Origin of the sequence: Paraburkholderia sediminicola (genome assembly GCF_046026855.1) — a bacterium.
Lineage (GTDB): Bacteria > Pseudomonadota > Gammaproteobacteria > Burkholderiales > Burkholderiaceae > Paraburkholderia > Paraburkholderia sediminicola_A.
Genome location: NZ_JAQQET010000025.1, coordinates 57,672 through 113,703, shown reverse-complemented (window position 1 = coordinate 113,703; position 56,032 = coordinate 57,672). Strand labels below are relative to the sequence as shown.

Here is a 56,032-nt window from a genome sequence, read left to right as displayed (position 1 = left end):
CCCTACGCGACCGCCGACGAGGCACGCCGGGCCGCAATCGACTACGGCCGGGAGATCGTCGCCGCCGACCGCGCGGCACCGGAGCAATAGCATCGGCCCGGATCGTCCGGATGCAGGTCCGGCAGTGTGGGATGCACAGACACCTTTTTACAAAAAATGGTCCAGACCTTCAGCATCGGTACCGCAACGGCCATGCCCACGCACGGCTGCTGAGCGGGCTAGCCACACTTGTCGCAGAGAGGGACCGGTTGTTGCTGCATTGATGCTATCGCCGACTTCAAGGAGCGCATCATGCAGGACAGTAAATCCACCGAAGACCGCAACGCAGCGCACGAAGCACCGGATGCGAAACCGCGCAGCAAATCGAGCGGTGCCCACTATGTCGAGCCCAGTCCGCTCGGCATCGAGCCAGTGGAGCAAACCGAGGTCGCCGCGCAGACCAACCCGCGGCGTTCGAGCGAGCGTCCGAAGCAAACCGCCGAAGTGCCGCTGGGCACCGGTACGCACGCCGAGCCACCGGGCGGTGGCGGACGCGAGTCGCAAGGCAAGAAGTGATGTTGCGCGTGCGATCGACCGGCAAGGCTCGCAATATCGTCATACGTTTGTACACGCGCTCGCAATCGTAGCGCTGTGCACGGGCGCTTCAGCAGAGCGCGCGCACGGGCGGGCGCGTTTTATGCGTCGCTGCACAGATTGCCGCGTCTGGCGCGCGAACCACCGGAGCCGCCCGCAAGGACGCCAGAAGGCGGCCCGTGATGCAAGCGCAAAGGCCCGCCACGTGTCGCAGGTGAGCCCGGAGAGCATCGTGAAGCACAGGAGCAGACCATGTACAACGATTCGAAGCACGGATTCGACGCGGCTCAGACCCGGTACGAAGCGTTCATGCTGGAGCCGCACGAATGGGTGCCGAACAGCCGCAAGTTGCCGGTGATCATTTACCGTGGAGCACTCGCGTCGGACAGCGGTGACCTTGCCGCCGCGTTCGAGATCCTGTTCGAAGGCAACGCGTGGCCTCCGCAATGGCGCGACGGGATTTTCGATTACCACCATTTCCATGCGACCGCGCACGAAGTGCTCGGTGTCACCGACGGTTCCGCCGAGGTGATCGTCGGCGGTCCGGGCGGCAGGGTGGTGAACCTGTCCGCGGGCGACGCCTTGCTGCTGCCTGCGGGCACAGGCCATTGCCTGCAATCGTTCGCACGTCACTTTCAGGTGGTGGCGGGTTATCCGGCAGGCCAGCAATGGGATATCCGCCGTGAAGCGCTGACGCCGAACGAGCAGGCGGCGATGGAGGCTTTGCCGTTCCCCGCCATGGATCCGGTCGACGGCAAGCGTGGACCGCTTATCGACCACTGGCTGCACGCGGCGTGATCGCAATGGCGGCGAGCTTGTTGCTCCTGCTTTTGCATGCACGGGGCCCGCTGTGCCGGCATATAACCGCAAGCCGCCTGAAAGAACACGCTCCGATCATCAGTACAACACGGCGCTGGATGTAACGCGCCGTGCAGATTTGCGCGCATCGGCGCATCATCGTTGAGTCTGGCTGCGGTTCCTCATGCGTCGTTCCACGCGCTTCCCTACGAACACCGATCGCCGGCCACGCCGATACCGTGTGTCCTGGCGATGTCTCCAACCGCCGAACAAGGAGTGTCCTCATGCAAAACGATCCCGCCCGCGATCAGCTGTGCATCAACACGATTCGCACGCTATCGATGGACGCTGTGCAAAAGGCCAATTCCGGTCACCCCGGCACGCCGATGGGACTGGCGCCGGTCGCCTATCATTTGTGGCAGAACCACCTTCGCTATGATCCGGACGAGCCGCTGTGGCCGAATCGCGACCGCTTCGTGCTCTCGGTGGGCCATGCGTCGATGCTGCTGTATTCGCTGCTGCATCTGGCGAACGTCAAAGCCGTGGACGACGACGGCAAGCCGACCGGTTCGCCCGCCGTCTCGCTCGACGATATCGAACATTTCCGTCAGCTCGGCAGCAACACGCCGGGCCACCCCGAATACCGAATGACCACCGGTGTGGAAACCACCACCGGGCCGCTCGGCCAGGGGCTGGGCAATAGCGTCGGCATGGCGATGGCGGCACGCTGGTACGAAAGCCACTTCAACAAACCCGATGCACCGCTGTTCGATTACCGCGTCTATGCGCTATGCGGCGACGGCGACATGATGGAAGGCATCTCGCACGAAGCGGCTTCGCTCGCAGGGCATCTGCAACTGTCGAATCTGATCTGGATCTACGACAGTAACCGCGTGACGATCGAAGGTCACACCGACCTCGCCTATAGCGACGACGTGGAGACCCGCTTCCGCGGTTACAACTGGCACACCCTGCATGTGAACGACGCGAACGACGCCGCGGCGCTGGAAGCCGCGTTTGTCGAAGCGAAAAGCGTCACGGACCGGCCGACGCTGATCGTGGTTCACAGCATCATTGGTTGGGGGGCGCCGCATAAGCAGGACACCTCCGCCGCGCATGGTGAACCGCTCGGCGTCGAAGAAGTGGCGCTCGCCAAGAAAGCCTATGGCTGGCCCGAAGACAAATTTTTCTATGTCCCGGACGGCGTGCATGAACGCTTCGCGCAGGGTATCGGCGCGCGTGGCAAGGCGGCGCGCGAGGAATGGCAGGCCAGATACGATGCGTACAACAAGAAACACCCGGAACTGTCGCGTGAGTTCGCCCAGATGGAAGCGCACGAATTGCCTGAGGGCTGGGACAGCGGCATCCCGACATTCGATGCCGACCCGAAGGGCATCGCCTCGCGCGAATCGTCGGGCAAGGTGCTCAACGCAATTGCCGCGCGTGTGCCCTGGATGATCGGCGGTGCGGCCGATCTTTCTCCCTCCACCAAGACCAATCTGAAATTCGAAGGCGCGGGCAGCTTCGAACACGATAACTATGGCGGCTGCAACCTGCACTTCGGGATTCGCGAACACGGAATGGGGGCCGCCGTAAACGGCCTTGCGTTGTCGAATTTGCGGCCGTTCGGTTCAACCTTCCTGATTTTCAGCGACTACATGAAGCCGCCGATCCGGCTCTCGGCGATCATGGAAGTGCCGTCCATCTACGTGTTCACGCACGATTCTATTGGCGTCGGCGAGGATGGTCCGACCCATCAGCCGGTCGAGCAACTGGCCTCGCTGCGCGGTGTGCCAGGGTTGACCGTGCTGCGCCCGGGCGATGCGAACGAAGTTGCCGAGGTCTGGCGTGTGGCGATGTCGGATCCGCGGCGGCCGTCGTGCATCGTCGTGTCGCGTCAGGCGTTGCCGACTTTGGACCGCACACGCTATGCGTCGGCCAGGGGCGTGCAGAAGGGCGCGTATGTGCTCGCCGATGCGCCAGACGGGCAGAAGCCCGAAGTCATTTTGCTCGCCACGGGCAGCGAGTTGTCGCTGTGCGTCGACGTCTACGAGAAGCTCAGGAGCGAAGGAATCGCTGCGCGGGTGGTGTCGATGCCGTCGTGGGACCTCTTCGAGCGTCAGGATGAGGTGTATCAGGACTCGGTGCTGCCGCCCGACGTGGATGCGCGCGTGGCGGTCGAACAGGCGTCGACGCTCGGCTGGGACCGCTATGTCGGGCGGCTCGGCGCGCAGGTGGTGATGCATACGTTCGGCGCGTCCGCGCCGTTCGCCGACCTGAAGAAGAAGTTCGGCTTCACGCCCGAGCATGTGTATGACGCGGCGAAGCAGCAGATTGCCCGGGTGAAGGCGAAGCGCAGCCAGAAGTAAGGCGTACTCGCGGTTAAGGCGCCATCAGTAGCGAAGAAGCCGGCAGCGTGAAGTTCGCCGGCTTTTTTGTTGACGCAGAGATAGCAGATAAATGTAGATGGAAAAGAAGGCGGGATTGAGGCCTTACAGCGATTTGAGTGGGAAAAAGCTTCTGTGCTGGTGTAGGTCCAATCGGCGCGCGACTGTCGAGGTCGTTATTTTTTACAGATGTTCCGAAATTCGCCTCGACACGTTGAGCATTTGATCCAGATACCGCTCGACTACCTTATCGGCCGTAAGAGCCGAAGAAAACCAGGTCAGCCCAATCGATGCGGCAACGAATTCCTTTGCCATTACCGGCACCGCGAGCGTGCCGGAGATCGGCCGAACGGCGGAGTCGCGCAGCGCGTACCCGCGCCTGCGGGTTTGATCGAGGATCGTCTGTACAGCTTCCCGATCTTGTGCGAGTCGATCTTCCGGATGGTGGCTTTGCCGCACGACTTCGAGCAGCATCTCCTGTTCTTCGGACGAGCAGAATGCGAGATATGCACGCCCCAATGCGCGTGAGACGAGGCTCAGGCGCATGTTGATTGACGAGTGCAGCAGCGAGAGCGGCGAATACGGAATCGTGCTGTAGCGCACAACTAATGCGTCGACGTCGAGCATGCCAACGGCAATGGGCCACTTGATTTCTTCAGTGAGTTCGCGCACGAGCGGCGCCGCGATTTCGACGACGCGCGGCACGTGGTGGTAGCCCGAATTCAGCGCGTTGACACCGTCGAGCAAGCGGTATTCGCCAAGCCGCGCTCCGCGCGCGACGAGGCCGAGCTCTTCGAACGTGCGTAGCAACCGGATCAACGTGGGTTTGGGCAGCGATGTTAGTTGATGCAGGCTGTCGAGCGTCGAGACGGGCATCTGGTTCAGGGCACGCAGCAGTGTGATTGCCCTCTCAACTGCCCGAATCGAAGATTCGCGTTCCGCCATCGTATCGCCTTGCTCAGGTGGTCGGGCGCGTGTTGGTCAATTTGACGCTAGCCCGTCAAAGAACGCGAATTATCGCAGTTTTTGACGCGTGCGGACCGGACTCGTCCGCCGTATGCGCGTCCGCGCGTCCGCGAATCAGGCCATCAACGTCAGTGCGCCTTTGCGAAGCAAAGACTGATCCGATCCAATCACGAACCACGTTGCGCCCATCTGCGCGAATTCGTCACACTCGCCAACGTCGCCGAGCGCAACGCCCGGCGTTTTACCGGCCCTCCGCGCGATCTCAAGCACATCGACGGTAGCCTGCATCACTTCGGGTGCGCGGGCGTTGGCGAGCCCAAACGATAAAGCCAGATCGGCACGGCCGACGAACAGGCCCGACACGCCGTCCACGTCCGCGATGGCATGCGCGGCGGCATAGCCCGCGCGGCTCTCGATCTGGCACATGATGACGGTGCCGTTGCCGGCCGCGATGGCTTTTTGCATACCCATCGCGCCGTAGCCGGCAAAGCGGGGCGAACTGGAGAAGCCGCGTTCGCCGTCGATGAAGCGCGTGCGGGCGACCAGCGTGCGCGCCTCGTCGGCGGAATCGACGTGCGGCACCAGCAGTCCTGAGGCGCCGAGATCGAGCGCGGACTGGATCGTGGCGGCGTTCATGTCGGGAATCCGCACGAACAGCGGCAGATTCACGGAGCGCGCGGCGATCACCATGATATCGAGCGTGGCGCGATCGAACGGCGCATGTTCGGCGTCGATTACCGCGAAATGAAGACCTGCGCCGCCGAGAATCTCGATGATTTGCGGTGCGCCCGTTTTGACGAAGGTGCCGATCTGGCGCGCGGACGTATCGTGCGGAATGGTGGACATGGAGTGGACAGGGACGAAAGCAGAAGGGAAGCGCCGTATCAGAACGCGGCAGGATTGACCGGCTCGCGAGCAGCGATGAGTTGCATGGCAAGTGCGGTGCAGCCGAGCAGTAGCAGGCAGAGGGCCGGCAGCAGCATCGCGTAGCCGGGGTGGCCGAGCGCCTTGCCGATCCAGGGCATGGCGTTCTGCGCGAGAAAGCCACCGAAGTTGCCGATGCTGCTGATCGCGGCCAGACTCGCGGCGGCGCGCCGTCCACTGAAATATTTGGACGGCAGCGACCAGAAGCAGGGCAGCAGCAACGACGTGCAAGGCGTGCCGACCACGAGCGCGACATAGCGCGAGACCGGATCGCTGACCAGCAGGCTGACCACGAACGCCACGCAGCCCAGGATGCCGATGACCGCGGCGGCCATGCGCACGTGGCGCTCCTTCGTCAGCAAGCGCGGCACGATCAGCAGCAGCGCTGCGGTCAGCGCCCATGGAATCATCGTCAGCAGACCGTTGAGCGAACTCGACACGCCGAATCCCTTGATCACGGTCGGCAGCCAGTAGATAAGCCCGTAGAGTGAGGTCAGCAGCAACGTGTAGCCGAGCGAGAACACCTGCACCTTACGGTCGCATAGCACGGCCCACACGCTGCCTTCGTGGTGCGCCGCCGGCGCTTCGTCGGCGACCATGCGGGCGAGGCGGCTGCGCTCCTGCGGACTGAGGAACGAGGCCGTCTCCACGCTGCGCGGCAGGCAGAACAGCACGATCGGCGCGAGCACGAGCGCCAGCACGCCGGTGACGATGAATACCCACTGCCAGCCCGCGTGATGCCAGAGCCCGTCGAGCGACAGCAGCATGCCGCCGAACGCGGAGCCGAGCATGTTGCCGAGCGCGCTGCCCAGCGTCAGCAGGGCGATTGCGCGCACCTGATAACGGCGCGGAAACCAGACGGTCAGGTAGTAGACGATGCCAGGATAGAGCCCGGCCTCCGCCGCTCCGACCAGAAACCGCAGCGCCGCGAACATCGAACCCGACGAGATGTACGCGATCAGCAAAGTCGCGATCCCCCAGCTCAGAACAATGCGGAAGATCCATTTAGGCGCCCCGAAACGGTGGACGCCGAGCGCGCTCGGAATCTCGAAGATCAGATAGCCGATAAAGAACAGCGAGGACGCAAGGCCGTAAGCCGTTTCGGTCAAGCCGATCTGATGCACCATTTGCAGCTTCGCGAAGCTGACGTTCATCTTGTCGATGACCGACACCAGGTAGGTCACCATAATCAGCGGCATGATGCGCCACCACACGCGCCGGATCAGGCTTTCGTCCTGTGCCATTGCCGGGTTGGCCACCTGGGCAACTGAAATCTCCATGTCTCCTCCAACGTAGCGGACCGGCTGGGCGCAAAAAAACGCGTGGCGCGGCGCCGGTTTTATGTAATGGGGGCCGCCTCTGAGCGAGGTCTGGTCCATGGCGAGCAATACTACGTCCCGCCGATCCCGTCATCCAAGTGCAAATCGTAAAGATTTCGCGTGTCGGAATCCATGCTGGATGGCTGGTTTTTTTAGGACCACACGGCGTTCTGTGCTTTTCGCGGTGCGGAAAGTTGCGGAAGTGCGCTTGGCGCGCCGGGGGATCGCATGGAACCATACGAGGCGTCGAACATAGCGCCGCCGGCAGGATCGGGCGGTCGACTTCGGAGATCCGTTATGCAGCGCGAACGACAGCGCGAACGGGCCAATACATCGTGAGGAGACCCCACATGAAAAAATCGCTGTTACTGATCGCCGCTTGCGGCATCGCCCCCACGGCGCACGCGCAAAGCAGCGTGACGCTTTACGGCATTGTCGATGCCGGCTTTCGCTACAACAGCAATGCAGGCGGAAAATCCCAATTCGCCATCGCTGGCGGCAACGAGAGCGCGTCGCGCTTCGGCCTGACAGGCAGCGAAGATCTGGGCGGCGGCTATAAGGCTGTCTTCACACTGGAGAACGGCTTCACCACCACCACCGGCGCACTGCAAGGTGGACTGATGTTCGGCCGTCAGGCTTACGTCGGGCTTGGCACCCCTTACGGCACGCTCACGCTGGGCCGTCAGTACCTCACGCTGTCGAGTTATCTGGGCCCGTTCTCTTCCGGCACCGACTGGGCGGCGCGTGGCGCGGGCTGGGGATACCATCCGGCCGGCCTCGACGACGTCGACGGAACCGAGCGCGCAAACAATGCGATCAAGTACGTCAGTCCGCGCTATCGCGGAGTGCAGGTCGGCGCGACTTACAGCCTCGGCGGCATCTCGGGCAACGTGACGCAGAACGAGATGATTTCCGCAGGCGTCGATTACGACGGCGGCCCGTTCAGGTTCGCCGCGGCCTATCTGTTTGTGAAGAATCCCAACTACGCGCTGTTCGGCAACAACGCCACCAGTAGTGCGACCGGCAACAATTTCGCCAGTCCGATATTCAGCGGCTATGCGAGCGCCGCTTCGCAACAGGTGGTGGGGGCGGGCGCATCCTATACGTTCGGTTCGTTTACGGCAGGCGGCATCTATACGAATACGAAGTTCTTCAACATCGGCGGCATTGCCGTTGCGGGCGCGAAACCGCCAGCGGGCGAAGTCGGTCAGACTGCCACGTTCAATACGGGCGAAGCAAATCTGAAATATCGTCTGACACCGACGCTACTGCTCGGCGTCGCCTACACGTACACGCGTGCGAGTTCGTACAACGGCGAGAGCGGCGCGAGCTATCAGCAATGGAATCTCGGTGCGGATTACGCGCTATCGAAGCAGACCGATCTGTATTTCGTCGTGCTGCGCGAGACCGCAGGTGGCTTCGATTCGACCGGTCGCCGCGCGTTAGCCGCACTGACCTTCGCGACGCCATCCACAAGTGACGCGCAAACTGGCGTCACGTTGGGCATCCGCCATATTTTCTAGGCGGGACGCGCGCACCGCCGCCGGTCGAGCGCGACATCGCGGCTCCGGCGGTCTTGCGCACAATCCGCCTTTGCACAACCTGTACCTCATTGGAGAGAACATGCCGTTCCCGCAAGACAACACGAATGCCGCTGCCGGCCAACCCATCAAACTGTTCGACTCGCACGCGCACCTCGTGGCCGACGATCAGGCGCGTTACCCGCGCAATCCGATGAAGCGCTCGCCGAATGCGCCGCCGCGCCTGCCCGGCGTAATCGGCCTGCCCGGCGGCAAACATGGCGCGAAGCCGATCAACGAAGTGCCGGACGTGGCGCGCATGCTGCCGTGGATGGAGGAAGAGCGCGTCGAGGGCGCGGTGGCGGTGCAAAAGCGCATGGTCTATCGCTACGACAACAGCTACATCCTCGACTCGTCGGATGAGTATCCGGAGGTATTTTCTGCCGTCGTCATTCTCGACGCGGAAGACGAAGGCACGCCGGCGGTGGTGCGTTCCGCCATCGAGCAGCACGGCCTCGCGGGCGTGCGCCTGTTCGGTGGGCGCGAAGCCGACGGCACCATGCCCTGGCTGAATTCGCCGCGTGCGTTGCAAACGTGGGCCGTGGCCGACGAATACGGCATCGTGATGGATCTGGAAGTGCTGGCGATCGGTGGCGGCGGCCCGTCGGTGCCGGCCATCATCGAACTGGCGCACCGCTTCCCGAACGTGCGCGTGGTGCTCGATCACATGCTCGAGCCAGAAGTCGAAGACGACAACTACGGCTTCGATGCGCGCTTCGTGCCGCTCGCGGCCGAGCCGAACATCTTCTTCAAGTTCACGTCGATCAACCTCGACATTTATCGTGAGACCGATACGCCGGCGGATGAAGTGCTGCGCCGTGCGGTCGATATGTTCGGCGCCGACCGCATCATGTGGGGTTCGGATATCGGCACGTCGTCGGGCACGTACAAGGATATGGTGCAACGCATACTCGATGCCGCGGTGTTATTGACCGATGCCGAGCGCCACGCCGTTCTCTACGAAACGGGCAAGAAGGTGTTTGTGAAAGGCGGCGTGCGTGCTTGAGTGCAACTGAGCGCGACCCGAGTCCGCACAAGGAGATAACGATGTTTCTAGACCCGGCGGCCACGCCTGACTTCAAGCGCACGCTGTTCAACGCGATCGTCGCGCCCCGCCCGATTGGCTGGATCAGCACGATGAATGGCAAAGGGCAGGTGAATCTCGCGCCGTTCTCTCATTTCAATCTTGTTTCGACCGCACCGCCGGTGGTGATTTTTTCGTGCAATGCGCCGGACGACCGGCACGAGAAAGACACGATCGCCAATGTGCGTGAAACGGGGGAATTCGTCACCAATCTCGTGACATGGGATCTACGCGAGCCGATGAATCTGAGCTCGATGAATGCACCGTACGGCACTGACGAGTTCGAACTGGCCGGGCTCGAAAAAGCGCCGAGCGTGATGGTGAGGCCACCGCGCGTAGCAGCCTCGCCGGCCAGCATGGAGTGCCGGCTGCTGAGGATTGTCGACATCGAGCCGACGGGGCCCGGCGAAACGTTCAGCAATGTGGTGTTCGGCCGCATCGTCGGCGTGCATCTGGACGAGCGCTTCGTCGATGCGGACGGGCGCTTCGATACGGCCCGCACCGAACCGCTGACCCGTATGGACGGCAACCGCTACGCGACCGTCGGCCGTATGGACGTACTGGGCCGCCCGAGCCCGCGGCGCGACTAACCCCCAATAACGAAGGAACCCAACATGACGACTTCGATCGATACCCGCGTGCGGGAAACCGCCGTCTACGATCTCGCGCCCGGCACCGTGGCCCGCGGCCAGAACTTCTTCGTGCAATGGCTGCAAGGCGACGGCACGGCCTTCGAAGCGCGCAGCGCGCACGAAATACTGCTGCTGCTTCCCGAAGATGGCGCCGACGTGCGCGTCGGACAACGCGCCGCTCAAGCCGTGCCAGGCCGCAGCGTGTGCGTACTGCCGGCGGGTGACGTCGCCGTGCAGCCGAAGGCCGGCGGTCGCGCGGTGCTGATCGCGTCGTCGCGTGCGGATCTCGCGCCGGGCGCTGCGTGCAACGAGCACGACTACGCGTCGCCCGATGCGCGCATCGTCGGCAGCGATGCCGGTTATCGGCGCGCGCGCGGCAACGGCGAGCTGCAGGTGATCGCAATGGACGACATCCAGCCGCCGGCGGACAAGCCGCGTCTGAAGATGCTGCAATCGGACACGCTCAGCATCAACTGGGTCGAGTATCAGGACGCACGCGATCGCTCGAAACTCAGCCCGCACAGTCACGGAGATTTCGAACAGGGCTCGCTCGCGATCGACGGACATTTCGTTCATCACCTGCGCGTGCAATGGGGCGCCGATGCGAACCAGTGGCGCGACGATCAGCATCTCGAAGCCGGACCGGCTTCGATGATCACCGTCCCGGTTCATCTGATCCACACGACCGAAGGCGTCGGCGCGGGCCGTCATCTGCTGATCGATGTGTTCTCGCCGCCGCGCAAGGACTTCATCGAGAAGGGATGGGTCGCCAATTCGGCCGATTACACGCGCGGCTGAGCATTCGTGTCCGCCCTGGCCTCACCGTTAGTGCCCGCCGTAGATTCCCGCTTGCGTCGCGCGCAGGCGGGCGAGCGCAAACACGGTCTGCATGAATGGGGTGGCAAAAACGAGCCGTGCAGCGCACTCCAGCGGCGCCCCCAGAATCGCGTCGAGTTCAACGCGGCGTCCGGCCTCGAGATCCTGCAGCATCGAGGTCTTGATCGCGCCGAGCTGGCGCGTCTGGGCGATGCGTTGCGCGATATCGATGTCGAGCGCGAGACCGGCGCGCCGGCCAAGCGCGAGGCATTCCGCCATCAGGCTTTCGAAAAGAGCATGCGTGCCGGGATCGTCGAGCAGGCGGTCGGTGCTCGCCTGCGTGATCAGGCTCAGCGGATTGGCGCACACGTTGCCGAGCAACTTGAGCCACAGGTCGCGGCGGATGTCGTCGCTGGCGGTGGCAGGCAGGCCCGCGGCCGTCAGCACGTGTGCCCAGTCGCTCGCTCGCGCGCTGATACCACCGCACGGCTCGCCGATCACGATCTTGCCGCCGCTGTGGTGATGTACCACGCCGGGTGCCGGCGAACTGCACGACGCCATCACGCTGCCGCCGAGCACACGCTCGAATGCCAGCGCCCGTTCGATGCCACCGTCCGGGTCGACGCTCGCGAGGCGCAATCCTTCGAGTGGATGGCCGGGCGCAAGAAAGTACCACCACGGCAGGCCGTTTCCTACCGGCAGCACGACCGTCGCGGGGCCGATGAGCGGTGTGAGCGCAGCGGCGATGCCGGGCAGGGCGTGCGATTTCAGCGCGATCACCAGCAGATCCTGCGGACCCATGTCTGTGCTGTGCGCATGGGCGTCGACGGTCACGATACGTTCGGGTTCGCCGGGGCACGTATAGCGCAGTCCGCAAGCGTTGAGCGCATCCAGCGTCGTGCCGCGTGCGAGTATCGACACGCGATGTCCGGCGAGTGCGAGACGTGCGGCGAAATGGCCGCCGATCGCACCTGCGCCAACGATACCGATGCGTCGCGCGTGGGTGGGGAAATCGTTCATGGTGGATTTGGTTTTATCGACGGAATCGGCTCATTGTCGCTGTGCCGACCAATCTGTCGCGGAGTTTTTGTGTGCTTTTCTCCTGGCGGAATCTTCCTCGTTCTCACGACATGTGCCGGCAGTGGCCGGCTCCGCTCTATCTGAAGGAATCACGACGATGTCCATCGACAGTTCGATTCTCAAGCGCGTCACCGCGCAACTCTATGAGCGTTCGCTCAAAGCGATTCCCAACGATACGCGCGCGTTTCTGCAGCGCGCGTCGGGTGTCGAGTCAAATCCGACCGGCAAGGCCACGCTGACCATCATGCTCGAAAGCGCCGATGGCGCGCAGCGTGACGGCACGCTGGTCTGCAGCGACGTCGGCATTCCAACCTATAGCATCAAGATCGGCACACGTGTTCAGTTCAATGGACCCGTGCGTGCCGCGATCCGCGAAGGCTTTGCGGAACTGGCGGCGAACATCTCGCCGCCGATCCTCAAGATGGTCACGAACCCGCTGACCCACGAACGCAGCTACGCAGGCAAGGACATGCCGATCGTCAGTTTCGACGTAATCGACGACGCCGACTACGTGGATATCTTCTGTGCGCCGAAGGCGATGGGCACCGGTCGCTGGGAGGCCATCGAGGCGTTTGTGTATCCCACGCTCGAACAGATCGAACGCTTCGTACTCGACACGATGCTGCGCGCCGGTTCGCAGCCATGCTTGCCGCTCGTGATCGGCGTAGGCATCGGCGGCACGTTCGACTACGCGGCCCGTCTCGCGAAAGAACAGGTGCTGCGGCCGTTCGGCCAGACCAACCCGGAACCCGTTCTCGCACGCATGGAGCAGCGCCTGCTCGACGCCGTCAACGCGATGGGCTTCGGGCCGATGGGAACGGGTGGCGATACCACGGCGATGGCCGTGCATGTCGACTATGCGGCGAGCCATGGTTTCGTGCCGATCGCCGTTTGCTTCAACTGCTGGATCAACCGGCGCACGGCTGCTCGCATCCACGGCAATGGCCGCGTCGAATTCATGGAAGGTTAATGATGAGCAAAATACACGATTTGCATTTGCCGCTTACGCGCGAAAGCGTGCTCGATCTGAAGCTCGGCGACATGGTGCGGTTGTCGGGCGAGATCACCGTCAGCATCGGCTTGCCGACGCACCGCCGGCTCGCAGAGGCCGTGTCGGAAGGCTCGCCGCTGCCGGTCGATCTGCGTGACGGCGCGTTCTTTCATTTGAGCACCTACGTCGACGAGACTGTGGACGGGCCGGTGCCGCTTTATCTGAACCCGAGCACCAGCACGCGCTATAACACGTGGATGCCCACGCTGATCCGCGGGCTCGGCGTGCGGCTTGTGGGCGGCAAGGGCGGACTCGACGAAGCAAGCACTGCGGCCATGCGCGAATGCGGCTGCGTGTATCTGTCATTTCTCGGCGGTGGCGCACATCTGCTGTCGCGCTCGTTGCGCCGGGTCGTGGCGATGAACTGGACCGAATACATCTCGCAGTTCCGGCTGCTCACCCTTGAAGTCGAGCAGCTCGGACCCGCGACTGTGGCGATCGACGCCCATGGCAACAGCCTCTATGCGCAGTTGCACGAGCGCGCCTCGGCGCGCATGCCGGAGATCGTCAGTGCGCTGGGTCACCGTTGATGCGTTGCCGTAGTTTCAGCCCTGTCTGCCGTGCCGTCGAGCGTGCTGCGATAGGCCCGTGATTGCATTTCGGCGAGCCTGCTGAGCGTTCTCGACAGATCGTGCGCGCCCTCTAGTCCGCTTAACGCCGCCTCGATCGGCTGATCGGACGCAATGAACAGCGCGCATTTTCGGTCGTAGAAGATATCGACGAGCCATATGAATCGCTGCAGCGTATGGGATTTCGCAAGCCACCCGGTGTGCACCTGATCGAGAATCAGACCATGCCATTGCTCGGTCAGGTCCAGATAATCAAGGTGCGAACGGCTCGCCACGCACAGGCTTTCGAAGTCGGCCCATAGCAATGCCGCCCCCGCGGCGCGCGCGGCGAGCGGCCGGCCTGCTGCGCTGACCGTGGCGGGCTCCAGCGTCTCGTCGCCCTCGTAGCGCACAAAAATTTGCAGGAGTGCGTCGCGCGTTGCCGCATCAAGCGGCGCCAGAAAATGCGGGAGCGCCGCTTCTTCGCCGCCGAGGCGGTAATCGCGTGCGCCGTCGAAGTGAATCACGGTGAAGCAACGTTTGATCTGTTCGATCGTCGGCAGGAAACGCTCGTGAAACTCCGGGTCGGACAGCAGGGTGTCCGGTGCATAGTTCGAGGTCAGCACGACGCGCGTGCCCTGGCTGATCGCAATGTCGAGAAAGCGGCCCATCAGGAACGCATCAGCGATATCGTGTACATGAAATTCGTCGAAGCACAGTAGTTCCACGCCGTCGAGCCACTGTCTCGAGACTGACCCAAGCCGATCGTCGCCCCGTGGCTCGCTCACCAGACGCCGGTTCATCTCGCGCAGAAATTCGTGAAAATGCAGGCGCCGCTTCCGGCAGCTCGCCAACTCGAACACCGTGTCGACCACCAGACTTTTGCCGCGGCCGGGTAGGCCGTGGCAATAGACGCCCTGATGCGCAGGCGTATCGCCGGACCTGGCGCGTCGCCCGCTAGCGGTAGAGCCCGTTAACGCCACGAGCGCCGCAATCGCGTCGCGCTGAGTTGCATCGGGAACGATATCGCGCGCGGCGAGCGCACTGACTACCTGAGCTTCATCGAACATGGGATGAAGTCTCCGTCCGTGGCGAGAGGATTTCGTGCAGGACGGCGGCGAAGGCCAATGTAATATCGGTAAGCATGTTGGCCCTGAGTATTTAATCCCGTTGCCCGCTCAACACACGCTGCAATTTTCGCGGATCGACCGGCTTGGTGAAATGATGATCGAAGCCAGCCTCTTCAGCGGTTTGCTTGTCCTGCTGTTGGCCCCAGCCGGTGACGGCGATCAGCAGAATATGGGCGTCGTGATGATCCTGGCGAATGCGGCGCGCCACTTCGTAGCCGTTCAGGCGCGGCAAACCGATGTCGAGAATCACCACCTGCGGCGCGAATTCGTCGATCAGTTCCAGCCCGGCGATGCCGTCGCCTGCCGTGCGCACCTCGTGGCCTTCGAGTTCGAGCACCATGGCGAGGCTATCGGCTGCGTCCGCATTGTCGTCGACGATCACGACGCGCAAGCCCGCCGTGCGGAGTACCTCGGACGGTGCGCTATCCGACGGCACCGGCGGCGCCTTCGATAACGGCAGGCGGATTACGAATTCGCTGCCGCTGCCCGGACCGCTGCTGAACGCGGCGACCGTACCGCCATGAAGTTCGGCGAGGCCGCGCACCAGCGCGAGACCAATGCCGAGGCCGCCTTGCGAGCGCTCCAGTGCCGGCGCGAGTTGCGAGAACATTTCGAACACGCTGTCCAGATGCTCGCGCGGAATGCCGATGCCCGAATCGTGTACGACAATCACGGCTTCATCGCCTTCGCGCTCTGCCGCAAGCGAAATGCTGCCGCCGGGCGGCGTGTACTTGGCGGCGTTGTTCAGCAGGTTCAGGATCATCTGCGACAGGCGTGTGGGGTCCGCGTCGAGGTAGAGCGGCTCGCGCGGCAACGTCACGCTCAGATGATGCGCCGACGCCTGCACGGTGGGTTGCGCCGCCTCCATGGCGGACTGCATCGCGCGCGCGAGTTCGAGCCGCTGCTTGCGCAATTCGAGCTTGCCCTGCGTGATGCGCGAAACTTCCAGCAGGTCGTCGACCAGATGCGTCATGTGTTGCAATTGCCGGTCGAACACGTCGCGGGACCAGCTCAGTTGCGAGTCGGCGAATTCTTTCAGGCGCAGGATTTCGAGCACATTGCGCATTGGCGCGAGCGGATTGCGCAGCTCATGTGCGAGCGTGGCGAGAAATTCGTCCTTGCGGCGATCAGCCTTGGAGAGCTCCAGATTCAGACGCTGCAATTGCTGTTCGGCACGTCTGCGCCCGGTGATGTCGCGGCTCACGCAGACCGCGCCGTAGGTGTCGCCACGCGCGTTCGCCAATGGTTTGACGACCGTTTCACAGACCCCGCGTGTGCCGTCGCGCCGCACGAAAGTCAGTTCGCTGCGCCACGTGCCGTCGGCGGCGAGGGCGGCAAGCACTTCGCGGCGCACGCGCAACGCGTCTTCCGGTGGATGGAACATCGCAATCGGCTTGCCGAGAATTTCGCGCATGCGATAACCCAGCATGCGCTCGCCACCGGCGTTGAAATCGGTGATGTTGCCCCTCAGGTCGGTGATGACGATGGCGTCGCTCAGGTGCTCGAAAATCGCCGCCTGGCGTAGCAGCACCGTTTGCGCGTCCTTGCGCTCGGTGATGTCGGTGCCGAGGCCATAGATCGTTAGCGGCTCGCCGTGGGGGTCATAGGTGGCACGGCCGCGGCCTTCCATCCAGCACCAGTCGCCGCTTGCATGCAGGAAGCGGAATTCGGCGACGTAGTCGTCGCTGCTTGCTACTGCGAGATCGACCGCCTCGTTGAGCGCAATCAGATCGCCGGGATGAATCAGCTCGAAAAAGCCACCGGGCATTTTTGCAAACCGTCCCTCCGCGTAGCCCGCGAGCGCTTCCAGTTCGCGGCTCCACCAGAATTTGCCTGACTTCGGCTCGTGCGACCACGCACCCATGCGCGCGCCGCGCATGGCGAGGCTCAGCACGTCGCGGCTTTCCCGCAATTCTCTCTGCGCGAGTTGATGCGCGGCGACCGATGCCTCCGCGTTGCGGCGCGCAAGCAGCAACTCCTGCTCGTACTTGTGACGATCTTCGACGATCAGCACCGCCACTTCGAGGTAGCTGCTTTCGCCGTGATGGCGGCGCACGGCATTGAGCAGCATCGGCACCATGTGGCCGTCCCGATGCACCATGTTGAGTTTGATTTCGGCCACCGAATCCTGCATTTGCAGCAGTGGTACCCAGTGCGTGTCATAGAACACTTTGCCGCCAGCGGTCAGCAGATCCTGAATGTGTCTGGCCTCGGCGAGCTCTGCCGCGCTATAGCCGAGCCCGCCGCAGAAGGTGGCGTTCACGCGCAGGATCCGGCCGTCGGGGGCGGTCACGAGCAGACCGCAGGCGGCGTGCTCGAACAAGGCATCGGAGGACGGTAACGGAAGGTGCGTGCTTTGCATCGTTTTATTGGCTCATCCGCTCGAGATAAGCGCACATGGCCGCGGCGTTCGTGCCGGGCGAGCCCGGATGCGGACAATGGCCGGCGTTCTCAATGAGATGTCGCGCGCCGGCGGGCAGCATCCGTTGCATGTATTCGTGTGCGAACTGCCGCGCGCGGCAGCGCCACATGCGCCGATCGCCGCCGAAGCCGTGTGCCAACGCTATGGGCGACTTGCCGCTACTGGGTATTCTTGCGTTGTTGCGCGTGCTCATGCTCATCGTCGAGTCCTCTGGCCTGCCGGGATAAGCGGTGATTACGCCAGGTCCGGCATCTTTGGAGAATGTTACCGCAGTCTCGCTGTCAGGCCTGGGCTGTGCGGTGTCACGGAGATGTCATTTGTAGCGTTCGCATACCTGTTTCGCATCGGCGGCCCTGGCCTCGCGGCGTTCCATCAGAGGGATGTAGCGGTCTCGTGCGTCCGGTGAATATGACCTGCGGGATAACCCGCAAGCAGCACTTTTCAACGTAATACCGCATTTTTTGACAAATCTCGCGTTTGCATCCGATGCACGTTTGCGTGTTTTCCCCAACTCGCCGCGACTATATTCGTTCGTATATAACGGGCTGATGATGTCGGGGGAGCACAAAGTTATGCGCAATGCACGCAGCAAGGGCGGTATGCACGGCGGAAGTGCGTTTCATCCATCCTTCAACGCAACATCCCGTTCTTGCGACTATCTATCGCGAAGCGTCAAGACGGCATAAATCAGGAAGCGGTAGTTCATCCGCTGAGCTATGGTGGTGAGGTAACGCGTGTGGGGCGGCGCATCGGGACGCAACGTAGCGAAAACCGGAGCGAACGCCTGGCGAGCGATGAACGCTCGCTGCACGATGGGAGCGAATCTTGCGCGCATGCTCCCGGGTGCCCAAAAACGGCGCCGGCAAGAAGCCAGGGAGAATAGGGTGACGTTCAACGACAGAATGGACGAGAACGATGACGTCGTAGTCTGGCGGGCTATCCGGTATGCGATGGTGTCGCACCGTCGCGTGCTCGTGGTCGACGACTATCTGGAAGCGGCCGAAGCCTTGCAGATGCTTCTGAACGCCGACGGCTTCGAGTGCCGCGCGCTGGAAGACCCATTCGCCGTTTGCGCCATGGCCCGTGAGTGGCAGCCGTTCGCCGTTGTGCTCGACATCAAGATGCCCGGCCTGGATGGCCTTGAGCTGGCTCGCCGCCTGCGGGCCGACCCGTTGACTTCAGACATGCTGCTGGTGGCCTGTACGGCTTTTGCTTCGCGTGAGGACCGTGCGCGCGCCAAGGCCGCTGGTTTCGACGCGCATTGTGCGAAACCCTTGACTCCGGAGCGCCTCTTGCGGGTGCTCGAGTCGGCCGCCGCGTTGCATGCCATCGGGCCGCCGTAAAAACGGCGTAATGGGTGGTATGAGAGGTGCTTTGCGCCACGCGCGCAACACACGGGTCCAGAATTTGCTGAGCAGGCAAGCTTGACCATTTCAAACACGTGTGCCAATGCCCTCAGCTTCCACAGGAATTCCTATGTCATCCCAGGCCAGCTACTCGACGCGTATCGCGGAAGGCACGCCTTTCCCGCTAGGCGCGACGTGGAACGGAAGCGGCGTCAACTTCGCGCTGTTCTCAGCACACGCGACCAAGGTCGAACTCTGCCTGTTCGATGAAACCGGCGAGACGGAAATCGAACGCATCGAGCTGCCGGAGTACACCGACGAGGTCTGGCACGTGTTCGTGCCGAATCTCAAGCCGGGCGCGGTGTACGGCTTTCGGGTCCATGGTCCCTATGAACCGGAAAAAGGGCATCGTTTCAATCCGAACAAGCTCCTGCTCGATCCCTACGCCAAAGCCCATATCGGTGAGCTCAAATGGGCGCCGGAAATCTTCGGCTATACGCTCGATTCTGAAGAAGGCGACCTCTCATTCGACGAGCGCGACAGCGCGCCTTTCGTGCCGAAGTGCAAGGTGGTCGACGCGAACTTTTCGTGGAGTCATCCGGAACGCAATGCGCTGCCCTGGGATCGCGTGATCTTCTACGAAACTCATGTGCGCGGTTTTACCAAACGTCATCCTGAAGTACCGGCGCATTTGCGTGGCACCTTCGCGGGGCTCGGCCAGCAGGTCGTGCTCGATTACATTAAGGGGCTCGGCGTCACGTCGGTCGAGTTGATGCCGATTCAGACCTTCGTCAACGACAGCTATTTGCTCGACAACGGTCTCACCAACTACTGGGGTTACAACACGATCGGTTTTTTCGCGGCCGATCCGCGCTTCTTCGCGTCGTCGACCGACCCGGTCGGCGAATTCAAGGAAATGGTGGACCGTTTCCATAGTGCCAATCTCGAAGTCATTCTCGACGTGGTCTACAACCACACCGCCGAAGGCAACGAGCGCGGTCCGACGATTTCCTTCAAAGGCATCGACAACGCGTCCTATTATCGGCTGATGCCGGACGAGCCACGTTATTACATCAACGATACGGGCACAGGCAACACGCTTAATCTGTCTCATCCGCGCGTGCTGCAGATGGTGACCGACAGCCTGCGCTACTGGGTAACGGAGATGAAGGTCGACGGTTTCCGCTTCGATCTCGCCACGATTCTCGGCCGTGAAACACACGGGTTCGACGAAGGTGGCGGGTTTCTCGACAGCTGCCGGCAAGACCCGGTGCTCTCGAGCGTGCGGCTGGTTGCCGAGCCTTGGGACTGCGGCCCCGGCGGCTATCAGGTGGGCGGCTTTCCGCCCGGCTGGGCGGAGTGGAATGACCGCTTCCGCGATACCGTGCGCGAATACTGGAAGGGCGACGAAGGCAAGGTGGCCGATCTCGGGACCCGTATCACCGGTTCGGGCGACAAGTTCAATCATCGCGGGCGGCGTCCATGGGCGAGCGTCAACTTCATCGCGGCGCACGACGGCTTCACGCTCAACGATCTGGTCTCGTACAACGAGAAGCACAACGAGGCCAACGGCGAAGACAACAACGACGGTCATTCGGACAACAAATCATGGAACATGGGCGTCGAAGGCCCCACTGACGATCCGGACATCCGTCAGCAACGCGAACGCCAGAAACGCAATCTGCTGGCTACGCTGCTGCTCTCGCAAGGCACGCCGATGATTCTCGCGGGCGACGAATTCGGCCGTACACAGAAGGGGAATAACAATGCGTATTGCCAGGACAACGAAATCAGCTGGGTCGATTGGGAGCGCATCGACGACGACGGGCGCGCGCTGATCGAATTCGTCAAGAATCTGACCACGCTGCGTCATCGTCTGCCGGTACTGCGTCGCGGACGTTTTCTCACCGGCGAATACAACGAGGCGCTCGACGTAACCGACGCGCGCTGGCTTTCGCCTGACGGTACCGATCTTTCGCAGGAACAGTGGGACGATCCGTCGATGCGCTGCTTCGGGCTCGTGATCGACGGACGCGCTCAGGCGAGCGGCATTCGACGCCCCGCGTCCGATGCGACTTTGCTGCTGGTGCTGAATGCACATCACGACGTGGTCAACTTCACGCTCCCGGACATTCCCGAGGGCGATCAGTGGACTTGTCTGCTGGATACGAACATGCCGGTGCGTGCCGAATTGCCTCAATTCAGCGCTGGCGACGCGTATCAGGTAACCGGCCGTTCATTGCTGCTGTTCGCACTTGACGCGCCGAGCCGCGCGACACAACGCGTGTTCGATCGGCTGGAAGAACAACTTACCACGGACGAAAGCGAGCGCCCTGCGGGAACGTGACGAGCTTAGGGGGCCGGCGCGAGCGCTAGCCGCCAGGTATAGCGCTTGCTCGATTCCGGATAGCTGCGCCCCCGGTCCTCGACCGGGGGCGCAGCACGGCCGGCATCGGTCTTCGTCAGATCCAACCGAGGGTGAACAAATGGAACAGGAATGCATGTCTCAAGAAGAACAGATTCGCACGCGCGCCTATTACCTGTGGGAGCAGGCGACCGATCCAAAGGGCACGCCTGACGAGTACTGGGAGCAGGCCCGCGACGAGATCGAGAAGGAAGCGCCGCCGGTTGAAAGCGGCCCGGTGGCTGCACCGCCGAAGAAGTGAAAATGTTTTCACCGCTCGCCGCCCTATGGAGAACGGCGGAAGTGCGGTAAATTCCGGGAAAGGAAATAGCGCTCGAACAACGCGGGCACATTGTGCACCGCCACACCGAACCGTATTTATCTTTCATGGAGATCGTGACAGTGCAACGTGCGGAGCGTGCCGCAGTCGATTTCCCCATGCCGTCGCGTAATTTCGCGGCAACGCGGCGGGTGCTTCTGATCGTGCTCGCTGTCTCGATTGTGTTTCCCCTGGCCTGCCTCACGGGTTATGGCTATTTCGATTACCAGCGCCGGATTGCCGATTCGAACGACATGATCGACCGGCTCGCGCGCGTGATCGAGGAACAAGCCGTCAAGGTACAGGACCTCAATCAGCAGGTGGCCTCGCGCATCGTCGATCTGCTCGGCAACGACGACGACGCACAGATTCGTGCACAGGAAAGCGGATTGCACGACCGTTTGCGGCAAATCGGCGGCGACTTCCCGCAGGTCGCGTCGATTTACGTGCTTGGCGTGAACGGCGATTTGCTGGTGTCGAGCCGCGCTTATCCGGCGCCGCCCATGTCGACCGGTCAACGTGAAGACTTCACCGCGGCCAAAGCGATGCGGCCGCAGCCGTATTTTTCTTTGCCCATGTTCGGGCCGCTGTCGCAGACCAATGTGTTCAACACCGCAACCGGCCGCTCAGGCGAAAACGGACAATTTCTCGGTGTGGTGTCCGTGGCGCTGCGCACCGAGTACTTTTCGCGCTTCTATCGTGAGCTGACGAATGGCAATACGTCGGTGTCGTTGGGGCTCTACCGCCAGGATGGCAGTCTGCTGGTGCGTTATCCGGCGTGGCCCGCGGGCGCCAAACCCACCCAGGAGAGCGCGTTCACCGCGGCGTTGCGCGACAAGCAGCTATTTGGTCACATCCGTCTGATTTCCACGGTCGACGGCGTCGAACGGCTGCTGGCGTTTCGCCGCGTCGGCGACTATCCGCTCTATGTGATGAGCGCGTACGAGACCGCCGCGATCGGCGCGGCCTGGCGTCAGCACTTCATGATGATCGTGGCGATCACAGCCGTGCCCTGCGTGGCGATCTGGCTGCTGGTGTTCTTCTCATTGCGCCAGCTCGCCGGCGAACGCCGCGCGTGGGAACGCTGGCAGGGCGAAGTGGCCATGCGTCTTTCCGCGGAGGCGTCGAGCCGGCAATTACAGCGCATGGGCGCGCTCGGCAATCTCGTCGCCAACGTCGCACACGACTTCAACAATCTGCTGATGGTGGTGTCGGCCAACACCGAACTCGCACGTTTGAAGCGCTATAACAACCTTGAAAAGGAAGTGCAGGCCGTCGAGCGTGCCACCGCCACGGCGGAATCGCTGACGCGTCAGCTTCTGAGCGTGGCGAAAAAGCAGCCGCTCAAGCAGGAACCGGTCAACCTGGCTAGCTGGTTGCCGAGCGCCGCACCGCTGATCGATGCGGCGCTCGGCGACAACGTCGAAATGGCCTTGAACATGGTGGACAACGTCTGGCAGGTGCTGGCCGATCCAATCGACCTTGAATTCGCGATCATGAATCTGGCGGTCAACGCGCGTGACGCGATGCCGCGCGGCGGCCGCTTCGTGATCCGTTGCCAGAACAACCGTCTGGTGGGCAGCGACACCTTGCTGCCCGACGGCGAATACGTGCTGATCGCCTGCTCCGACGACGGCGAAGGCATGCCCGAAACGGTCGCCCGTCGCGCGTTCGAGCCGCTGTTCACCACCAAGCTGCGCGGCTCGGGCACCGGCCTCGGTCTCGCCCAGGTCCTCGCCATGTGCGAACAGGCGGGCGGCACGGCCAGAATCGACAGCGTGCCGGGCAGCGGCACAACGGTCAGACTTTATTTGCCGCGCTATCGCGAGCGGCAGCGGGCGTCGGTGCCCGAGGTGGAAACGACGTACCAACCGGCACCGGCAGCAAAGGGCGTTGTGCTTCTGGTGGAAGACAACGAAGACGTGGCGGCAGGCGTAACCGCCGTGCTGGAAACCTTTGGCTGCGAAGTCCGGCACGAACCCACCGCCGATCAGGCGCTCGACGTGCTGGCCGGCGGCGCGAAGTTCGAACTCGTGCTGTCCGACATCCAGATGCCGGGCAGGCTCAACGGCATCGACCTCGCGGAGAAGGTACGCAGCGCCTGGCCTGGGCAGAAGATCGTGCTGATGACCGGCTACGCCGACGAACTCGAACGGGCGCGCCGGCTCGGCGTAGCCATACTCGCCAAACCCTTCAATATCGACGAGTTGCACGCGCTGGTGGTTTGCGAACCGTAAGGTTCGCGCTGTCCGGCGCGTTCGGCTGCGTTCTAAGCGTTTCAGGCCTCGCGGCACATCCCTTGCTGACAGCCTGATAAGGCGCGTATTGGGCCGATGGTTCCCGCGGTTCCAGTGAAGCAGCGACGGATGCCCGGAACGGTCCGATCCCTCAGACCTTTTTACGTCCGGATCACGCGGTCAAAGTCGCGCGCTTAAAGGCATGCCGACCTTTGCAATGCGGCGCAACACACGCGACAATGCGAGCGGAATCAGCAGGGGCCCATCGTGGTAAGAAGATGAGGCGGCCCAGGACGCAGCGCACAAGGAATGAGTATGGCGGGCAGTGAAGCAGGGGCGTCTCCGACGAAAACGCAGTCGACTGCGCAGGCGGGCAGCCCAACGGACGCACAACCGGGCACCGATAGCGCGAACGCCAACGCGGCGGCCACGCGCGCGCCTGGTATCAGTTCGCTGGACTTCCCGGTGGTCGGCATCGGTGCCTCCGCGGGCGGCGTGCAGGCACTGCTGCGCTTCTTCGAGAACACACCGTCCGATATAGGCATGGCCTTCGTCGTCGTGCTGCATCTCTCTCCCGACCATGTCAGCAGCGCCGACCAGGTGCTGCAGCACGCCACCGGCATGCCGGTGCGCCAGGTGCAGCATGCCACGCAGGTCGAAAAAAATCATGTCTACGTGATTTCGCCGTCGAGCGATCTGTCACTCGAGGACGGCCATCTGACGTCCGTCGAAACCGACCGGCCGCGCGGCCGCCCGATCGCCATCGATCTGTTTTTTCGTAGCCTCGCCGACGCGCACCGCGAACGGGCTATTGCGATCGTGCTCTCGGGCACGGGGGCGGACGGCGCGACCGGCATTGGCCGCATCAAGGAGCAGGGCGGCGTAACGATCGCGCAGGACCCGGCGGATGCCGAATACCCGGAAATGCCGCAGAACGCGATGGCGACGGGCATGATCGACCTCACGCTGCCGGTTGCGGAGATGCCGCGCAAACTTCGCGAGCTCGCTGACAACGCTCGCGCGATCCGTTTGCCGTCCGCTGACGACGAACCCGAAACGCTCACTGCCGCGCAAGCCAATCCGGCCTCGGCCGCCGAACGGGCGTTGCTCGGCGTGCTCGCCACCTTGCGCGCGCGCACCGGCCACGATTTCCGTCACTACAAGCGCGCCACGATCCTGCGGCGGATCGAACGCCGTCTGCAGGTCAACGGCATTCCCGATCTGCAGGCGTACCAGGACTATGTTCTCACGCATCCAGACGAAACACCGGCGCTCCTCAAGGACATGCTGATCGGCGTGACCAACTTCTTCCGCGACAGCGAAACGTTCGAGGTGGTCGCGCGCGAGATCGTGCCGAAGCTGTTCCAGAAGAAATCCGCGGACGACCCGGTGCGCGCCTGGGTTGCCGGTTGCGCGACCGGGGAAGAAGCCTACTCGCTGGCCATGTTGCTTGCCGATCATCCGGAGCGGCACGAAGGGATACCGGTCCAGTTGTTCGCGACCGATATCGACGAGCGCGCGATTGCTTTCGCCCGTGCGGGCCTCTATCCCGAGTCGATCACCGCGGATGTCCCCACACAGCGCCTGCGCCAGTTCTTCACGCCGGAGCGCGCGCACTTTCGCGTCTCCAAAGTCATCCGCGAAAAGGTATTGTTCGCGGTGCACAACGTGCTGCGCGATCCACCGTTTTCGCGTGTCGACCTGGTATCGTGCCGCAATCTGCTGATCTATCTCGATCGCAGCGTGCAGAGCCAGGTACTGCAAATGTTTCACTTTGCATTGCAGCCCGGCGGCTATCTGCTGCTCGGCAGTTCGGAATCCGCGGAGGCTGCGGGAGAACTGTTTACGCCGGTCGATAAAAAGAATCGCATTTACCGCGCGAACGTGGTTACCAGCGCCGTGCGGCCGCCGATCAGCATGCCGGTCGTCCAGCACGGCGGGGTGAGCGCCACCACCAGCGCCGAACCCGCGCCGCCGCTGCCGCAGATCCTGCCTTTCGCGGCCTTGCATCAACGGATTCTCGAGCTGTACGCGCCGCCGAGCGTCGTAGTCGATACAGATGCGAACATCCTGCATATGTCCGAGCACGCCGGCCGCTTCCTGCGTTTCGCGCGCGGTGAGCCGTCGTACAACCTGATCATGCTGGTAAATCCGGCATTGCGCCTGCAACTGCGCGGCGCACTGTTCCAGGCCATGCGCAGCAATAGCGAGGTCGCGACCTCGCCGATCGAGTTCACGTCCGAAGCGCACGTGCGGATCATCGTACGCCCGTACCGGCGCACCGAGGATTCACCGGAATTCGCGCTGGTGCTGTTCGACGAAAGCGCGGCCGGTGTGCCTGTCGCAACCGTTCAGGCGGCCAGTCCGGCTGCACAGGATTCGCTGCTGGGACACCTCGAGGACGAACTGCATCGCACGAAGCAGGAGTTACGCTCGACGGTCGAACAGTCGGAGGCTTCGACTGAGGAGCTCAAAGCATCGAACGAAGAGTTGCAGGCGATTAACGAGGAACTGCGCGCGGCCACCGAAGAACTGGAGACCAGTAAGGAAGAACTGCAATCGTTGAACGAGGAATTGTTTACCGTCAACGCCGAGTTGCAGGCCAAGATCGAGGAAACCAGCAAGGCCAAAGACGATTTGCAGAACGTGATCGCCTCGACCGGCATCGCGACGGTGTTCGTCGATCGTGCGATACGCATCAAGCGCTATACGCCGGCTGCGACCGATCTGTTCAACGTGATTCCCTCCGACGTGGGCCGCCCGCTGCACGACATCACGCACCGGCTCGATTACCCGCAGTTGGCCGAGGACACAGCCACCGTCTTCGAATCGCTGCAACTGATCGAACGTGAGGTTCGCGGCGTTGACGGCCGCTATTTTCTGACGCGCCTCTCGCCGTACCGCACGACGGACGATCATATCGAAGGCGCGGTGCTGACCATCGTCGATATCACGGCATTGCGGCGTGCCGAGCAGTTGGTGCGCATGGGTGAAGAGCGTTTGCGTCTCGCCGCGCAGAGCACCAACGACTTCGCGATCATCGTGCAGGATATGGACGGCCGCGTGGTGACGTGGAACAAGGGGGCGGAGCGGATCTTCGGCTACAGCGAGAGCGAGATGACAGGGCAGTTGCTCGACCACCTCTATCTACCGGAAGAGCGCGAGGCCAACGAACCATCGGTAGAACGTCAGCGCGCGCTGAACGACGGCCGCGTCGAAGACGAGCGATGGTACATCCGCAAAGGCGGCGCGCGGCTTTATTGCAGCGGCGTGATCACACCGGTGTCGTCGGAAACGTTCAGTGGTTTCGCCAAGATCGTGCGCGATCTGACACAGCGCAAAGGCACCGAGGCACTCGAACAGCGCAAGATTTCTCTTGAGCGCTCGGTGCGCCAGAAGGTGGAGGCGGCTAGCCGTCTGAAGGACGAATTCCTCGCGGTGCTGTCGCATGAACTGAAGAACCCGCTGAACCTGATTCACGTGAAAGCGGACATGCTGGACCGCGCGCCATCCACGCAAGGTCTGCCGGTGGTGCGCGATGCAGCCGACGCGATTCGCCGCTCGGTGGTCAGTCTCGCCAAGATCATCGACGATCTGCTCGATCTGTCGCGCGTGCGCACCGGCAAACTGGCGCTGGAGCGCTCGCGGGTGGACATCGCGGCGATCACGGCGCTGGTGGGCAGCGCGATCGAGGCGGATGCGCTGGCGCATCAAGTGAGCGTGACCTTGCACGGCGTGGCCGAGCCGTTCTTTATCGACGCCGATGCCGTGCGCTTCGAGCAGATTCTGTGGAACCTCGTTAGCAACGCGGTGAAGTTCACGCCGCAGGGCGGGCGGGTGAGCCTGACGCTCTCGCGTGAAGACAGCTATGCCTGTGTCGAGGTGCAGGATACGGGGCGCGGCATCGAGCCCGGTTTTCTGCCGAACGTGTTCGACATGTTCAGTCAGGCCGAGGGGGCGCATCGGCGCCGTAGCGGTGGGCTGGGTATCGGGCTCGCACTCGTCAAACAGCTCGCCGAAATGCATGGCGGCCATGTGAAGGCGGAATCCGCGGGCGTCGGGAAGGGCGCGCGTTTTCGTGTCTGGCTGCCGGCCGACAGCACGGTGACGGAGCACGAAATCCACGACACGCCAGGCGACGCCGACTTGCTCAAAGGCATGAGGATTTTGCTGATAGACGACGCGGTCGAAAGTTTGCAGGCGTTCCAGAGCCTGCTCGAACTCGAAGGCGCACAAGTGTGGCCCCAGACCAATGGCGCCGACGCGCTTGCTATCGCAGCTCATCAACCGTTCGATCTGATCCTGTCGGATATCGGCATGCCGGGCATGGACGGCTACGAACTGATCGCGGCGCTGCGCAAGCTGCCGGCTACCGCTTCAGTGCCTGCGCTCGCGCTGACGGGCTTCGGCCGGCCTCAGGATGCTACGCGTGCAATCCGCGCCGGCTACGACGGTCACATCGGCAAACCGGTTTCGCTGCAGGCGCTGCTCGACAAGATTGCACGCGCAACCCCCAGGAATCGTTGAGTTGCAAGTGATTTTCCCTCGCGACGACTTCGGTTGAAGCCTGTTCGACAGGGACCACGCTTATCGAAAAGCGGCGGCATACGCGGACCGCTCGTCGTAGAGGCTAGCCTTTTTCCTGCGCTGCGTCGTACTTGCCGAGCGCCGCCGCGCTGTTCAGACGGGCACGTTTGAGCAGCGCATCCTGTGCGCCTTTCACATTGCTCGCCTGTCCCTTCCATGCTTGCAGTGGCGGTTCCTGCAACGCGCGGCCATACGAGAAGCTCAGATTCCACGGCAGCGGCCCAAGGCGATTCATGGCATCGAGATTGGCCGTTGCCTCTTCCGGCGTTTGCCCGCCGGACAGGAACACGATCCCCGGCACCGCCGACGGCACCGTGCGTTTGAGCACCCGCACGGTGTGCGCCGCGATATCCGAAGTAGACGACTGCTGCGCATGTTCAGCGCCCGCCAGCACCATGCTGGGCTTCAGCAGAATATGTTCGAGCACCACGCGATGCCGCTGCAGCGCGCTAAACACTTCGTGCAACACGGCCTCGGTCACTTCCGCGCAGCGTCCGATGGTGTGATCGCCGTCCATCAGCACCTCCGGCTCGACGATCGGCACAATGCCCGCTTCCTGCGAGATCGCCGCATAGCGCGCCAGCGAGTCGGCATTCGCTTCGATGGCGAGGCGGCTCGGCAAGCTCGCCGTGATGTTGTAGACCGCGCGCCATTTGGCGAAGCGCGCGCCTTGTCGCTTGTAGTCGGCGAAACGCCTGGCGAGGCCGTCGAGACCTTCGGTGATTTCGTCCCCAGGGGCGAGCGCAAGCGGAATCTTGCCGAGGTCCACCTTGATGCCGGGCACAACGCCGTTTCTGGCGGCAAGTTGCGGAAAAGGCGTACCGTCGTCCGCTTTCTGCCCAAGTGTTTCTTCGTAAAGGATCACGCCGCTCACGAATTCGCCAAGACCCAGCGTGGTGAGCAGCAGGTTGCGATAGGCCCGGCGGTTTTCCTCGCTGGATTCGAGACCGATCGTCTTGAAGCGTTTGGCGATGGTCGGGCCGCTTTCGTCGGCGGCGAGAAGACCTTTGCCGGGTTGGACCATCGCATTGACGGTGGCTTGCAGCTCGCTACGGGTGTCCATGAGGTGTGCTCCCTTTAATCCGGTTTGCGGATGAAGTCTTGCAGGTGTTTGAGCGCCGCGCCGGTCAGAGCGAAGCGAAAGCCTCAACGATGTCCGCGGCATTGGCTGGGCGTACGATGCGGGCGACTTCGGCGCCATCGCGCATGAAGATCAGCGTGGGCCAGAGTTTGACCTTGAAGGAGCGGCCAAGCGGACGGCCTGGGCCGTCTTCGATTTTCAGATGCCTGATGCCGGCATGAGGTTCGAAGGCTTTGGCAATCGACGCTTGCGCCCCCTGGCAGTAGCCGCACCAGTCCGTGCCGAATTCTATGACCATGGCGCCCGGCAGGGCGTCGATCTCGGCTCGGGAAGGGGCGTGGGAGGAATAGGGTTTTGGGGTTGCCATGGGTGCTCCGGTGCTTTTACCTACGCAGACAGCGGTTTCCTGTTGCGCAGGGCTCTGCTGCGTGTGGATTTAGCAAAAGAGTATCAGCTATGGCCGGGATCGTCAGTGACGGGGGCAGGGGTGCTTTCCCGTGCCGTGCGCGGGCTTGCATCGATCCATGGGCCCCACCGTCCGCGTCCGAAGCGCAACGCAGGCCAGTCATCGCGTGCACTGCTCAGCCGCAAGCGCTAAAACATCCTGCTCAGCGGGGTTCTGGAAAAAATCTTCGACACTCACGTGCTGCTCATCCGCCAGGGCTTGCAGGCAGCGCTCGTTATTGCTGCGCACGGCAGCCGGCGCGCAAGCAATCGCGATGCCCAGCAAGATACAAAGCGACAACCCGATCGCGGCGCCGAAAATCCAGTTTGCCGAGATTCGCGTGCCGCCTGAAAATCTTCCCGTGCCGTTGCGGGTTGTCGCGTTACGCTGACTCGCCAGATGGTCCATTCGATACTCTCCCTATATAGTTAGCAAGACAACTATTTGCTTAAAAAAAAGCGCCTCAGTCGAGCGCTTTCCGCACGCCGTGCATTGACGTAACGGCCGCCTCGAACAACTCGGGCCCAATCCGGGCACGCAGATTCTTCGCAATTTGCGCACTGGCTTCGTTGATAGGCCGTTCAAGCGCTTTGCCCGCCCGTGTGGCATGCACCCGCCATTCGCGCCCATCGGTTTCGCCCTGGCGGCGCTCCACCAGTCCCTTGTCGCTCAGGTTATCGATCAGCCGCGTCGCGGTGGGGCGGGCAATGCCCAGCAGATCGGCCACCTGGCTGCTCAGGCAACCGGGCGTAGCCAACACGACGCGCAACACGAACCCCTGCGGCGGCGTCAGCCCGAATTCGGCGTACACGGCACCCCATTCGCGCTCGGCAAGCCGCGCCAATGCGGATGAATTGAAGTAAAGACAATGATCGAACATGGATGCTATTGAAACGCAAAATGGTTAGCAAGGCAACTAAAATTCAGCGTCTTATTGAAGCCATTAATTGAAGCCACCAGCGCTTGTGTCGTCGCGTAAATTTCAGACAAACGCATGTTCTTGCAAGCGTGACATGTTAAACGTCATGATTCGTTCTAGCGGCGTCATCGTGTTCAGGAAAGGAAATGGCAGAAAGGATCTATCTTCAGTACCCCGGCAAGGACGAAACGGTCGCGGTCGCCACCGGTTTCAGCTGGGGCGCGTTGCTGTTGGGCTTCGTCTGGGCAATGTCGAAGAGAATGTGGTTTGCCACTTTCATCATGCTGGCGGTCAATACGCTGCTGTTTTTCTCGGGCTTGTGGGGTGAAACGATCGGCACGATCGGCCTGGTGCTGTCCGTGCTGTTCGGCGTGGTCTGCGGTGCCTACGGCAACCAGTGGCACCGCTGGACGCTCGAAAAACGTGGATATGTGGTCGTGCAGCCGGCAGGCGAGGGGCGTCTGGCGGGAGCGGATATTGCTCAACCTCAGGCCGCGCGTGCAGGTCCGCCAAAGCAAGTCCCCTGAAGCACGCCGCCTGGTCTTCCCCGCCGTCATGGAGGCATTCGATGCCAATTGCAATCGCCATAAGCACGTCCGTCCTGTCTGCCGCCATGCTTCGTCGCAGCCTGCTGTGCGCGGCGCTCGTCTCGTCGTTCTGCGTCGCGCCGCTTGCACATAGCGCCGATCCCGCTGCCGCGCCCGCGCCTGGTGCACCGGTCGCGGCAGGCACGCAAGCGGCCATGCCGGTCGCAGCGTCGGCTACCGCGCCCGACGACACCTTCCTGCTCACCATCTTCCTGCGCCACGACGAATCGAAGCCGCTGCCGAAAATCAACGACCAGTTGCGCGCGCAAGGATTCTTCAAGACCTTTCCGCCGCCCGGCATCGAGGTGGTGTCGTGGTACGTGATGATGGGTATCGGCCAGGTGGTCACGCTGCGCGTGCCGGCCAGCCGCCTGCGTGAAGTCAACCGGGCCATCGAGACGACCGCGTGGGGCGGTTATCGCACCGAGTTCTATCCGACCTACGATTACAAAGCGCAAGCGCAGCAAATGCGCGCAACGGACGGCAAGTAGCGTTGTCTATGCCGTCAGTTCGTCTGCAACGGCACGCAACACAGATTTGGGATGCGGGACTGCGGGTTTACGTGCCTGCAAGCCAGGCCGATAATGCCCCGGTTGTTCCGGCCACGAAGTCCGCAGTGCGCATCGCGTCGCGGGCTCGCTCTCCCTGACCCACCGCCACCCCGTGTTGAAAACCTCCCGCTTTTTCGACCAGCTCCGCATCCCCGGCTTCAAGCCTCTGGCTGCCGCCACCCTTATGCTCGGCGTGGCGATGTCGTTCACCGCTCCGTATCTGTCGCTGTTCGGCGTCGAGCGCGCCGGCATGACGCCGCTCAAACTCGGCATATTCATGACGCTGATCGCCGCCAGCGGGGTGCTCGCCAGCACCTTCGCCGGCCGGTGGAGCGATGCGAGTGGACGGCACCGGCCGCTATTGCTGGCGGCGCTGGTAGCCGCCGCGCTCGGCTATCTCTGTTTATGCGTGGTGCGTGATTACCGGCTGTTGCTGGTGGTGGGCATTGTCTTTATCGGCGCGGGCGGCTCGGCCATTTCGATGGTGTTCTCGTTCAGCCGTGCGGCGCTGCCGGTGCCCGATCCCGCGGAGCGCGCGTTCGCCAGCGCCACGTTGCGAACGATCCTCTCGGCCGCGTGGGTGTTCGGTCCATCGGTGGGCGCACTGGTGCTTGCCGGCGCCGGTTTCTACGGGCTCTTCCTGTTCGCGGCGGCCAGTTTCGCGGCCTGTGCGACCATCGTCTGGCGCATGCGGGAGCCGCAAGGCCATCTGGGCGATCACACCGTGGAAGACACGGCCTCGGAGCCGTCGGCCTCCATCACCGTGCCGCCGCTGACCGCGCCCGGCGACGAGGCGCATGAGGACCTGCCGGGCGTCGCCTCGCCGAACGATATCCGCCGTGCCGTGGCCGCGCTCACCCTGCTCGGTCTGGCCGCAAACGCCACCATGATCGTGCTGCCGCTTTACATCGTGCACGGCCTGAACGGCACGCATCTCGACGTGTCGGTCATGCTCGGCCTCGGCGCGCTGATGGAGATTCCGATGATGCTCGCGCTCGGCGCGAAGTCGTCGACGCTGCACAAGCCCAGCTGGCTGGCGGCCTGCGCGGCGGTCCACGCCGTGTATTTCGTCGCGATGTCGCTCGCGGGGTCTGTCCACGTGCTGATTCCGATGCAGATGCTCAACGCGTTCGTGGTGGCGGTGACCTCGTGCCTCGGCATGACTTACGTGCAGGATCTGATGCCGCAATCGCCCGGCCGCGCGACCGCGCTGTTCTTCAATGCGGCGCGGGTCGGCTCGATTCTCTCCGGCGTGTTATCGGGTTTGCTGGTGCAGGCATTCAGCTTTCGCGGCACGTTCCTGTTCTGCGGTTTGCTGGCGCTTTGTGCACTGGTGCTGTTCGCCGTGCCGGGTTATCGCTATCCGCAGATGTGGCGCGCGGTGCAGCGTTTTGCGCGCACGCAATACGGGAAGTTTCAGGCACGGCGGCGCTAGGGTTTTCAATTCCGTTTGCAATTCCGTTTGCAATTCCTGTGCTGCACGCGCTTCGCGCCGCCCACATCCATCCCCAGGCCCAAAGGCGGCGCCCGCGAAAACATCCATCCGATCGCCTGCCCAAAGTGTAAGAAGGCAGTTAGCCAAATCGAAGCCTGCGTCTTGACTACGGCTCACTCCGATGCACGTCGGGAACTTCAGGCTGCGCAAAACCTCTGCAAAGAAGCGTATCGTCGTTTGATGCAGGCGGGAATGCCCGATTCACTGCACGGGCGATCCGGGACTGCTACCGTGTGTCCATCGGATCACGGCAACGCAACGCCAGCAACTGGCAACTACAGTTAGGAAAGCCACTCGCCGCAAGTCAAGCGCGCGGCATGGCCGCAGTAGGTCGAATCAGATCGGGCAGCGCAACGAGACACTTTCCGGAGCGAGATATGCAGCTAGGCATGATTGGATTGGGACGCATGGGCGCGGACATGGTGCGACGCCTGACGAAGGGCGGTCAGCAATGTATCGCTTACGACGTGCAACCAGCAGCGGTGGACAAGCTGAAACAGGACGGTGTAGCAGGCGCAGCCTCGCTCGAGGACCTGGTCGCGCAGTTGCAGAAACCGCGCGCGGTGTGGCTGATGGTGCCCGCGGCGGTCGTCGACAAAACGCTTGAGAACCTGGTGCCCTTGCTGGAACCTGGCGACATCGTGATCGACGGTGGCAACTCCTACTACCACGACGACATTCGCCGCGGCGCCGAACTGGCCAAACGTCAGCTTCACTATGTTGACGTCGGCACGAGCGGCGGCGTCGCGGGACGCGAGCGTGGCTACTGTCTGATGATCGGCGGCGAGGCTGAAGTCGTGAAGCGGCTCGAACCGATTTTCTCGACGCTCGCGCCGGGCGCGGGTTCGGCGCCTGCCACGCCGGGCCGCACAGCCAACGCCAGCACGGCCGACCAGGGCTTCCTGCATTGCGGACCGCAGGGTGCGGGGCACTTTGTGAAGATGGTCCACAACGGCATCGAATACGGAATGATGGCCGCGTATGCCGAAGGCCTGAACATTCTGCGCCACGCCGACGCCGGCAAACACGCGCGCGAAGCCGATGCCGAAACGTCGCCGCTGCGCCGTCCCGAGCTTTACCAGTACGAATTGAATCTCGCCGAGGTCACCGAGGTATGGCGGCGCGGCAGCGTGATCGGTTCGTGGTTGCTGGACCTGATCGCAGGATCGCTCGTCAGTGACGCCGATCTGCAAAGCTACGCCGGACGCGTATCGGATTCGGGCGAAGGGCGCTGGACGGTGGCGGCAGCGATCGACGAAGGCGTGCCGACGCCAGTGCTGAGTGCGGCGCTGTTCGCGCGTTTCAGCTCGCGGGGCGATGCGGATTTTGCGAACCGGGTGTTGTCGGCCATGCGGCACGACTTTGGCGGTCACGTCGAGAAAGCGGCCACACCGGCCGATGGGCACAAGAGCTAATTCACGGGAGCCGCAATGGAAGCCACCAGCGCCAAGCCTCACGACGTCGTGTTTCTGTTCGATTGCGATAACACGTTGCTGGACAACGATCATGTGCTCGCGGATTTGCGCGCCCACATGACGCGGCAGTTCGGCGAGCAGAACAGCACGCGGTACTGGGAAATCTTCGAGGACCTGCGCGCAGAGCTGGGTTATGCCGATTACCTGGGCGCGTTGCAGCGGTATCGGCAGGAGCATCCGCGAGACACGAACCTGTTGTTGATGTCGTCGTTTCTGATTGATTATCCGTTTGCGAACCGGCTTTATCCGGGCGCACTGGATGCGATCCGGCATGTCTCGCAGCGAGGGCCTGCGGTGATTTTGTCCGACGGAGATGTGGTGTTCCAGCCAAGGAAGATTGCCCGCTCGGGCTTATGGGACGAGGTCGAAGGGCGGGTTTTGATTTACATCCATAAGGAGCAGATGCTCGATCAGGTGATGGAATGTTATCCGGCCCGGCACTACGTGATGGTGGATGACAAATTGCGGATTTTGACAGCCATGAAGAAGAGTTGGGGTGAACGGCTGACGACGGTTTTTCCTCGCCAGGGGCATTACGCTTTTGATCCCAGGGAGATTGCAAGCAATCCGCCGGCGGACGTGACGGTTGAAAGGATCGGGGAGCTGGCCGGGATCGATCTGGATGGTTTGCTGAGTGGAGGCACTGCGGGAGGGGCTTAGGCTTTCTGCCTTTCTGGCGGCGTTGCGCGTGCGTGTCAGTGCAAAGAACGCAGGCTTCGCAACGGAATTGATGAAGCTGAGTAGCTGTGTAGCGACGCTAGCGCGCTACACAGCTACGTTTAGCGCTCAGGAACCCGCTTTCTTTAATTGCGCGGGCGTATCCGTCGCCCCCATCTTGTTGGCGGCATCCAGCGGGGTGAATCCACTCGCGTCTCGCGCTTGCGGATTCGCACCGTGACTGATCAGCAGGTCGACGATCTCCGTGCGGTTGAACATCGCTGCAATCATCAATGCGGTGCGGCCATCGGGCGACGCGCCTTCGACATCCGCGCCGTGCGCGAGCAAGGTTTCAATGACAGCGTTGAACCCCTTGAAAGCAGCGCCCGCAATGGGTGTCTGTCCGTTGTCGTTACGCAGATCCGGATCAGCCCCGTGCTCGAGCAGGGCGCGTACCGCGTCGACGTGACCGTGATAGCTCGCCAGCATGACAAGACTGTCGCCCTTATCGTTGCGCAAATTCGGCGGCACGCCTTTTTCGATTACTGTGGCGAGCATAGCGGCATCGCCGCGCCGTGCGAGATCGAAAACTTCATGCGCCAGTTCGATCAAGGCCGGATCGATCTCCGGTTTGGCGGGCGGGGAAGATTCAGCGTGGTCCGTCAATGCAATCTCCTTGCAATAGTCCTGGCCGCCAGGCGGCACGGGAAGATCGTTCAGGATACACATTTTGCGCCGCTGACGCCCGCCCAGTGGTGGCTACAGCTTGCCGAGCACCGTTACCAGCAATCCGAACACGCCCACCAGAACGGCGACGCCCGCGCACAACAGCACGAGCGAGAGAACAAGAATCAGGGGCGCTTTGAGGCGGCTGGGTGTCGACATGGTGGCTGTTCAGATGATGGGCGAGCAGGACAGGACGCGCCAGATGCGGTCCGCCGTCGCGCATTTAGCATGGCGAGCTTAGCCGCATTCACTTAATGCTCGCTTAAAGTCTAGCGCAAGACCGGCAGCCTCCGGCGAGCCGACTGTCCAACAGCGTACAGACTTATCGTCCAAATGAGAGCATGATCCTTGCTTGGCGCGCGGCGAGAACGGGTCTATTCAACGTCAGCCATGCGCGCAATCGGTTGCCCACCTTCGCGTCGCAGGCGATAAAACGCTGTGCGGCCGGCGGGCTAAAGGAAAAATCATGACATCCGCAATCTGGGGCACCCTGGCCGGTATAGCGCTGATGTTCGGCGCTTCGATGTACCTGCGTCAGCTTCGTCTCATACACCGCCCGGATCGCCGCTGGACAGGCAAGAAACGTTGATTCGTCCTACATCCCCGAAAAAAGGAGGCCCTATGTCACCTGTACCTACCCAAAAACGCTCGCCATCGCCGTTGCGCCCAGCCGATTCGCCAGGCGCCGTGCGCGACCGCCGCGCTGAACTTGGCCGCGCCGACGAAGCGCGCGCCGAGCAGCGTGAACAGGATGATGCGCGCAACGACCCCAATGCCAGCAAATGGCGCTACCGTCCGCCACAGCGCGAGGAGAAAGAGCAGGAGTAACGCTTTCAACTGAACACCAGCGAATGAACAGACGAACGGGCGCTAGCCAACGTTCGGGCCGGCAATCGGATCGGCCACTCCATTGTCCATGCACGATCCACGCTTCCCACGCGTGCACGAAAGCGACGCACGTACGTCGCAAGATCAAGGTTCGAACGATCCGTCGAACCATGACGTATGCTTCCTGTCAGACCCCTGACGATTCCCGGCCCGATTCCCGAAAGCCCTGAGCAACGGAGCTTTGCCGGAATGCTTGCGTCATGTTGCGTTATGTCATGCGCATGACATAACGGCCGGCATGGCTGGCTTCTCCGCCGGCCACGTCACGAACAATCGCTGCAGCACCCGCTAACCTGCCTGACAGTCCTTTCCAAGGAGTGACGCCATGGCCGAAGCAACCACCCGTCCGACCCCGCCGAAAACCCTGGAACCCGAAACGTTGCGCAAAATGGACCGCTACTGGCGCGCCTGCAACTACCTTTCGGCCGGCATGATCTATCTGCGCGACAATCCGCTGCTGCGCGAAGCGCTCAAACCCGAACACATCAAGAACCGCCTGCTGGGCCATTGGGGCTCGGACCCAGGGCAAAGTTTCCTGCTGGTGCATCTGAACCGGCTGATCAAAAAGCTCGATCTGGACGTGATCTATATCGCCGGCCCGGGCCATGGCGCGCCTGCTACGCTGGCCCACTGCTACCTCGAAGGCCACTACTCGGAAATCTATCCCGACCGCAGCGAAGACGAAGCCGGCATGCGGCGCTTTTTCCGGCAGTTCTCGTTTCCCGGCGGCATCGGCTCGCATTGCACACCCGAAACGCCGGGCTCGATTCACGAAGGCGGCGAACTCGGCTATAGCCTGTCGCACGGCTACGGCGCGGCGTTCGACAACCCCGATCTGATCGTCGCGGTGATGATCGGCGACGGCGAGGCGGAAACCGGCCCGCTTGCCACTTCATGGCACTCGAACAAATTCCTCAACCCGATTCGTGATGGCGCGGTGCTGCCGGTTCTGCATCTGAACGGCTACAAGATCGCCAACCCGACGATCCTCGCGCGCATTCCCCGCGAGGAACTCGAAGCCTTGCTGACCGGCTATGGCCACAAGCCGTATTTCGTCGAAGGCGACGACCCTGACACCATGCATCAACAGATGGCCGCGACGCTTGAACAATGTATCGGCGAAATCCGCGCGATCCAGCAGCATGCACGCGAGGCCAATGACGCAACGCGGCCGCGCTGGCCGATGATCGTGCTGCGTTCGCCGAAAGGCTGGACCGGCCCGAAAGAAGTCGACGGCCATCAAGTGGAAGGCTCGTGGCGCGCGCACCAGGTCCCAGTGCTCGACCCGGTTACCAATAGCAGGAGTCTGAAGCTCGTCGAGAGCTGGCTGCGCAGTTATGAACCGGAGTCGCTATTCGATGAAGCAGGGCGTCTGGTCGAAGAGCTGCGCGAACTGGCGCCCGTCGGCACGCGGCGCATCAGCGCCAATCCGCATGCGAATGGCGGCATGCTGTGTAAAACGCTCGACATGCCGGCGTTTCGCGACTACGCGGTGGCCGTAAAAAAACCCGGCGGCTCTTACACGTCGCCCACTGAGGTGCTCGGCACGTTTCTGCGCGACGTGATGCGCAAGAACATGACGAACTTCCGCGTATTCGGCCCCGACGAAACCGCCAGCAACAAGCTGACGGCCATCTACGAGGCCTCGGAGAAAACCTGGCTGGCCGAAACCATGACAAGCGACGCCGACGGCGGCGAACTCGCCGTGGACGGCCGCGTGATGGAGATGCTGAGCGAGCACACGCTCGAAGGCTGGTTCGAAGGTTACGTGCTGACCGGGCGTCATGGTCTTTTCGCCACCTATGAGGCGTTCGTCCACGTGATCGATTCGATGTTCAACCAGCACGCCAAGTGGCTGGAGAAAGCAAAGCGCGATCTCGGCTGGCGGCAACCGGTGCCGTCGATCAACCTGTTGATCACGTCGCTGGTGTGGCGCCAGGATCACAACGGCTTCACGCACCAGGACCCGGGCTTTCTCGATGTTGTCACCAACAAGAGCCCCGACGTGGTGCGTATTTACCTGCCTCCAGATGCGAATTGTCTGTTGAGCGTCGCCGATCATTGCTTGCGTTCGCGCGACTACGTCAATGTGATCGTCGCCGACAAGCAGCCGCATCTGCAGTATCTCGACATGGAATCGGCCGTCACGCATTGCACCAAGGGCATTGGCATCTGGGATTGGGCGTCGACGGATCAGGGCGTCGAACCGGACGTGGTGATGGCGTGCGCGGGCGACATCGCGACAATGGAAGCGCTCGCCGCCGTGCAGATTCTGAAGGAGCGCTTTCCTGAGTTGAAGATCCGCTTCGTCAACGTGGTCGATCTGTTCCGCCTGATGCCTGAGCATGCGCATCCGCACGGCCTGTCCAGCCGCGATTTCGATTCGCTGTTCACCACCGGCAAGCCGGTGATCTTCAACTTCCATTCGTACGCGTCGCTGGTGCACAAGCTGACGTACAACCGTACCAATCACGACAATCTGCATGTGCACGGCTACCACGAGAAAGGCAACATCAACACGCCGCTCGAACTGGCGATCATCAACCAGGTCGACCGTTTCTCGCTGGCTATCGATGTGATCGATCGCGTGCCGGCGCTGCGCGGCGTTGGCGATCACGTGAAAGAGTGGCTGCGCGGGCAGATCATCGAGCATCTTGCTTATGCGCATGCCGAAGGCATCGATAAGGAAGAGATCCGCAACTGGACGTGGAAGGGTTAGGCGGAGCGTGCCATGGAGACTCATGAGAAGACCAGCGACCCGACGCAGCCCCCGACGATTCTGGTGCTGAACAGCGGGTCGTCGTCGCTGAAATTCGGGCTGTTTACGCACTCCGGCGGTGACGAAGCATTGCTGCTGGAGGGCAGCGCCGAAGGTATTGGACGGGACGACGGCAGCCTGCGCATCAAGTCGCCCGACGGCCGCGTGCTGGTGCAACAGGAACATGTGATGCAGTCGCAGACCGACGCGTTGCAGAAGCTCGCGCGCGTACTGGCGCAACAGAAGCATGAGCGGCCCACGGCGGTGGGGCATCGCGTGGTGCATGGCGGCCCGCATTTGCGAACGCATCTGCGATTGACGCCTGAAGTCCGGCAGCGCTTGCAGGACGCCGTGCACTTCGCGCCTTTGCATATTCCCCCGGCGCTGGCGCTGATCGACGAGGCAACGAAGATTTTCAGCGATGCACAGCAATTCGCCTGCTTCGATACCGCGTTTCACGCGACGCTACCGCCCCGCGCGGCGCAGCTTGCGTTGCCGCGCCGCTATGTGGATGCGGGAGTGATTCGTTATGGCTTTCACGGGCTGTCGTATGAATCGCTGGTGAAGCGGCTCGGCGCCGAATTGCCGCCGCGTGCGGTATTCGCTCACCTGGGTAACGGTTCGAGTTTATGTGCGTTGCAGGACGGCAAATCCATTGATACATCGATGGGATTAACGCCGACCGGCGGCGTGCCGATGGGCACGCGCAGCGGCGACCTTGACCCGGGCGTGCTGTTGTATCTGATGCGCGTGGAGAAGCTCGATGCCGACGCGCTGGAGACGCTGTTGAACCGCCAGAGCGGCCTGGCCGGTTATGCCGATGGCGAGAGCGATATGCAGGCGCTGGAGAAGTGCGCCGCGACGGGCGATGCGAATGCGTCGCTGGCGCTGGATGCGTTTGCTACTGCTGTGCGCAAAACGATTGGTGCTTACGCGGCTTTACTGGGCGGGATCGATTTGCTGGTGTTCACGGGTGGCATTGGCGAACACAGTGAGGAGATTCGCAGACGCGTGTGCGAGGGGCTTGCGTTTTTGGGGCTAGCGGAAGGTGATCCGGCGAGCAAGGTGAGGGCGATTCACACTGAGGAAGAAAAGCAGATTGCGAGGCATTGCAGGAGGCTATTGCAGGCGGGTTGATGCTAATTTGCCTTGATCGTGGAGTGATCGGAAACACCGGTGACACCGAACAAACGGGAGACGTCTTCGAGTGCAGCAATTCGTTGCTGTTCATGTGGAAGGATGCCGAGCAGGGTGATGCGCCCGTGTGAGACTTTGACTTGCAGGGTATTGGGGGGCACGGCGGCATCCCAGGCCAGGCGCCGTGCAGCTTCTACGGCGATCTGTTTATCGGAGAGGCGCGTGCCTGCGTTTCTGCGCGTGGTGTGGCGGGATCTGGTCATGAAGATTCCATCGAGAGGGACACCGATTAGAGAACACTAGCAGATGCAGCGGGTTTTGCCCTGGCGGCGCTTCACTCCGGATAAGCATCCAGGCAGGGCAGCCCTGCCTGGACCATCGCGAAAGCGCTGCAGATAGTTCTAAACAATGTTTTGCGATCAGGCTTCATCGAGCACCTCACCGAGTCGAAGCTGACGGCCCTCTAAACGCGCAACCGAAGCCCCATGGTTTCCGAGGCGGACCCGTCCGCGACGCACGCAGTGCGGAGTGGGAGCTGACGACTCCTTTGTCACTAGCGCCGAGTGTGCGAAGACACAGATTCCAGATGGACCACTACCGAGACTGTGCGAGGGCCCCGCTTAAAAATTAGCGGTTTGAGCCGCTTTCTTTTGCCTATTTTTCTTTGCGGCAGGCAAAGAAAAGTAGGTGCCTGCCCCGCACAGGGGCGACGCTAATAAACCAATAACAATTCAAGGAAAGGCCAACGCAGCAGGCAACCAGACGACCAAAGCGCCCCGCAGGCAACCAACCCTTATTGAACAGCCCCCGCCACAACCTGCGCAGTAGCCGCCGACAACGTCCACCCCAGATGCCCGTGCCCGGTATTATAAAAAACGCCACGCCGTTTCCCGCGCCCCACCTTCGGCAACATACTCGGCAGCATAGGCCTCAATCCAGCCCATGGAATCACCTTCGAAGTCGACACCTCAGGAAAATACTGTCGAGTCCAGTCGACCAAAGGCGCAATGCGATCCGAGCGGATATCCCGATTGAACCCATTGATCTCCGCAGTCCCCGCAACCCGGAACCGATCCACGCCAAGCCGGCTGGTGACGATCTTCGCACTGTCGTCAAGCAAACTGACCCATGGCGCGTTCTGTTGACTCACTTCATCATCGAGACAAACGGTGATCGAATAACCCTTAACCGGGTAGATATTCACGTGATCGCCGAGCATCGCCGCAAAATCGCGGCTCTTCACGCCGGCGCACACGACGATCCGCTCAAAGGCAAAGCGCTGTGACTCGCCCTCCAGATTAACCGTCAGGGAAAACTGTCCTTCAGCCGGCTGCTCGATCGCCGCGATCTCGGCATCGTAGTGAAACTCCACACCGTGTCGCACGCAGGCGTCCGCCAGGCCGCGGGTGAACTTGTGAATATCGCCGGTGGAATCGGAAGGTGTAAAAAAGCCGCCGTAAAACTCGCCCTTTATCGTCGGCTCGATCGCATGCAACTCACTCGCCGTTACCGGATTCCGGTCCAGTCCACCTTCGCGCAGCAACGCATTCACCTTGCTCGCCGAATCGAACTCCTTGCGGGTCTTATAGATGTGCAAAATACCGCGCCGCTCCAGATCGAAATCGATCCCTTCGCGCTCGGCAATCGAAAACAGATGCTCACGCGCAGCAATCGCGAGCCGCACCGTTTCGACGGTGTTCGCACGGTAGTGCGGAATCTGCCGTAGAAATTCACCCATCCACGAATACTTGTGCCACGTGGGCATCGGATTGAGCAGTAGCGGGGCGTCGCGCGTGAGCATCCAGCGCAAGCCTTTCAGCACGGTGGCCGCGCTGTTCCAGACTTCGGCATTGCTGGCCGACAACTGGCCGCCGTTGGCGAACGAGGTCTCCATCGCCGCATAGCGATGACGTTCGAACACCGTAACGTGGTGGCCGCGCTGCGCCAGGGCGTGAGCAGTCGTGACGCCGGTAATGCCGGCGCCGATAATGGCGATTCGTGACATGACATGATCCAGAGTAGTTGAGCATCACCGGTGTCGATTTCGTGTCGAAACCGGCGTCGATGCCCCATCTGTCCATGTACCTGAGAGTTTCTTCCCGTGAGCATGCGCGCGCAATTTAGGCGGTATGCAGGGAATCCCCTTCGGTGGGCGCGCGCGGCGCCGCTCTCCAGATGTTCCAGCTGCGCGGTCCTTTTGCCTGAGAGTTTCCGGGGCGGTTGCTCCGTCGGCGTCGTCACAATCCTCTGACGATCTCTCCCGCGCTGCATTGCAGAACGGCTCGACAATACCGGGCAAAAAACTTCACCGCAAGTGTTTCCTGCAATGCGACGCCCGATCGGCCCTGCCGGGAGCTGTGCACGGCACGCTGAAAAGGCCCATCCACGTAGGCGCGCCCACGCTGGGCTCACGGTCGCGCCTACGGCGCCTGGGTCCGAGGCGTCGGCCTGTTCACCGTGGGGCGTTCAATTCCCGCAGCCGCCACCAGGCCATGCTCACGGGCGCACCCTGGGCTCCTGCGCCCGCCGCCCCGGCGTCGCACCGGCGCGCTGGTACACCCCCGAGAACGCGGTACAGGCAGTGCGAATCATCTCGATTAGCGTTGCAGCGACGGTGGTGGTCAGATCGATATCCCGGCAGATCAAGCCGATCGTCATGTCCGGCAGCGGTTCGGTCAGACCGATCTTGCGCAGCAGTCCCTTGTACGGCGCCGTATGGAACGGCAGTTCCGACCACAGGCTGATGCGGTCGGTGGTGCTGGCCATCTCCAGGTATAGCGACGTCGACGTGCAACGCAGCACGTTTTTCGGCGGCGCGATGTCCTGGCTGCCGAACAGCGTGCCGATCAGGCTCGTTGAATCGTCGAGCGCGTCCCAGCTAAGCCATGCCGCCTGGGCGAGCCCCTGCAGAGAATGCGTGCCGCGCAGCGGATGGCCGGTGCGCACGCCCAGCGTCGTGGCGATGGTGTAGAGCGTCTCCCAGTGGAAACGCGTGTCGGTCGGCTGACCGATGCGCGAGACCAGGCCGAAATCGATCGAGCCGTCCGCGAGGCCTTCCTGGATCTGCGGCGGACGCAATTCGAACACGTTAATGGTGACCTGCGGATAAACCCGTGAAAACTCCCGCAACGCCTCAGCAAACGGCCCGGCAGACGTCACCGGCGTGACGCCCACCGTCACGGTGCCGCGCGCGATGCCGAGCAGCGTGGAGATGTCCTCGTGTGCATGGCGCAGTTCCTGTTCGATCGCGCGCGCGTGGCGAATCAGGCTTTGTCCGTACGGCGTGAGTTGCGTGCCCTTGGCTGAGCGCACGAACATCGGCGCGCCGAGTTCCGCCTCCAGATCGGACAGCGCCTTGCTCACGGCCGGCTGCGTGACGTGCAGCGCACGCGACGCCTCGTGAATGCTGCCGTTCTCCGCGACGGCGATCAATGAGCGCAATTGGTGAAGTTTCATCGTCGAATCCACTCGAAGGGTGCCTCGGCTGTATGCCGCCGCAGCCTCCAGTGTGGGGATAAATAAAAGTGATGGCTATAAAAACAAACGATTTGCGCTCGGAAATTGACGACCTCACTGTTCGGTTGACGTCGGCCGCAAAGCGACGCAGCCCCTTCCACCGGAGTCATCGGAATCGCCATGGCAAATCTGCACACCTCGCTGCAACCCGCGTCAGTCGACGCGGTGTCTCAGGGGCCGGTTCAGGGGCTCGCTCCGTTGTCGGATCAGTCGTCCGCTCAGCCACGCGCCTCGAAGTTCGCGCTGATCGCCGCGACCACGCTGGGCAACGGGCTGGAGATGTTCGACTTCACGATCTACAGCTTCTTCGCGGTCCTGATCGGCAAGCTGTTTTTTCCGTCGCATACGGCTTTCGGCTCGCTGCTGATGGCGGTCGCCACCTTCGGCATTGGTTTCGTGATGCGGCCGCTGGGCGGCATCCTGATCGGTAACTACGCGGACCGGGCCGGTCGTAAAGCGGCGATGACGCTGACCATCGCGCTGATGGCGCTCGGCACGGCAATCATCGGCCTTGCGCCCACTTATGCGCAGATCGGCCTGTTCGCGCCGCTCCTGATCGTGCTCGGCCGATTGCTGCAAGGCTTCTCGGCCGGCGGCGAGATCGGCGCGTCGACCACGTTGCTGATGGAGTCGGGCGTGCGGTCCACACGCGGTTTTCTGGTTGGCTGGCAACTGGCGAGCCAGGGTGCGGCGGCGCTGGTCGGCGCGCTGAGCGGTTTTCTGCTGTCGCATTTCCTCGCGCCTGCCGATCTGGAGAGCTGGGGCTGGCGCATCCCGTTCCTTTGCGGTTTGCTGATCGGCCCGGTCGGGATGTATATCCGCCGTGCGCTGGATGAAACGCACCATGCCACGGCGCGTGAAAGCAGCGCGTTTCGTGAGGTGATGGCGCGTCATCTGCGGCAAGTGTGCGTCGGTGTTCTCATGATGGTCGGCGGCACGGCATCGATGTACATCGTCGTGTTCTATATGCCGACCTATCTGATCCGCGTGCTGCATATGCCGCCGGGCACCGCGTTTCTATCGGGTTGCGTGGCGGGCGCGGTCTTGCTGATTGGTTCGCCGCTCGCAGGTCTGCTGTCGGATCGCCTGCCGCGTCGCAAGCCGCTGGTCGTCGGCGCCACACTGCTCGGCGCCGTGTTGATCTATCCGGCGTTCTGGCTGCTCAACCACACCGCGCAACTCGGCGTCGCGCTGATGGTGATCGCCGCGCTGGTCAGCTGTCTCGCGGCCGCTTCCAGCTCGGTTTTTCTCATTCTCATGGAAGGCTTTCCGAAACATGTGCGGGCCACGGGCTTTTCGATGGTGTACAGCATCGGCGTGTCGGTATTCGGCGGCTTTGCGCAATTCATCGTGACGTGGCTCATCAGCACGACCGGCAATCCCATGTCGCCGGCCTGGTACATGGTCGCGTGCAGCGCGGTGTCGCTCGGCGCACTGGCGGCGTTGAAAGAGCGCCGCGCCGACTGAGCGCACCGGCCAGAGATTTCAGTTAAATGCAGCGCAGCCCATCATCAGAGACGGCTGGCAGGACCACCAGAACTAACAGGAGAACATCGCATGCTTGAAGCACAAATCGTTGAAGCGGAACTGCAATCGGCCAAACTGATCAAGGACGTGGTCGCCGACGAACAGACCTTTGTCGATCTGCGCCGCCAGATTCACGCGCATCCGGAAACAGGCTTCGACGTCGTCAATACAGCGGAACTGGTGGCCGGCTTGCTGAAAGAGTGGGGCTACGACGTGCATACCGGTATCGGCGGCACGGGTGTGGTCGGGCAACTGAAACTGGGCAACGGCACGCGCAGGATCGGCATTCGCGCGGACATGGATGCGTTGCCGATTCATGAGCAGACGCATCTGCCCTACGCAAGCCGGATCCCTGGCAAGATGCACGCCTGCGGCCACGACGGCCACACCGCGATCCTGCTGGCCGCCGCAAGGCATCTGGCGACGAGCCGCGGCTTCGACGGCACGCTCAACCTGATCTTCCAGCCCGACGAAGAAAACCTGTGCGGCGCGCGCCGCATGATCGAAGAGGGTCTGTTCGAGCGCTTTCCGTGCGACTCGGTCTACGCGCTGCACAACGGCCCGGGCATTCCGGTCGGTCAGTTCGTCGTGAAGACGGGCGGCGTGACGGCTGCCTCGGACGTCGCCACGGTCACGCTGACGGGCGTGGGCGGCCACGGCGCAATGCCGGACAAGGCACGCGATCCGATCGTCGCGGCCGGCTCGCTGATCATGGCGCTGCAGACTATTGTCTCGCGCAATCTGCCGGCCTCCGAAGTGGGCGTGGTGAGCATCGGCGGAATTCATGCGGGCGCGACCCACAACGTGATCCCCGAAACGGTGAAGCTTCTGCTGAACATGCGTTCGACCAACCCCGAGATGCGCGAGCGGATCGAAAAACGCGTGCATGAAATCGTCACGCTGCAGGCGAAAAGCTTCGGTGTGGAAGCCTCGATCGACTATAAACGCCTCGTGCCGGTGGTCGTCAATGCCGAGACGCCAACCGCGCTTGCGCGTGATGTGATCACCGATCTGGTCGGCGCCGAGAACGTGCTGACCGACACCAAAGGCATGATGGGCAGCGAAGACTTCGCATGGATGTCCGATGCGGTGCCGGGCTGCTACGTCGTGATCGGCAACGGCGTGGGCGAGTGGGGCGGTTGCATGGTGCACAACCCCAAGTACGATTTCAACGACCGCATCATCAGCCTCGGCGCGAGCTACTGGGTCAAACTCGTGGAAACGTATCTCCGCTGATCTCGCCTGGCCGTACCGCAGTGAATCGCGCGCCGTGATGCGGAGCACGGCGCGCGTCGTCCGCCAATCGCGACACCGCGTAAGCGGCGCAGCGAGCCGCGCGCGCAAGCGCAATCCCGATGTGCAATGAACCCCGCTCAACTGCGTATAGGGACTTTTCGTGTGTGGGTTTAAGGCCTGAATCGGCGACATCGGCTATATTTAGCGGCACTGCCCGACTTCGATTTTCAACTCACACAGGAGGCCGCCGTGCCCGCTGTCACAACGATGCTCGCCTTCGCCCTGGTCTCGCTCGGCATGGTGCTCACGCCCGGCCCGAACATGATTTATCTGATCTCGCGATCGCTTTGCCAGGGGCGGCGGGCCGGGCTCGTGTCGCTCGGCGGCGTCGCGCTCGGCTACGTGTTCTACATGTTTTGCGCAGCGTTCGGCATCACCGCGCTTCTATTGACGGTGCCCTATGCGTACGACGCGTTGCGTTTCGGCGGCGCGCTTTATCTGCTGTATCTGGCATGGCAGGCGGTCAAGCCGGGTGGCCGCTCACCGTTCCAGGTGCGCGACCTGCCGCACGACAGCCGCCGCAAGCTGTTCACCATGGGCCTCGTCACCAACCTCGCCAATCCGAAGATCGCGGTGATGTATCTGTCGTTGCTGCCGCAATTCATTTCACCGGCGCACGGCAGCGTGCTCACGCAGTCGATCGCGCTGGGCTGCGTGCAGATTGTTATCGCCGTCACGATCAACGCGCTGATTGCGAGCATGGCGGGTTCGATCGCCGGATTTCTCGCCGGCCGGCCGGTATGGCTGCTCGTGCAACGGTGGCTGATGGGCACCGTGCTCGCCGGTCTGGCTGTGCGGATCGCGTTCGATTCGCGCCGTTAAACCACGGCTTGAAGACTCGGCTGAGTCTGCACGACGGGCTGCCTGGTGGCGTATCGCTCATCTTGAGCATGCGTCACGGGCGGCCAGTCAGCGTTACGCGCTGAGCGTCTTGTACATGATGGTGGTCGAATCAAGCCGCTCCTCCTGCGTGTCGCGGCAAAACTGCGGGATCACACCGACCGTCTGATAACCCAGCGCGGCATAGAGCGGCTCCGCCTTGTCGCCCGTGCGCGTATCGAGCGTCAGCAGGCTGCGTTGCAACTGCTGCGCACGGTGTTCCAGTTCCATCATCAGCGCTTTGGCGATGCCCTGGCGGCGAAACGCGGGGTGCACCAGAAGCTTGCGCACCTCCGCGCGATGACGCTGATTCGGCATCGTGTCGTAATCCAGTTGCACGGTTCCGGCGATTGATTCGCCGTGACGAGCGACGAACAGCACAAGCGCGCCCGCGCGCAGCGACGGCAGCACTTTGTCGCTCCAGAACGCCTCACTCTCTTCAACGCTATAGGGCAATACAAATCCGACACTGGCGCCATCGTGGACGCAGGCACGCAGCAGCGCGCCGAGTTCGGGCAGATGGCGCACGAGGTCGTCGGCGGAAAAAGTCGTGATGGCGGTGGCGCTCATGTTGGCTCGCACTCAGACGATGAAGAGGATGTAGCGCGCCGCGCTGTGCGCGGGCGTGACGAAAGCGCTGGGGCCAAACAGCTGATAGCGCACGCAGTCGCCGGGACGCAGATCGTGGCTTCGGCCGTCGACGGTGATCTGCAATTGCCCTTCGAGCAGGATCAGATGATGTTCGAGGCCAGCTCTCGGCGACGCGTCGTAAGTAATGCGTGCGCCGGCATCGAGTTCGCACTCCAGCGCCTCGCCGCTCAGCGCTTGAGCCGGCGGCGACACCGAGCGGCGCCGGAAGCCGACGCTCGCGTCGGTCCAGACCGCCTGCGCCTCGCGCGGCACCAGCGGCGCGAAGTCTTCTTCGACCATATGCATGAGGCGCGACATCGGCAAACCGTAGGCGACGCAAAGTTTGCCCAGCACGCTCGCCGTTGGGCTCACGGCAGCGTTTTCGAGGCGCGACAGGGTGGCGCGGCTGACGTTGCTGAGCTTTGCCAGATCGTCGAGCGACCAGTTGCGCTCGGCACGCAGCCCTCGCAGACGCTGGGCGATGCGGCGGTCGATGGCGTTGTCGTCTGGGAGTGAATTTTCCATATCCGGGAAATTATCTCTAATATGGGACCTCGTCAACAAAACAAAAATGCGCCGGGACGGATGCGGGCGCGTTTGGGATGCGCCTCGTCATTGCGGAGATTCGTACACCGCGAGCGGCTGGGGCGTTTATCATAGGGCCCACAAACTAAAACCTGCCGCCCGGCTGTGCAACGGTAAGGCACACCCTCCACGAGACCTGGCGGCGCATGCCGCGACTTCCTCTATGAACTCCACTCCCGACGCTGTTTCCCGTCCCTCCATCCGCGCTTTGACCTTGCTTGAAGGGCGCGTACTCGGCGTGCTCGTCGAAAAGCAGCACACGGTGCCGGACAGTTATCCACTTTCACTGAACGCGCTGACCTTGGGCTGCAACCAGAAAACCGGCCGTGCGCCGGTGATAAATGCAACCGAGGCGGAGGTGCTGACTGCCGTCGACGGATTGAAGCGCCTGAGCCTGGTGATGGAGGGCAGCAGCAGCCGTGTGCCGCGTTTCGAGCACAACATGAACCGGGTGTTGGGATTGCCGAGTCAGTCGGCAGCGCTACTGACTACTTTGTTGCTGCGCGGCCCGCAAACTGCGGCTGAGCTGCGCTTGAACAGCGCGCGCTTGCATGGGTTCGCTGACATTTCGTCGGTGGAGGCGTTTCTCGATGAACTGGCCGAGGGGGATCCCTCGCGGGTGGTGAAGCTGGCCCGGACACCGGGCGAGCGCGAAAATCGCTGGACGCATCTGCTATGCGGCGAAGTCAGCGCGAGTGAGCTGGCACCGCCCGGCGGGGAAGATGAGGTTGTGCCGCTGTCGGCGTTCGAGGCGTTGAAAGCCGAACAGAAGCGGCTCGCCGATGAATTGAGCCGGCTTCAGGTGGTGGTGCGGCGCATGGCTGGGGAGTTGGGAATGGAAGTTGAAGATCTTGGCGCCGGAGACTGAAACGCTACTGGCTTTTTGCGCGCTGCGGGCGCGCAAAAAGCCAAAAATTAAAACTTGTAGTTCACCGAAGCGAGCGTATTCAGCTCGAACCTTTTTTCGGTAATCGGACTATTCGCCGCGTCGTGCTCCAGTCGTCCGAAAGTAGCGGAAACCGAGCCATTCCAGTGCTTTGAAAAGTCGTAAGACACAATGGCGTTCATATGGATGTCCCGCACACCGGCACTGGTGCTATACGTGGGCAATCCCGAAGCCGAACTCTGCTGATCTGAGACGCCGAAAAACGTCCGCGTGTAAGTCCCGTTCGCCCAGGTGAACCCCGGGCCCACCGAGAACAACCAGCCGCCAACCGGTGCCGAAGCCACGAAATCTGTACTGACCGTGGTCCCCTGGTGATGCCCGGCGATATCCTGGTACAGCGCCACCGAGCCGGTAAACGCCCACCACGTGTAGTCCGCGAACAGCTTCAGCTTGGGGCCGCCATACACGTTGCCAAGCCCATGCAGCCGCGGATCGTCAGACTCCTTGCGGGTCTGGAAATCGAAACTGAGAGCAGCGCCCACATGATAGGCGGGACCGCGCAGCACGTTGACGCCAAGCACGTCAGGGCCTTGCGAGAAAATCCGGTCGTCGTAAGAGATGTCCAGCGCAGGGAACGGGAATACCTTCAATTGTCGCGATCCCGGGTACGTGGGCGTGATCACCACGCCTGGGCCCACGCCAATTTTCCACTTGCTGTCGGTGGCTGCGTCCGCGCTTGCGTCGGTCGTCGCGGTCGAACTTGCATCGTCCGCATACGCAGCACGCGCTGTGCAAAGGCCCAGCGCAGCGGCGAGCAGCAGTGACATGTGTGCGGATTTGCCGAATCTGAATGGGGTGCGCAGCGGCACGCTCGCCGGTTTGCTGAATCTGGGCGTGGTATGCACCGTCACGCGCGCTCCTTGCCAAGCGCCGCGAGCTGCCTGAGGCGTCGCGCCAAAGCCTTCGAGACGACCTGTTGCTTGCCGCTGTCGTCGCCGCTGTGGGCGGCTTCGCTCTCACGCAAAAATAGCGCGGTTTCGCGCGCGACGATTTCGCGTTCGTTGTCCGACGTAATCATGTGGTACGAATCATCCAGCCAGATCGTGCGTAAGAAGGCAGCGCCGATATTCGCGGCGACAAAGCGGGCATTGCGGGGGCTCGACGTCTCGTCGTCGATCGCGTGGACAATCAGACAATCGGTCTTGATGTCGCGCACCTGCGTACGCACGCTCGCGGCGAGGCGGCTCGCCTGGTGCAAGGCGGGCAATGAGATCGTGGACGGCCCGACTTCGCTGAAGTCGCTGCGCTGCATCGCACGGGCGATCTTCGCCCGGAGCGCTACGTTGCGCAGGCCGAACGGCGCTTCCTCGCGGTAGCGCCAACGCTTGCGCAGTGGCGTGAAGTACGCCCAGTTGAGCAGGAAGCGATACCAGGGGATCGCCCAGCCGTCGTATGAGAGCGTCAGCGACAACAGCACGAGCGACTGCGCCCCGGGACGGCGATGCGCCAGCGCCAGCGCTAGCGCCGCGCCGATCGATAGCCCACAGATTGAGACACGTGCAAAGCGCGCGGCCAGCGCGTCGTACTCGCGCACGGCGGCCTCGAGCCATGCCTCCATCGCCGCTTCTTTCGAGCCTGCGCTGTAGCCCGGCAGGACCGGCGCGCAGGTGGTGAAGCCCTCGGCGTTCAGATAGCGGGCGAGAAAGCGTAATTCGAGCGGCGAACTCGACAGGCCGTGCAACATCAGTACGGCATGGTCGTCGCCGGGTAAGAAGAGACTCGTTGGTTGGCTCATGGATCAGACTCCGATCCGCAGCACGAGAAACTCGCCGGCATGAGTGGTGAACCGTTCGCACACGCACTCGGTCAACTTCGACACACCGTCGCCGCTTTTCAGGCGCACGCGGTGGCTCCCGGGCCACAGTGCTTTACTGAGCCGCTGAATGTCTTCGGGATCGACATCGGCAAAGCGCGGGCCAGGCGCAATTTCGTTCGGCAGACGCGGTAACGCGCCTTGCGGTTTGAGGTCGTCGGCCGGTTGCAGCGCGTTGCGCTCGAGCGCCTGAATGAAAATAAAGGTCTTGTGATGATGCGAAAGATGGCGCAGCAGTCGATGCGTTTCATCGACGGCACGGCGCGCGAGCATGCGTTCGTTGTCGTGACGCAGCAGCATTTCATAGCGCGACTGCGCAACCGATGCGATCAGTTCCGCACGAAACTGCGAGCGGCGCAGGCGTTCGATCAGCATGATGACGAACAGCGTCACCAGCGGATAGGAAACCAGCAGGACCAGGTCGGCGCTATTGAATACCGTGATGGCTGCGTAGGGCGGGACGAACAGATAGTCGGCGATACCCAGGCCGAGCAGCATGACTGTGAGCGCCGGGGCCAGCCCGCAAAAATATTCGACCAGCGACGCCGCGATACAGAACGCGGTGCCCGGCATGATCGGCCCGATAAGCGGATGGAGCAACATGCGCACTCCGCTGGCGATCGCCAATGCGGCGGCCGCGCCCAGCCAGACGCGTGTTCCCCTTGGTGCCCAACGACGGGCGTTCTGGACTTCCATAATCTTTTTTTTAGGGAGCGATTATGCTTCCCGATTGAGTGTGGCAATGCGCTTTACAGCGCAGGTCGGACAATACCATAGTCGGGCAAAAGGAAAGACCCGGAAAGATGTGAATACTGGGAGCCCGGGTGGGGATACCGCATTTCAAATGACTGACGGAAAAACATGTTCAGGAATAGGGGTATTCTCACCAGCGCGTATTGTGCGGGCAGCGAGCTTAAATGACGCTTAAGCGACCTGAAGGATGGCCTGTGCAGGCTTTCAGCCGCCTTGCCAGGAGGCGTGGTCGAGCCGCCCGGCAAGCGAAATTGCAGGGAGTAAATGGCACGCCGTAAAGATTCTTCGCTTATACATCATGCCGCCGCGTTGCCTCAATTACAGTTAATGCTATTTACAAATGACACAGAACATTTACGACGACCCCGCATTTTTCAACAACTACAGCCAATTGGGTCGTTCGAAACAGGGCCTCGCGGGCGCCCCCGAATGGCCTGCGCTGCGGGCCATGCTGCCGGAGATGCGCGGCCTGGCCGTGGTCGACCTTGGCTGCGGCTATGGATGGTTCTGCCGATGGGCGCGCGAGGCGGGCGCCACCACGGTGCTCGGTCTCGACGTCTCGGAGAAAATGCTGGAGCGGGCACGATCGCCGTCGAACGATCCGGCCATGCGTTATGACCGAGCCGACCTCGAACATCTCGACTTGCCGCAGGCAGGCTTCGACCTTGTGTATAGCTCGCTCGCGTTTCACTACATCGAAAATTTGCGCGGCTTGCTCGACGTTGTGCACCGCGCGCTGGTGCCGGGCGGGCACCTCGTGTTCTCGATCGAGCATCCGGTTTTCATGGCGCCGCAGCAACCCTGCTGGTCGGTCGACGCAGACGGCCGCAAGCACTGGCCGCTCGACAGCTACCAACTGGAAGGGCCACGTGTCACGAACTGGCTCGCCGACGGTGTCATCAAGCAGCACCGCACCATCGGCACCTTGCTCAACCACCTGATCGGCGCGGGCTTCACCATTACCCATGTCGACGAGTGGGGGCCGACCGATGCCGATCTTGCCGCACGCCCTGAGCTGGCGGAAGAACGCGAGCGGCCAATGATGCTGCTCGTGTCCGCTACACGGTAGCTTTCAGATGAGCGGGGCGTCGCTCAGGCATCGCGGCTTCGTCGGGGTTCGTTGGACAGGGTTCGCTGGGTTCGATAAAAGACGCGCGGCGGCACGTTCGGGGAATCTTCAGCGAGCCGGTCGAGCTCGTCGCGGATCGCGGTGAGATAGTGGCCGTCGCGGGCATCGGCGTCACCGGCGAAGATCGCTTCGAGCCTGCGCCGTACCGCGCCATAGCGCGCACCCGCCGCGCGATGCTTTTCCGCACGCTCCGCGTATCGGAGGAAAGTTTGCAGCGCGGCGGAGACCGCGGCCGCCACGCTCACGAGGCCCAGGACGATCCTGAGTACCGGTGAGACGGTGGCCGAACTCAGCGACGCAAACACGGCCGTGCCCACAAAAGCGGTCAATACAGTGACCAGCCAGCCGACGCCGCGGTCACGTGCCGACAGGAGGTCGGCCATGTCGTAGTGGCTCATCTGGGATTCACGCGCGCGCCGGATCCACTTCAGCAGAAGCTGGTCTTCGTCGACCGGGGGCTCGTACGCAGTCAGGTTCTTCATGTCGCTCGTCGTGGCTAGTCAGTTTCGCAAGCGTAGCGCATGCGCTTGACGATACTGTGCCACACGAGGGTCCGGAACTGAACGCCGAGGAACCTGCCCGGCTCAATCGAGCAGGCGGCGTACGCGTGGAATCACTTCTTCGGCAAAAATGCGCATGTCGGTCTCGAACGGCTGGAATTGCAGCATGAACAACTCGATCCCGGCTCGGTGAAAGCCGGCAATCCGTTCTGCGACCGTGTCATAGCTGCCGACCAGTCCAGCCGCCGTGCCGCCGTTCGAGCCCACGCGCGGCGTTCGCGCGAAGGTCTGGAACATTACCGCCTTCGGGTCGATGTTCGACTTCTGTTGCTCACGTAATGGGGCATCTTTCGAGGCGAGCGCGAAGAGATGGTCAAGGTGCCGACCTGCGGCTTCATCCGTCTCGCGAGCGATGACGAATGCCGACAAACCGAAACGCAACGGCTCGTGCGCCGCGGGGCGCTTGCGGGCCGAGACATCCGCGATCAATGCCTTGACGTCATCCAGCGGCTGGCCGTTGACGAACCACACGTCGCCCTTGTCGGCGACCAGTTCCCGCGCCGGTTCCGATTCACCGCCGACGTAGATGCGCGGACGGCTGCGAAACGGGTCCGCCGGGCGCAATAAATAGTCATCCACATTAAAATGCTCGCCGCGAAAACGCGTGCGCTCGCCGCGCAGCAAAGAATCGACCACCGTAATCCACTCGCGCCCATACGCGTAACGCGCGTCGTGTTCCGCAAAGCCGATGCCGGCGCGCTCCAGCTCAGGACGATTCCATGCGTTGACAAGATTGATCGCGAAACGCCCGCCGCTGATGTGTTCGATCTGCTGCGCCATCTTTGCCAGCACCACCGGGTGATACAGATACGGCTTGATTGCGGCGATGATCTCGATGCGTTCGGTCAGCGCCGCAAGCGCTGCCGATGCGGTCCACGCTTCGAGCTGATCGAAGTCGGGATTGTGCGGATTGATCGTGTGTTGCGCGACCAGCACGGAGTCGTAACCGAGCCGCTCGGCTTCGAGAACGAGGGCCTTGTTTCGCGCCCACGACGCGTCGTACGGTTCATCGGGGTCCTGCAGCGCGGCACGGCTGCCGTGAACCAGCGCCCAGATGCCGAAGCGGGGAGGAAGTGTCGACATCATGCTGAAATCTCCGCGGGAAAGGCGTGTTCTTCAACTCGCATCAAACCTCGAATGATGAGCGATAGCGCCGCCGCGCGTTCCAATTTCTGCCCATATCGATCGATGAAATCGGTCTTAAGCCGTGCGCCGTTCTTTTATATATTCAGCGATTCCGCATACTCACATGGATCTCGCCCGATGCATCTCGCTTTCTCCGGCTCCCGAAACCTGAAGCACCTCTGCGTGTGCCTGATGTTGATCGGCGGTGTGCTGTCATTCGGCGCGGCACGCGCTAACGAAACAGTGTCGATCAGCTACCAGCGTTCGTCGACGCTCTTCATTCTGCTGAAACGAACCGGTGCCCTGGAGAAGAAGCTCAACGCGCTCGGCTACGACGTGAGCTGGCATGAG

Annotated in this window: 53 protein-coding genes and 1 riboswitch (2 of these 54 only partly in view); of the genes, 30 read left to right on the top strand and 23 right to left on the bottom strand. The window is 62.4% G+C overall.

All coding sequences use genetic code 11. The features are described 5' to 3' along the window. The 4 genes from PQR40_RS25775 to tkt all read left to right on the top strand — a co-directional run. Positions 1-90, top strand: partial view of a DUF6723 family protein gene (locus PQR40_RS25775; protein WP_408224716.1) — the final stretch only. Its footprint begins 156 nt before the window's first position; only the last 90 of its 246 coding nucleotides appear in the window; the start codon falls outside the window, past its left edge; it ends in the stop codon at positions 88-90. A 201-nt stretch (positions 91-291) separates the two neighbouring features. Next, entirely contained in the window at positions 292-555 is a 264-nt protein-coding gene (locus PQR40_RS25770) for a hypothetical protein (protein ID WP_408336628.1), read from the top strand. Positions 556-825: 270 nt separating this feature from the next. After that, on the top strand, positions 826-1,371 hold the full coding sequence (locus tag PQR40_RS25765) for a cupin domain-containing protein (RefSeq protein WP_408510098.1): 546 nt from the start codon (positions 826-828) through the stop codon (positions 1,369-1,371). Between the two features lie 284 nt (positions 1,372-1,655). Next, positions 1,656-3,740: a transketolase gene (gene tkt, locus PQR40_RS25760; protein ID WP_408336634.1), complete on the top strand. Its 2,085-nt coding sequence runs from the start codon at positions 1,656-1,658 to the stop codon at positions 3,738-3,740. A gap of 201 nt (positions 3,741-3,941) precedes the next feature. Here tkt and PQR40_RS25755 read toward each other — a convergent pair whose 3' ends face one another. The 3 genes from PQR40_RS25755 to PQR40_RS25745 form a co-directional block, all read right to left on the bottom strand. Continuing rightward, the gene (locus PQR40_RS25755; protein WP_408510097.1) at positions 3,942-4,703 is read right to left on the bottom strand and encodes a DNA-binding transcriptional regulator; all 762 of its coding nucleotides are present in this window, start codon (positions 4,701-4,703) and stop codon (positions 3,942-3,944) included. 135 nt (positions 4,704-4,838) lie between these two features. After that, on the bottom strand, positions 4,839-5,570 hold the full coding sequence (locus PQR40_RS25750; RefSeq protein WP_408510096.1) for an HpcH/HpaI aldolase family protein: 732 nt from the start codon (positions 5,568-5,570) through the stop codon (positions 4,839-4,841). A gap of 38 nt (positions 5,571-5,608) precedes the next feature. After that, entirely contained in the window at positions 5,609-6,928 is a 1,320-nt protein-coding gene (locus PQR40_RS25745) for an MFS transporter (protein ID WP_408510095.1), read from the bottom strand. 389 nt (positions 6,929-7,317) lie between these two features. Between PQR40_RS25745 and PQR40_RS25740 the strand changes: the two genes are divergently transcribed. The 4 genes from PQR40_RS25740 (at position 7,318) to PQR40_RS25725 (ending at position 11,061) form a co-directional block, all read left to right on the top strand. Then, complete coding sequence (locus tag PQR40_RS25740) at positions 7,318-8,490, top strand: porin (protein WP_408510094.1); 1,173 nt, start codon at positions 7,318-7,320, stop codon at positions 8,488-8,490. A 100-nt stretch (positions 8,491-8,590) separates the two neighbouring features. Beyond that, the gene (locus PQR40_RS25735; protein WP_408484483.1) at positions 8,591-9,553 is read left to right on the top strand and encodes an amidohydrolase family protein; all 963 of its coding nucleotides are present in this window, start codon (positions 8,591-8,593) and stop codon (positions 9,551-9,553) included. A gap of 41 nt (positions 9,554-9,594) precedes the next feature. Next, a complete protein-coding gene (locus tag PQR40_RS25730; protein WP_408336653.1) occupies positions 9,595-10,221 on the top strand; it encodes a flavin reductase family protein in 627 nt (208 codons plus the stop codon). A gap of 24 nt (positions 10,222-10,245) precedes the next feature. Next, complete coding sequence (locus PQR40_RS25725; protein WP_408336656.1) at positions 10,246-11,061, top strand: cupin domain-containing protein; 816 nt, start codon at positions 10,246-10,248, stop codon at positions 11,059-11,061. Between the two features lie 27 nt (positions 11,062-11,088). Here PQR40_RS25725 and PQR40_RS25720 read toward each other — a convergent pair whose 3' ends face one another. Next, positions 11,089-12,099 carry a ketopantoate reductase family protein gene (locus PQR40_RS25720; protein ID WP_408510093.1) on the bottom strand — a complete coding sequence of 337 codons (1,011 nt, stop codon included), beginning with the start codon at positions 12,097-12,099 and terminating at the stop codon, positions 11,089-11,091. A 157-nt stretch (positions 12,100-12,256) separates the two neighbouring features. Between PQR40_RS25720 and PQR40_RS25715 the strand changes: the two genes are divergently transcribed. Together PQR40_RS25715 and PQR40_RS25710 are read left to right on the top strand one after the other, a co-directional pair. Next, positions 12,257-13,129 (top strand): fumarate hydratase, encoded by an 873-nt coding sequence (locus tag PQR40_RS25715; protein ID WP_408510092.1) that lies wholly within the window; start codon positions 12,257-12,259, stop codon positions 13,127-13,129. Next, complete coding sequence (locus tag PQR40_RS25710) at positions 13,129-13,740, top strand: fumarate hydratase C-terminal domain-containing protein (protein ID WP_408336664.1); 612 nt, start codon at positions 13,129-13,131, stop codon at positions 13,738-13,740. Before PQR40_RS25715 ends, PQR40_RS25710 begins: the two co-directional genes overlap by 1 nt. Here PQR40_RS25710 and zapE read toward each other — a convergent pair. From zapE to PQR40_RS25695, 3 genes are all read right to left on the bottom strand, one after another. Beyond that, positions 13,731-14,828, bottom strand: a complete 1,098-nt coding sequence (zapE, locus tag PQR40_RS25705) for a cell division protein ZapE (RefSeq protein ID WP_408484477.1) — start codon at positions 14,826-14,828, stop codon at positions 13,731-13,733. The two genes, PQR40_RS25710 and zapE, sit on opposite strands and share 10 nt — an antisense overlap. A 91-nt stretch (positions 14,829-14,919) precedes the next feature. Further along, positions 14,920-17,250, bottom strand: coding sequence for a PAS domain S-box protein (locus tag PQR40_RS25700; protein WP_408224728.1), 2,331 nt, complete (start codon positions 17,248-17,250; stop codon positions 14,920-14,922). Positions 17,251-17,254: 4 nt separating this feature from the next. Continuing rightward, positions 17,255-17,503, bottom strand: a complete 249-nt coding sequence (locus PQR40_RS25695) for a hypothetical protein (RefSeq protein WP_408510091.1) — start codon at positions 17,501-17,503, stop codon at positions 17,255-17,257. Positions 17,504-18,212: 709 nt separating this feature from the next. On the opposite strand from PQR40_RS25695, the gene PQR40_RS25690 reads away from it, so the two are divergent. The 5 genes from PQR40_RS25690 (at position 18,213) to PQR40_RS25670 (ending at position 28,143) form a co-directional block, all read left to right on the top strand. Next, a complete protein-coding gene (locus PQR40_RS25690; RefSeq protein ID WP_408484503.1) occupies positions 18,213-18,653 on the top strand; it encodes a response regulator in 441 nt (146 codons plus the stop codon). Between the two features lie 133 nt (positions 18,654-18,786). Beyond that, complete coding sequence (gene glgX / locus PQR40_RS25685; protein WP_408392381.1) at positions 18,787-21,003, top strand: glycogen debranching protein GlgX; 2,217 nt, start codon at positions 18,787-18,789, stop codon at positions 21,001-21,003. Positions 21,004-21,142: 139 nt separating this feature from the next. Then, positions 21,143-21,322 carry a DUF2934 domain-containing protein gene (locus PQR40_RS25680; protein ID WP_408510090.1) on the top strand — a complete coding sequence of 60 codons (180 nt, stop codon included), beginning with the start codon at positions 21,143-21,145 and terminating at the stop codon, positions 21,320-21,322. Positions 21,323-21,462: 140 nt separating this feature from the next. Further along, positions 21,463-23,616 (top strand): hybrid sensor histidine kinase/response regulator family protein, encoded by a 2,154-nt coding sequence (locus PQR40_RS25675; protein WP_408510109.1) that lies wholly within the window; start codon positions 21,463-21,465, stop codon positions 23,614-23,616. A gap of 315 nt (positions 23,617-23,931) precedes the next feature. Then, positions 23,932-28,143, top strand: coding sequence for a CheR family methyltransferase (locus tag PQR40_RS25670; protein ID WP_408336678.1), 4,212 nt, complete (start codon positions 23,932-23,934; stop codon positions 28,141-28,143). Positions 28,144-28,246: 103 nt separating this feature from the next. Here PQR40_RS25670 and PQR40_RS25665 read toward each other — a convergent pair whose 3' ends face one another. The 4 genes from PQR40_RS25665 to PQR40_RS25650 all read right to left on the bottom strand — a co-directional run bounded on the left by PQR40_RS25665 (position 28,247) and on the right by PQR40_RS25650 (position 30,609). Next, positions 28,247-29,266 carry a class I fructose-bisphosphate aldolase gene (locus PQR40_RS25665; protein WP_408510089.1) on the bottom strand — a complete coding sequence of 340 codons (1,020 nt, stop codon included), beginning with the start codon at positions 29,264-29,266 and terminating at the stop codon, positions 28,247-28,249. A 64-nt stretch (positions 29,267-29,330) separates the two neighbouring features. Further along, entirely contained in the window at positions 29,331-29,651 is a 321-nt protein-coding gene (locus tag PQR40_RS25660; RefSeq protein WP_408224746.1) for a thioredoxin family protein, read from the bottom strand. 198 nt (positions 29,652-29,849) lie between these two features. Further along, positions 29,850-30,137 carry a hypothetical protein gene (locus PQR40_RS25655; protein ID WP_408392390.1) on the bottom strand — a complete coding sequence of 96 codons (288 nt, stop codon included), beginning with the start codon at positions 30,135-30,137 and terminating at the stop codon, positions 29,850-29,852. A gap of 55 nt (positions 30,138-30,192) precedes the next feature. Further along, positions 30,193-30,609, bottom strand: coding sequence for a MarR family winged helix-turn-helix transcriptional regulator (locus PQR40_RS25650; RefSeq protein WP_408224752.1), 417 nt, complete (start codon positions 30,607-30,609; stop codon positions 30,193-30,195). 185 nt (positions 30,610-30,794) lie between these two features. On the opposite strand from PQR40_RS25650, the gene PQR40_RS25645 reads away from it, so the two are divergent. The 5 genes from PQR40_RS25645 (at position 30,795) to PQR40_RS25625 (ending at position 35,416) form a co-directional block, all read left to right on the top strand. Continuing rightward, complete coding sequence (locus tag PQR40_RS25645) at positions 30,795-31,175, top strand: DUF2628 domain-containing protein (protein ID WP_408510088.1); 381 nt, start codon at positions 30,795-30,797, stop codon at positions 31,173-31,175. 86 nt (positions 31,176-31,261) lie between these two features. Then, a complete protein-coding gene (locus tag PQR40_RS25640) occupies positions 31,262-31,726 on the top strand; it encodes a hypothetical protein (protein ID WP_408225267.1) in 465 nt (154 codons plus the stop codon). Between the two features lie 172 nt (positions 31,727-31,898). Continuing rightward, positions 31,899-33,221 (top strand): sugar efflux transporter, encoded by a 1,323-nt coding sequence (locus tag PQR40_RS25635; protein ID WP_408392396.1) that lies wholly within the window; start codon positions 31,899-31,901, stop codon positions 33,219-33,221. Positions 33,222-33,658: 437 nt separating this feature from the next. Next, the gene (gnd, locus tag PQR40_RS25630; protein ID WP_408224761.1) at positions 33,659-34,696 is read left to right on the top strand and encodes a phosphogluconate dehydrogenase (NAD(+)-dependent, decarboxylating); all 1,038 of its coding nucleotides are present in this window, start codon (positions 33,659-33,661) and stop codon (positions 34,694-34,696) included. Positions 34,697-34,711: 15 nt separating this feature from the next. Next, complete coding sequence (locus PQR40_RS25625) at positions 34,712-35,416, top strand: HAD family hydrolase (protein WP_408484463.1); 705 nt, start codon at positions 34,712-34,714, stop codon at positions 35,414-35,416. A gap of 126 nt (positions 35,417-35,542) precedes the next feature. Here PQR40_RS25625 and PQR40_RS25620 read toward each other — a convergent pair whose 3' ends face one another. Beyond that, a complete protein-coding gene (locus tag PQR40_RS25620) occupies positions 35,543-36,079 on the bottom strand; it encodes an ankyrin repeat domain-containing protein (protein WP_408225270.1) in 537 nt (178 codons plus the stop codon). Positions 36,080-36,172: 93 nt separating this feature from the next. Continuing rightward, complete coding sequence (locus tag PQR40_RS25615; protein ID WP_325047661.1) at positions 36,173-36,298, bottom strand: hypothetical protein; 126 nt, start codon at positions 36,296-36,298, stop codon at positions 36,173-36,175. A 307-nt stretch (positions 36,299-36,605) separates the two neighbouring features. On the opposite strand from PQR40_RS25615, the gene PQR40_RS25610 reads away from it, so the two are divergent. From PQR40_RS25610 to PQR40_RS25595, 4 genes are all read left to right on the top strand, one after another. Beyond that, positions 36,606-36,728 carry a hypothetical protein gene (locus PQR40_RS25610; protein ID WP_408224767.1) on the top strand — a complete coding sequence of 41 codons (123 nt, stop codon included), beginning with the start codon at positions 36,606-36,608 and terminating at the stop codon, positions 36,726-36,728. Between the two features lie 32 nt (positions 36,729-36,760). Then, positions 36,761-36,967, top strand: coding sequence for a hypothetical protein (locus PQR40_RS25605; protein ID WP_408210780.1), 207 nt, complete (start codon positions 36,761-36,763; stop codon positions 36,965-36,967). A 385-nt stretch (positions 36,968-37,352) separates the two neighbouring features. Further along, entirely contained in the window at positions 37,353-39,746 is a 2,394-nt protein-coding gene (locus PQR40_RS25600; RefSeq protein WP_408510087.1) for a phosphoketolase family protein, read from the top strand. 12 nt (positions 39,747-39,758) lie between these two features. Beyond that, the gene (locus tag PQR40_RS25595; RefSeq protein ID WP_408510086.1) at positions 39,759-40,922 is read left to right on the top strand and encodes an acetate/propionate family kinase; all 1,164 of its coding nucleotides are present in this window, start codon (positions 39,759-39,761) and stop codon (positions 40,920-40,922) included. A gap of 2 nt (positions 40,923-40,924) precedes the next feature. On the opposite strand, the gene PQR40_RS25590 is transcribed toward PQR40_RS25595, so the two are convergent. From PQR40_RS25590 to PQR40_RS25580, 3 genes are all read right to left on the bottom strand, one after another. Beyond that, the gene (locus PQR40_RS25590) at positions 40,925-41,185 is read right to left on the bottom strand and encodes a BON domain-containing protein (RefSeq protein ID WP_408224776.1); all 261 of its coding nucleotides are present in this window, start codon (positions 41,183-41,185) and stop codon (positions 40,925-40,927) included. Between the two features lie 530 nt (positions 41,186-41,715). After that, positions 41,716-42,927 carry a D-amino acid dehydrogenase gene (locus tag PQR40_RS25585; protein WP_408224779.1) on the bottom strand — a complete coding sequence of 404 codons (1,212 nt, stop codon included), beginning with the start codon at positions 42,925-42,927 and terminating at the stop codon, positions 41,716-41,718. Between the two features lie 174 nt (positions 42,928-43,101). Beyond that, positions 43,102-43,195, bottom strand: a riboswitch (glycine riboswitch). Between the two features lie 223 nt (positions 43,196-43,418). After that, positions 43,419-44,378, bottom strand: coding sequence for a LysR family transcriptional regulator (locus tag PQR40_RS25580; RefSeq protein ID WP_408224782.1), 960 nt, complete (start codon positions 44,376-44,378; stop codon positions 43,419-43,421). 180 nt (positions 44,379-44,558) lie between these two features. On the opposite strand from PQR40_RS25580, the gene PQR40_RS25575 reads away from it, so the two are divergent. The 3 genes from PQR40_RS25575 to PQR40_RS25565 all read left to right on the top strand — a co-directional run bounded on the left by PQR40_RS25575 (position 44,559) and on the right by PQR40_RS25565 (position 48,083). Then, positions 44,559-45,905 carry an MFS transporter gene (locus tag PQR40_RS25575; RefSeq protein ID WP_408393805.1) on the top strand — a complete coding sequence of 449 codons (1,347 nt, stop codon included), beginning with the start codon at positions 44,559-44,561 and terminating at the stop codon, positions 45,903-45,905. A 90-nt stretch (positions 45,906-45,995) separates the two neighbouring features. Continuing rightward, positions 45,996-47,201, top strand: a complete 1,206-nt coding sequence (locus tag PQR40_RS25570; protein ID WP_408336697.1) for a M20 aminoacylase family protein — start codon at positions 45,996-45,998, stop codon at positions 47,199-47,201. Positions 47,202-47,450: 249 nt separating this feature from the next. Then, the gene (locus PQR40_RS25565; protein WP_325043125.1) at positions 47,451-48,083 is read left to right on the top strand and encodes a LysE family translocator; all 633 of its coding nucleotides are present in this window, start codon (positions 47,451-47,453) and stop codon (positions 48,081-48,083) included. A 93-nt stretch (positions 48,084-48,176) separates the two neighbouring features. Here the strand turns inward: PQR40_RS25565 and PQR40_RS25560 are convergent, their stop codons facing one another. Both PQR40_RS25560 and PQR40_RS25555 read right to left on the bottom strand, forming a co-directional pair. Continuing rightward, complete coding sequence (locus PQR40_RS25560) at positions 48,177-48,710, bottom strand: GNAT family N-acetyltransferase (protein WP_408510085.1); 534 nt, start codon at positions 48,708-48,710, stop codon at positions 48,177-48,179. Between the two features lie 12 nt (positions 48,711-48,722). Beyond that, positions 48,723-49,295 (bottom strand): helix-turn-helix domain-containing protein, encoded by a 573-nt coding sequence (locus PQR40_RS25555; protein ID WP_408336701.1) that lies wholly within the window; start codon positions 49,293-49,295, stop codon positions 48,723-48,725. A gap of 223 nt (positions 49,296-49,518) precedes the next feature. On the opposite strand from PQR40_RS25555, the gene PQR40_RS25550 reads away from it, so the two are divergent. Beyond that, positions 49,519-50,223 carry a YceH family protein gene (locus PQR40_RS25550; RefSeq protein ID WP_408224798.1) on the top strand — a complete coding sequence of 235 codons (705 nt, stop codon included), beginning with the start codon at positions 49,519-49,521 and terminating at the stop codon, positions 50,221-50,223. A gap of 47 nt (positions 50,224-50,270) precedes the next feature. Here the strand turns inward: PQR40_RS25550 and PQR40_RS25545 are convergent, their stop codons facing one another. From PQR40_RS25545 to PQR40_RS25535, 3 genes are all read right to left on the bottom strand, one after another. Then, positions 50,271-51,068: a MipA/OmpV family protein gene (locus PQR40_RS25545; protein ID WP_408225273.1), complete on the bottom strand. Its 798-nt coding sequence runs from the start codon at positions 51,066-51,068 to the stop codon at positions 50,271-50,273. An 80-nt stretch (positions 51,069-51,148) separates the two neighbouring features. Then, on the bottom strand, positions 51,149-52,036 hold the full coding sequence (locus PQR40_RS25540) for an alpha/beta hydrolase (protein WP_408336705.1): 888 nt from the start codon (positions 52,034-52,036) through the stop codon (positions 51,149-51,151). Between the two features lie 3 nt (positions 52,037-52,039). After that, a complete protein-coding gene (locus PQR40_RS25535) occupies positions 52,040-52,810 on the bottom strand; it encodes a DUF4118 domain-containing protein (RefSeq protein ID WP_408224804.1) in 771 nt (256 codons plus the stop codon). Between the two features lie 397 nt (positions 52,811-53,207). On the opposite strand from PQR40_RS25535, the gene PQR40_RS25530 reads away from it, so the two are divergent. Then, positions 53,208-53,936 (top strand): class I SAM-dependent methyltransferase, encoded by a 729-nt coding sequence (locus tag PQR40_RS25530; RefSeq protein ID WP_408484453.1) that lies wholly within the window; start codon positions 53,208-53,210, stop codon positions 53,934-53,936. A 23-nt stretch (positions 53,937-53,959) separates the two neighbouring features. On the opposite strand, the gene PQR40_RS25525 is transcribed toward PQR40_RS25530, so the two are convergent. Both PQR40_RS25525 and PQR40_RS25520 read right to left on the bottom strand, forming a co-directional pair. Further along, positions 53,960-54,478 carry an SLATT domain-containing protein gene (locus PQR40_RS25525; protein WP_408224810.1) on the bottom strand — a complete coding sequence of 173 codons (519 nt, stop codon included), beginning with the start codon at positions 54,476-54,478 and terminating at the stop codon, positions 53,960-53,962. Positions 54,479-54,580: 102 nt separating this feature from the next. Then, the gene (locus PQR40_RS25520) at positions 54,581-55,639 is read right to left on the bottom strand and encodes an LLM class flavin-dependent oxidoreductase (RefSeq protein ID WP_408393808.1); all 1,059 of its coding nucleotides are present in this window, start codon (positions 55,637-55,639) and stop codon (positions 54,581-54,583) included. A gap of 180 nt (positions 55,640-55,819) precedes the next feature. Here PQR40_RS25520 and PQR40_RS25515 point away from each other — a divergent pair, with 180 nt between their 5' ends. Next, a protein-coding gene (locus PQR40_RS25515; protein WP_408510084.1) for an aliphatic sulfonate ABC transporter substrate-binding protein crosses the window boundary here: on the top strand, positions 55,820-56,032 show its 5' end (the start). 762 nt of this gene lie beyond the right edge of the window; the window shows 213 of its 975 coding nt (coding positions 1-213); the start codon lies at positions 55,820-55,822; its stop codon lies beyond the right edge, outside the window.

Excerpts from the sequence above, each read along its gene's own strand:
- PQR40_RS25770 (WP_408336628.1), top strand. The coding sequence starts at position 292 with ATGCAGGACAGTAAATCCACCGAAGACCGCAACGCAGCGCACGAAGCA.
- PQR40_RS25765 (WP_408510098.1), top strand. The coding sequence starts at position 826 with ATGTACAACGATTCGAAGCACGGATTCGACGCGGCTCAGACCCGGTAC.
- tkt (WP_408336634.1), top strand. The coding sequence starts at position 1,656 with ATGCAAAACGATCCCGCCCGCGATCAGCTGTGCATCAACACGATTCGC.
- PQR40_RS25755 (WP_408510097.1), bottom strand. The coding sequence starts at position 4,703 with ATGGCGGAACGCGAATCTTCGATTCGGGCAGTTGAGAGGGCAATCACA.
- PQR40_RS25750 (WP_408510096.1), bottom strand. The coding sequence starts at position 5,570 with ATGTCCACCATTCCGCACGATACGTCCGCGCGCCAGATCGGCACCTTC.
- PQR40_RS25745 (WP_408510095.1), bottom strand. The coding sequence starts at position 6,928 with ATGGAGATTTCAGTTGCCCAGGTGGCCAACCCGGCAATGGCACAGGAC.
- PQR40_RS25740 (WP_408510094.1), top strand. The coding sequence starts at position 7,318 with ATGAAAAAATCGCTGTTACTGATCGCCGCTTGCGGCATCGCCCCCACG.
- PQR40_RS25735 (WP_408484483.1), top strand. The coding sequence starts at position 8,591 with ATGCCGTTCCCGCAAGACAACACGAATGCCGCTGCCGGCCAACCCATC.
- PQR40_RS25730 (WP_408336653.1), top strand. The coding sequence starts at position 9,595 with ATGTTTCTAGACCCGGCGGCCACGCCTGACTTCAAGCGCACGCTGTTC.
- PQR40_RS25725 (WP_408336656.1), top strand. The coding sequence starts at position 10,246 with ATGACGACTTCGATCGATACCCGCGTGCGGGAAACCGCCGTCTACGAT.
- PQR40_RS25720 (WP_408510093.1), bottom strand. The coding sequence starts at position 12,099 with ATGAACGATTTCCCCACCCACGCGCGACGCATCGGTATCGTTGGCGCA.
- PQR40_RS25715 (WP_408510092.1), top strand. The coding sequence starts at position 12,257 with ATGTCCATCGACAGTTCGATTCTCAAGCGCGTCACCGCGCAACTCTAT.
- PQR40_RS25710 (WP_408336664.1), top strand. The coding sequence starts at position 13,129 with ATGATGAGCAAAATACACGATTTGCATTTGCCGCTTACGCGCGAAAGC.
- zapE (WP_408484477.1), bottom strand. The coding sequence starts at position 14,828 with ATGTTCGATGAAGCTCAGGTAGTCAGTGCGCTCGCCGCGCGCGATATC.
- PQR40_RS25700 (WP_408224728.1), bottom strand. The coding sequence starts at position 17,250 with ATGCAAAGCACGCACCTTCCGTTACCGTCCTCCGATGCCTTGTTCGAG.
- PQR40_RS25695 (WP_408510091.1), bottom strand. The coding sequence starts at position 17,503 with ATGAGCACGCGCAACAACGCAAGAATACCCAGTAGCGGCAAGTCGCCC.
- PQR40_RS25690 (WP_408484503.1), top strand. The coding sequence starts at position 18,213 with ATGGACGAGAACGATGACGTCGTAGTCTGGCGGGCTATCCGGTATGCG.
- glgX (WP_408392381.1), top strand. The coding sequence starts at position 18,787 with ATGTCATCCCAGGCCAGCTACTCGACGCGTATCGCGGAAGGCACGCCT.
- PQR40_RS25680 (WP_408510090.1), top strand. The coding sequence starts at position 21,143 with ATGGAACAGGAATGCATGTCTCAAGAAGAACAGATTCGCACGCGCGCC.
- PQR40_RS25670 (WP_408336678.1), top strand. The coding sequence starts at position 23,932 with ATGGCGGGCAGTGAAGCAGGGGCGTCTCCGACGAAAACGCAGTCGACT.
- PQR40_RS25665 (WP_408510089.1), bottom strand. The coding sequence starts at position 29,266 with ATGGACACCCGTAGCGAGCTGCAAGCCACCGTCAATGCGATGGTCCAA.
- PQR40_RS25660 (WP_408224746.1), bottom strand. The coding sequence starts at position 29,651 with ATGGCAACCCCAAAACCCTATTCCTCCCACGCCCCTTCCCGAGCCGAG.
- PQR40_RS25655 (WP_408392390.1), bottom strand. The coding sequence starts at position 30,137 with ATGGACCATCTGGCGAGTCAGCGTAACGCGACAACCCGCAACGGCACG.
- PQR40_RS25650 (WP_408224752.1), bottom strand. The coding sequence starts at position 30,609 with ATGTTCGATCATTGTCTTTACTTCAATTCATCCGCATTGGCGCGGCTT.
- PQR40_RS25645 (WP_408510088.1), top strand. The coding sequence starts at position 30,795 with ATGGCAGAAAGGATCTATCTTCAGTACCCCGGCAAGGACGAAACGGTC.
- PQR40_RS25640 (WP_408225267.1), top strand. The coding sequence starts at position 31,262 with ATGCTTCGTCGCAGCCTGCTGTGCGCGGCGCTCGTCTCGTCGTTCTGC.
- gnd (WP_408224761.1), top strand. The coding sequence starts at position 33,659 with ATGCAGCTAGGCATGATTGGATTGGGACGCATGGGCGCGGACATGGTG.
- PQR40_RS25625 (WP_408484463.1), top strand. The coding sequence starts at position 34,712 with ATGGAAGCCACCAGCGCCAAGCCTCACGACGTCGTGTTTCTGTTCGAT.
- PQR40_RS25615 (WP_325047661.1), bottom strand. The coding sequence starts at position 36,298 with ATGTCGACACCCAGCCGCCTCAAAGCGCCCCTGATTCTTGTTCTCTCG.
- PQR40_RS25610 (WP_408224767.1), top strand. The coding sequence starts at position 36,606 with ATGACATCCGCAATCTGGGGCACCCTGGCCGGTATAGCGCTGATGTTC.
- PQR40_RS25605 (WP_408210780.1), top strand. The coding sequence starts at position 36,761 with ATGTCACCTGTACCTACCCAAAAACGCTCGCCATCGCCGTTGCGCCCA.
- PQR40_RS25600 (WP_408510087.1), top strand. The coding sequence starts at position 37,353 with ATGGCCGAAGCAACCACCCGTCCGACCCCGCCGAAAACCCTGGAACCC.
- PQR40_RS25595 (WP_408510086.1), top strand. The coding sequence starts at position 39,759 with ATGGAGACTCATGAGAAGACCAGCGACCCGACGCAGCCCCCGACGATT.
- PQR40_RS25590 (WP_408224776.1), bottom strand. The coding sequence starts at position 41,185 with ATGACCAGATCCCGCCACACCACGCGCAGAAACGCAGGCACGCGCCTC.
- PQR40_RS25585 (WP_408224779.1), bottom strand. The coding sequence starts at position 42,927 with ATGTCACGAATCGCCATTATCGGCGCCGGCATTACCGGCGTCACGACT.
- PQR40_RS25580 (WP_408224782.1), bottom strand. The coding sequence starts at position 44,378 with ATGAAACTTCACCAATTGCGCTCATTGATCGCCGTCGCGGAGAACGGC.
- PQR40_RS25575 (WP_408393805.1), top strand. The coding sequence starts at position 44,559 with ATGGCAAATCTGCACACCTCGCTGCAACCCGCGTCAGTCGACGCGGTG.
- PQR40_RS25570 (WP_408336697.1), top strand. The coding sequence starts at position 45,996 with ATGCTTGAAGCACAAATCGTTGAAGCGGAACTGCAATCGGCCAAACTG.
- PQR40_RS25560 (WP_408510085.1), bottom strand. The coding sequence starts at position 48,710 with ATGAGCGCCACCGCCATCACGACTTTTTCCGCCGACGACCTCGTGCGC.
- PQR40_RS25555 (WP_408336701.1), bottom strand. The coding sequence starts at position 49,295 with ATGGAAAATTCACTCCCAGACGACAACGCCATCGACCGCCGCATCGCC.
- PQR40_RS25550 (WP_408224798.1), top strand. The coding sequence starts at position 49,519 with ATGAACTCCACTCCCGACGCTGTTTCCCGTCCCTCCATCCGCGCTTTG.
- PQR40_RS25545 (WP_408225273.1), bottom strand. The coding sequence starts at position 51,068 with ATGTCACTGCTGCTCGCCGCTGCGCTGGGCCTTTGCACAGCGCGTGCT.
- PQR40_RS25540 (WP_408336705.1), bottom strand. The coding sequence starts at position 52,036 with ATGAGCCAACCAACGAGTCTCTTCTTACCCGGCGACGACCATGCCGTA.
- PQR40_RS25535 (WP_408224804.1), bottom strand. The coding sequence starts at position 52,810 with ATGGAAGTCCAGAACGCCCGTCGTTGGGCACCAAGGGGAACACGCGTC.
- PQR40_RS25530 (WP_408484453.1), top strand. The coding sequence starts at position 53,208 with ATGACACAGAACATTTACGACGACCCCGCATTTTTCAACAACTACAGC.
- PQR40_RS25525 (WP_408224810.1), bottom strand. The coding sequence starts at position 54,478 with ATGAAGAACCTGACTGCGTACGAGCCCCCGGTCGACGAAGACCAGCTT.
- PQR40_RS25520 (WP_408393808.1), bottom strand. The coding sequence starts at position 55,639 with ATGTCGACACTTCCTCCCCGCTTCGGCATCTGGGCGCTGGTTCACGGC.